The sequence below is a fragment of the Streptomyces puniciscabiei genome (assembly GCF_006715785.1).
In the GTDB taxonomy this organism is placed as follows: domain Bacteria; phylum Actinomycetota; class Actinomycetes; order Streptomycetales; family Streptomycetaceae; genus Streptomyces; species Streptomyces puniciscabiei.
The window spans coordinates 2,333,197-2,389,260 of record NZ_VFNX01000001.1; the positions used below are offsets into that span (position 1 = coordinate 2,333,197).

Here is a 56,064-nt window from a genome sequence, read left to right on the forward strand (position 1 = left end):
TCTGCTCTTCGTGTGGTCGCCCAGCGCCTGGGAGGGCACCTTCGCGCGGGAGCCCGGCGACTACTACCCGGGCGGGCGCCACGTCGACCTCGTGGGCGTCGACGACTACAGCGACACCCCGCAGCGGCCGTACCGGGGCGAGCGCTGGACCGAGGTCTGGTACCGGGGCCTGGAGGGATACGACCGGCCCCGCGTCATGGCCGAGTCCTTTCACGTCCCGCTCGGTTCCGCTCAGCCGGGAACACTTTCCGACACGCCGTGGGTGCTGTGGACGGTGTGGGGTCAGGCACTCACCTACGACAACGTTTCCGAGCCCCGGTACCGGAACACGGTGGCCGACGTGAAACAGACCTATGGATCCGACCGAGTGATCACCGCCGGCGACTGGAGATCTCCGGACAAGATTCCACTTGGTTAAATTTTGAACACATCACCCTCACACAACTTCCTTACTTCGATCATACGTGTAAGGATCAGCTTTCTGTTCGGCCAGTGGTCTGGGCGCCTGGGGGGGCTTCTGAGAACGCAGTGGCCGAGACGCCGAAGAAGGCGTCGGGGGGCAGGGAACCCTGAGTAGAGAGTGCCGTGGTGCGCCTTCGCATCACGGCCGAGATCTGCTGCCGCCTCGACGCGCCCACCGATCTCACGGGGAGTTCCGCAGTCGTCATGGCATCGACACTGGTCGACGGGGGGATGCAGCATTCGCGGCACAACTCCAAGCTGGCGAAACGTACCGCCGCGTGGAAGCCCGGCCTCCTGCCCTTCCTGATCCCGCTGGTCCTCCTGACCCTCTTCAGCCTGTGGTCGTACACGCCCAGCGACTCGCCGCTGGCCTGGCTGGTCACCATCTGCTGGGCCCTTCCGGTCCCGGGTGTGCTGGTGTCGGTCCAGGGCTTCTTCCTCATCCGGCGCCGGCTGCGCAAGGCGCATCTGATGACCCCGCCCGCCCCGGTCGAGCAGGACTTCCTGATCGTGCTGGTGCCGACCATCGGGCGCCACGACACCTACCCGGCCCTGGAGCGCTCCGTCCTGTCGTACGTGGAGCACCTGCCGGAGTGGTTCCCGTACATGCGCGTGGACGTGCTCACCGAGGAGGGCTGCGAGGCCGCCGCGCGGATCGACGCCCTGGCGGCGAACAGCCCGCTGATCCGCGTGGTCACGGTCCCGAAGGCCTACCAGACCAAGAACGGCACCCGCTTCAAGGCCCGCGCCAACAACTACGCCCACGAGCTGCGCATCGCGGAGGGCGAGGCCCTGGAGAACGTCTGGGTGCTGCACATGGACGACGACACCGGTGTCGGCCCCGACACCTCGTCGGCCCTCGCCCAGTTCATCAACCGCCAGCGCCGCGCGACCCCGGAAGAGGTCAAGCACATGGCGCAGGGCATCCTGACCTACCCGCGCGAGAACGCGGTGAGCCTGGTCACCTGGTTCGCCGACGCCATCCGCCCCGCCGACGACATCGCCCGGTTCCGCGCCTTCACCGGCCTCGGCACCCCGGCCGCCGGCGTGCACGGCGAGCTGCTCGTCATCCGCGCCTCCATCGAGGCCGAGATCGGCTGGGACTTCGGGCCCAAGGAGATCGTCGAGGACGCCCGGCTGGCGCTGACCTTCTGCCGGCTCTACCCGGGCCGCAGCGACTGGTTCAACGGCCGCTGCTACGGCGCCTCGCCGGCCAACACCAAGGACTTCGTCAAGCAGCGCGAGCGCTGGGCCTGGGGCCTGGTCGCCCTCTGCTTCAACCGCAAGGTGCCGCTGCGCTACCGCTGGTTCCTCACCATCTGCGTGACGAGCTGGATCCTCGGCCCGCTGCAGCACGTCGGCACGATCCTGTTCGTGGCCTGGTTCATCGGCGACATGAACACCTCACCCGTGACCCAGTCCGTGGTCATCCTGTGGTCGCTCAGCTTCGCCTATGTGATCTGGGCGTACTGGGAAGGGCTGCGGCTCAACGCGATCGCCTCGGTGAACGGCAGACGCAAGTGGTGGGAGCCCCTGGCCGTCCTCGTCCTGCTGCCCTACTTCTCCCTCATCGAGGGGCTCGGCGGCATCAGGGGCCTGTGGAAGTTCATCCGCCGCGAGGAGAACAAGTTCGTCGTCATCGCCAAGCCCGCCTGACCCGGAAGAGACCACACACCCATGAAGCGCGCACGCCTGCCCATGCTCGCCGTGCTCCCCGTCACCGTCATCTCCTTCGTGGTCGCGGTCCCCTTCGTGCTCGGCGACCACCCGCTGCAGTGGTCGTCCGGCTCACCCGTGCCCCACCTGGTGCTCGACGGCAAGGAACAGACCCGGCCGGCCGGCCCCACGGACGGCGACGGCAGGACCTCCGGGGCGCCCTCGACGACCCCCGAGCTCGCCAAGGTGGACAAGGAGTGGAAGAAGGGCATGCCCCAGTGGGGCGCCCAGATCTACTGGGAGGACAACCCCCGGCACTCCCTCGCCTACGTCGAGAAGCAGGCCCGGCTGCACGCGAACTACCTGGTCGGCCTGCACGCCAACTCCGTCAGCGTGTCCTTCCCCTTCTTCAACGGGAACCGTTCCTCGACACGGATCACCCGCGGCGCCAGTACGCCGACGCCGGACCGGCTCGCCCGCATCCTGGAGATCTTCCACGAGGCCGGACTGCGCACCACCATCCGGCCGCTCATGGACGAGCACTCCCTGAAGGCCGAGCACGGCTGGCGCGGCAGCATCAAGCCGGCCGACCGCAGCGCCTGGTTCGCGTCGTACGAGAAGTTCGTCACCCCGTATCTGAAGGCGGCTCAGAGCGAGAAGGCGGCCACCTTCGTCATCGGCACCGAGCTGAACTCCCTGGAGGGCGACCCCCGCTGGGAGACCGTCGTGAACGACGCCGAGAAACTGTTCAGCGGCGAGGTCGCCTACGACGCGAACTGGGACAACTACGTCCGGGGCCCGGTGGTCATGCCGGTCAGCCACCTCGGCGTCGACGCCTACTTCCCGGTCAAGGTCGGCGACGGCGCCTCGGTGGACACCCTGGCCGCCGGCTGGAACCGGTGGCTGGACAGGAAGGCCACCGGCCCCCTGCCCAAGATCACCGTCACCGAGGCCGGCATCGGCGCCATGAAAGGCGCCTACCACGCCCCCGGCGACTTCTCCACCAAGCGGGCCGTCGACCCCCAGGTGCAGGCCAACTGGTACACGGCCGTCTGCAAGGTCGTCCAGGAACGGAAGATGAGCGGCGTCTACTGGTGGTCGATCTACTTCGACGACGACCCGAACACCAAGCCCGACGACAAGGTCGCCTCCCGGCTCGACTTCGCCGGCCGTCCCCTCACCGAGAAGGCGATCATGGCCTGCTTCACCTCCGACTACGCGGGACCCGGGCCCCAGACCACCAGCTGACCGAGCGAGGCACTCATGCAGGAAGCCATCATTCTCGTGGGCGGCAAGGGAACCCGCCTGCGCCCCCTGACCAACCACACCCCCAAGCCGCTCCTGAAGGTCGCCGGCTCCTCCTTCATCCGGCACCAGGTGGCCAAGCTGATGGACGCGGGCGTCGAGCACCTGGTGTTCGCCACGTCCTATCTGGCCGGTCTCTTCGAGGACGAGTTCCGGGGCTTCTCCCAGGACCTGGAGATCTCCTACGCCGTCGAGGAGGTCCCGCTCGGCACGGGCGGGGCGATCCGCAACGCCGGACGGCTGCTGCGCGGCGGGCCCGAGGCGCGGGTCCTGATCCTCAACGGCGACATCCTCTCCGGCGTGGACCTGCGCGGCATCCTGGCCCGCCACGAGGCCGCGGAGGCGGACGTGACGCTGCACCTCACCCGCGTCGCCGACCCCCGCGCCTTCGGCCTCGTCCCCACCGACGACAGCGGCCGGGTGCTGGCCTTCCTGGAGAAGCCCAGGACCCAGGAGGAGATCGTCACCGACCAGATCAACGCCGGCTGCTACGTCTTCCGCCGCTCGGTCCTGGACGCCATCCCGGGCGAACGGGAGGTCTCCGTCGAGCAGGAGACGTTCCCACAGCTCGTCGCCGGGGGCGGGCGCGTCCTCGGCCATGTCACCGACGACTACTGGCGTGACCTCGGCACCCCGCTCGCGTTCGTGCACGGGTCCGCCGACCTGGTCACCGGCCGGGCGACCTCGCCGCTGGTGGGGCCGCCGGCCGAGGCCCTGATCCATCCCACGGCCACCGTCGACGCGACCGCCCGCGTCACCGGCGGCTCGACGATCGGGCCGCACGCCGTGATCGGCCCGCACGTGGTCGTCGACCGCTCCATCGTCGGCGCGAACGTCACCGTGGCCGAGGGCGCCCGGATCCGCGAGTCCGTGGTCGACCACGACTCCTCGATCGGCAGCGAATCGTTCCTGCACGAGGTCGTGGTCGGCTGCCACTCGCATGTCGGCGCGCAGAACGAGCTGCCCGCCCAGCTGCGGCTGTCGTGCGGCATCCGCATTCCCGCCCAAGGGGTGCGCGTCAGCGGTACGGCTGCCGCCTGCCCGACGGCCCACTGAAGTCGCCGGCCCGACCGGACAGTTACTGGAGAACCGTGACCCGCCATCGCTCAACGGCCGCGCAGACCGGGCGTCTGCGCAAGTACCGGCCGGACATCCAGGGCCTGCGTGCCGTAGCCATCATGATGGTGGTCACCATGCACGCCGGCATCCTCGACATCCACGGCGGCGTGGACGTCAGCTTCGTGCTGAGCGGCTTCCTCATCGGCAGCCAGCTCCTCGCCGAGATCGACAAGACCGGCAAGGTGTCACTGAGCAAGTTCTGGGCGCGCCGGATGCGGCGGCTCGCCCCCGGCATGGCCGTCGTCGTCATCACCACGGCCGCCGTGGCCTGGCTCTACGCCAGCCCGCTCAGGTTCCGCACCACCATGAAGGACGGTCTCAGCGCGGCGCTCAGCTTCATGAACTGGCGCCTGGTCGAGACCGGCACGGACTACTTCGCCAACGACGGCACGCAGTCCCCGTACCAGCACTTCTGGTCGCTGGGCATCGAGGAGCAGTTCTACCTGGCCGCCCCGGTCGTCCTCGTCGTCACGGTGTGGCTGTCCCGCAGGATCTTCCGCAACCGGGTCCTGGTGGGCCTGTTCCTGACGGCCGTGGTCGGCGGGTCGCTGTATCTGTCGGTCGAGCAGACCGCCTCGAACCAGCCCCTCGCCTACTTCGGCACCCAGACCCGCATCTGGGAACTCGCCTCCGGCATCCTGCTCGCCCTGGGGGCGCCCCTGCTGTCCCGCATGCACCAGGGCCTGGCCGCCGTCATCACCTGGGCGGGCCTGGCGACCACGATCGGCACCGCACTGCTCATCACCAAGGAAACCCCGCTGCCGGGCTACGCGGTGGCCGGTCCCGTGCTCGGCGCCTGCATGATCATCGCCGGCGGCTGCGCCCACCCCCGCCTCGGCGTCGAGACGATCCTGCACAACCCGGTGACCGACTACATCGGGAACGTCAGCTACGGCTGGTACCTGTGGCACTGGCCGATCCTGGTCCTGTGGCCGGACGTCGTGGGCCGGGACATGACCTACTCGGACCGCTTCCGGGTGCTGTCCCTGTCCTTCATCCTGGCCGTCGTCATGTACTACGTCGTCGAGCTGCGGTTCCGGAACAACGCCCAGCTGGTGGCGACCCCCTGGAAGGGCATCTTCGCCGGCGGCACCGCCACCGCGGGCGCGGCGGCGGCCACCGCCTGCGCCATGTTCGTCCCGCTCAACCTCGCCACCTCCGCCTCCGCCGCGAGCGGCGACGCCGCCGGTTACTCCGGTGCGGGCTCGGTGAAGCAGGCCGTGCTGCAGAAGGAGCTCCCGGCGACCGCCCAGAGCGCCCTCCCGGGGGCTCCCAAGGACATGACCCACTACGGCTGTATCGACAACACCGATGTCAAGACGTTCGTCCTGCGCGAGAACTGCGTCATCGGTGACCGCTCGGGCAAGAAGACCATCGTGGTCATCGGCGACTCCCACGCCTGGCAGTGGGGCGACGCCTTCAACGCCCTCGGCACGTCGCTGCACGCCAAGGTGGTGACCATGGCGAAGGGCGGCTGCTCCCCCGAGGTCTACGCCATCAAGAACCCCGAGCTGAACCGCGAGTACTCGGAGTGCGACAGCTGGCGGGAATCGGCGTTCAAGAGCATCGACGACCTCAAGCCCGACGTCATCGTCGTCTCCAGCCGCATCCGCCGCGAGGTGACCGAGAAGGGCGCCGAGGAGGCCTTCAAGGAGTTCGAGGCCTCCGGTGCCAAGCTCCTGTACATCACGGACACCCCGCAGCCCGGCCGGAACGTCCCGGACTGCCTCGCCACCCACCTCCACGACGTCTCCGCCTGCAACCCCACCCAGGACCAGGCCATCGAGTACCGCGAGCACCGGGCCACGGAGCAGCGGGTGGCGGAGGCCCACGGTGCCGAGGTCATCGACACACTTCCCGCGTTCTGCGCGAGCGGCGTGTGCCCGACGGTGATCTCGGACCAGATCGTCTACTTCGACGCCAGCCACATCACGGCGGGCTACGCGAAGTCGCTGGTCCCCTTCCTCAAGCCGACGGTCCGAAAGGCCCTGGCCGGCTGACCCGCAGGCTCAGCAGCACCCCGCCGACGGCAGCGTGCGCTTGTTCCGCGCCTCCTTGTTGCGCGCGGCCAGCAGCTCGTCGGCGGGGTAGCCGACCTCCTCCAGCGTCAGCCCGTGCGGCCGTACGACATGCACGGCGGAGTCCCGGACGCCCGCGGCCAGCACCTTCGCGGGCCACTCCGGCCCCCGGTGCCCGTCCCCGACGAACAGCAGCGCGCCGATCAGCGAGCGCACCATGTTGTGGCAGAACGCGTCGGCGCGCACGGTGGCGGTGATGATCCCGTCGGCGCCCTTTTCCAGGCTCAGCTCCTGCAGGGTCCGGATGGTCGTGGCCCCTTCCCGCTTCTTGCAGTACGCGGCGAAGTCGTGCTCGCCGAGCAGCGCCCGCGCGGCCTCGTTCATGGCGTCCACGTCGAGCGGCCAGTCGTGCCAGAGCACGTGGCCCCGCAGCAGGGGGTCCACTCCCCCGGGGTTGTCCGTCACCCGGTAGGCATAGCGCCGCCAGATCGCGGAGAACCGGGCGTTGAAACCCCTGGGCGCCTCCCTGAGCGCCCACACCCGCACATCCTTCGGCAGCCGCCCGGCGAGCCGCTTGAGCAGCTTTCCGCTCTGCTCCGCCCAGACCTCACGGGGCAGATCGACATGGGCGACCTGACCGCGTGCGTGCACACCGGCGTCGGTCCGTCCGGCCACGGTCAGGTCGTACGTCTCCTTCGACCGCGTCACCGTGCGCAGGGCGTCCTCGATCTCGCCCTGCACGGTCCGCTTGCCGCCGGCCTGCTTGGCCCAGCCGTGGAAGTCGGTGCCGTCGTAGGAGAGGTCGAGGCGGATGCGTACGAAACCGGGCTGTACTTCGTCAGTCACACGCGAATTCTTTCAGGGCGGTGTCATGGGAAAAAACGGGAAAGCGGGCCCGCCCCGAAGGACGGACCCGCTTCCCGCGTCAGGCAGAGACTCAGGCCTCCGTCGACTCCTCGGCCGGAGCCTCGGTGGTCTCCGCAGCCTTGGCCTCGTCGGCCTCCTTGACCGCGCGCTTGGTGGCGGCCTCGGCCTCACCCACGGCGTTCTGCTGCACCGTCAGCGCCTCGACCAGCTCGATGACGGCCATGGGCGCGTTGTCGCCACGGCGGTTACCGATCTTGGTGATGCGGGTGTAGCCACCGGGACGGTTCTCGTAGCGCGGGCCGATCTCGGTGAAGAGCGTGTGGACGACGCTCTTGTCCGTGATGACCTGGAGCACCTGACGGCGGTTGTGAAGGTCGCCCTTCTTCGCCTTGGTGATCAGACGCTCGGCGTACGGGCGCAGGCGGCGGGCCTTCGCCTCGGTGGTGGTGATACGGCCGTGCTCGAAGAGGCTCTTCGCGAGGTTCGCGAGGAGGAGCTTCTCGTGCGCGGCACTGCCGCCCAGACGGGCACCCTTGGTGGGCTTCGGCATTGTTCTTCTCCTGTGTGTCTGCCCCGGCCGTGTCAGGTACCGGGGTCAGGAACCCGATGAGCGGATGCTCACCGGCAACGACCGGTCAGTACGGCTCAGTACTGCTCGGTCTCCACGAAACCCGCGTCCGCGTCGTCGTCGGCGCCGAAGGCGTCGGCAGCGGCCGTGGGGTCGAATCCGGGCGGGCTGTCCTTCAGGGCCAGGCCCATGCCGGCCAGCTTCGCCTTGACCTCGTCGATGGACTTCGCACCGAAGTTGCGGATGTCCAGGAGGTCGGCCTCCGAGCGCGCCACGAGCTCACCCACGGAGTGGATGCCCTCACGCTTGAGGCAGTTGTAGGAGCGGACCGTGAGCTCCAGCTCCTCGATCGGCAGCGCGAGGTCGGCGGCCAGGGCGGCGTCCGTGGGGGACGGGCCCATGTCGATGCCCTCGGCGTCGATGTTGAGCTCGCGGGCCAGACCGAACAGCTCGACCAGGGTCTTGCCGGCCGACGCCATGGCGTCACGCGGACGCATGGCCTGCTTGGTCTCGACGTCGACGATCAGCTTGTCGAAGTCGGTGCGCTGCTCGACACGCGTGGCCTCGACCTTGTACGTGACCTTCAGCACCGGCGAGTAGATGGAGTCGACCGGGATACGGCCGATCTCCTGGCCCACCTGCTTGTTCTGCACGGCGGAGACGTAACCGCGGCCACGCTCGACCGTCAGCTCCATCTCCAGCTTGCCCTTGCCGTTGAGCGTGGCGAGGACGAGGTCGGGGTTGTGCACCTCGACACCGGCCGGGGGCGCGATGTCGGCGGCGGTGACCAGACCCGGGCCCTGCTTGCGCAGGTACATCACGACCGGCTCGTCGTGCTCCGAGGAGACGACCAGCTGCTTGATGTTGAGGATCAGGTCGGTGACGTCCTCCTTGACGCCCGGCACGGTGGTGAACTCGTGCAGGACGCCGTCGATCCGGATCGAGGTGACGGCGGCACCCGGGATCGAGGACAGGAGCGTACGGCGCAGGGAGTTGCCGAGGGTGTAGCCGAAGCCCGGCTCCAGCGGCTCGATCACGAACCGGGAGCGGAACTCGTCGACGACCTCTTCGGTCAACGAGGGACGCTGAGCGATCAGCATGTGTGGATCAGATCCTTCATTCGTGGACGCCCGCTATTTGACGTCCGACGGAAACCGCACCCGTGAAAAGTGCGGGTACTGCAAGGGTACGGGCGGTAGGACCCCTAGGGAGCCATACCGCCCGGACGCTTGGGTCAACCGTGCGTCAGACGCGACGACGCTTCGGCGGACGGCAGCCGTTGTGCGGGGTCGGGGTGACGTCCTGGATGGAGCCGACCTCGAGGCCCGTGGCCTGCAGGGAGCGGATCGCGGTCTCACGACCGGAGCCCGGGCCCTTGACGAACACGTCGACCTTGCGCATGCCGTGCTCCTGGGCACGGCGGGCGGCCGACTCGGCGGCCATCTGCGCGGCGAACGGCGTGGACTTCCGGGAGCCCTTGAAGCCGACGTGGCCGGCGGAGGCCCAGGAGATCACGTTGCCGGACGGGTCCGTGATGGAGACGATCGTGTTGTTGAACGTGCTCTTGATGTGCGCGTGGCCGTGAGCGACGTTCTTCTTTTCCTTGCGGCGCACCTTCTTGGCAGCGCCCTGACGTCCCTTGGGGGGCATCTACTAACTCCTACGGGAGGTGGTCGGTCCTACAGCGAAGACCGTGGACAGGTGTCCGCTGCGGACTACTTCTTGCCCGGCTTCTTCTTGCCGGCGATGGCGCGACGCGGGCCCTTGCGGGTGCGGGCGTTGGTGCTGGTGCGCTGACCGCGGACGGGCAGACCGCGACGGTGACGGAGACCCTGGTAGCAGCCGATCTCGACCTTGCGGCGGATGTCGGCCTGGATCTCGCGACGGAGGTCACCCTCGGTCTTGATGTTGTTGTCGACGTACTCGCGAATCGCGACGAGCTGCTCCTCGGAGAGGTCGCGAACGCGGGTGTTCGGGTCGACGCCGGTCGCAGCCAGCGTCTCCTTCGAGAGGGTCCGGCCGATGCCGAACACGTAGGTCAGGGCGACCTCCACGCGCTTTTCGCGCGGGATGTCAACACCGGAAACGCGTGCCATTCAATGGCTCCTGGTGATCTTCGGAGGTCTTCCGCAGAACCGGATCCCGGCCGCCGTACCAGGTACGAACCGGGTCCCCGGCCTCCGAACCGGGGGTGTCAAACCGCTTGCGACGGTTTGGGTCCTGCGTATGAACATATTCAGCTCGCGTCGCGCGAATCTCTGCGATGGAGGTGCAGAGGGTGAGGTCGTGCGTCAGCCCTGGCGCTGCTTGTGGCGCGGGTTCTCGCAGATGACCATGACCCGGCCGTGACGGCGGATCACCCTGCACTTGTCGCAGATCTTCTTGACGCTCGGCTTGACCTTCATGGGATTGAGGTTCTCCGGGTCAGTGCCACCACCCCGCGGAAGCGGGATGCGGGCAAGATCTACTTGTAGCGGTAGACGATCCGGCCACGCGTCAGGTCGTACGGAGACAGCTCCACCACGACCCGGTCGTCAGGGAGGATGCGGATGTAGTGCATACGCATCTTGCCGCTGATGTGTGCCAGGACCTGGTGGCCGTTCTGGAGCTCGACCTTGAACATGGCGTTCGGCAGAGACTCGACGACAGTGCCCTCGATCTCGATGGCACCTTGCTTCTTGGCCACGCTTCGCCCTTCGAATCGACTACCTTGATCGGCTTTCGTCCTACCACCACGCACGCAGGCATGAGGGTGCACGAGAGCCGACGAGTCAGTCTACGTCGGCATACCGGGAAAGGCGAATCGAGGAAGTCTGCCCCACGCGGGAGATCACTAACCGAGCGGATCGGGGGCGGCCGTGATGCCGTACTCGGCCAGCTTCGCCTTGCCCCCGTCGGGTGCCGTCAGGACCAGTGGGCCCTCGGCCGTCAGGGCGACCGAGTGCTCCCAGTGGGAGGACCAGGTGCCGTCGGTGGTGATGACCGTCCAGTCGTCCGAGAGGACCTCGGTCTTCGGGGTGCCGAGGGAGACCATCGGCTCGATCGCGAGGCAGAAGCCGGGCACCAGCTTGGGGCCCTTGCCGCGGCGGCGGTCGACGTAGTTCAGCAGATGCGGGTCCATGTGCATCTCGGTACCGATGCCGTGGCCGCCGTAGTCCTCGATGATCCCGTACCTGCCGCCGCCCGGCTTCGGCTGGCGGCGGATGTACGTCTCGATCGCGCGGGAGACGTCGACGAGCCGGTTGCCCTGCTTCATAGCCGCGATACCGGCCCACATCGACTCCTCCGTCACCCGGGAGAGCTCGATCAGCTCCGGGGCATGACCGGAACCCACGAACGCCGTGTAGGCGGCGTCGCCGTGCCAGCCGTCGACGATCGCGCCGCAGTCGATGGAGATGATGTCGCCGTCCTTGAGGACGACCTCGTCGGAGGGGATGCCGTGCACGACGACGTCGTTCACGGAGGTGCAGATGGTCGCGGGGAAGCCGCCGTACCCCAGGAAGTTCGACTTGGCGCCGTGCTCGGCCAGCACCTTGCGGGCGACCTCGTCCAGGTCCTTGGTGGAGGCGCCGGGCACCGCGGCCTCGCGGGTGGCCGCGTGGATGGCGGCGACGACCAGGCCCGCCGCACGCATCTTCGCGATCTGCTCGGGCGTCTTGATCTGCACCATGGGGGGCCTGCGCTCTCCGTCACTCACATCGGCTGGGGTATCTGTACAACAGTACGGCCGCGGCACCCGGGGAGGGCACCGCGGCCGGAAGAGCCGGGCTGTTACTGCTCGTCCTTCTCACGCTTGAGGGCTTCCAGCGCCCGCTGCGTGACCTCGTCCACGGGGCCCAGGGAGGAGATCGTCACGACCAGGCCCTGCGCCTTGTAGTAGTCGATGATCGGCTCGGTCTGCGTGTGGTAGACCTCCAGCCGCTTGCGGACGGTGTCCTCGGAGTCGTCGTCGCGCTGGTACAGCTCACCGCCGCAGACGTCGCACACGCCCTCCTTCTTCGGCGGGCTGTACGTCACGTGGAAGACGTGCGAGGGCTCGTTGCGGCAGATGCGCCGGCCGGCGATCCGCTTGACGACCTCTTCCTCCGGGACCTCCAGGTCCAGGACGGCGTCAAGCTTGAAGTCCTCGGTCTCCAGCAGCTCGTCCAGCGCCTCGGCCTGCTGCACATTGCGCGGGAAGCCGTCCAGCAGGAAGCCGCCCTCGGCGTCCTTCTGCTCCATGCGGTCCTTGGCCATCGCGATGGTGACCTCGTCCGGGACAAGGTTGCCCGCGGCCATGTAGGACTTCGCGAGCTTGCCGAGCTCGGTCTCCTGGTTGATGTTGGCCCGGAACAGGTCGCCCGTGGAGATGTGCGGGATGGCCAGCTCCTTGGCGAGCCGGACGGCCTGCGTTCCCTTACCGGCACCCGGCGGCCCGACGAGGACGATACGCATCAGCGGAGGAACCCTTCGTAATTGCGCTGCTGGAGCTGGCTCTCGATCTGCTTCACCGTCTCGAGACCGACACCCACGATGATCAGGATGCTGGTTCCACCGAACGGGAAGTTGTTCGTCGCCCCGAACCCGACCAACGCCATTGTTGGCACGAGAGCAATCAGACCCAGATACAGCGAACCCGGCCAGGTGATCCGGTTGAGCACGTAGCTGAGGTACTCAGCGGTCGGTCGGCCAGCCCGGATGCCCGGGATGAAGCCACCATACTTCTTCATGTTGTCGGCGACTTCCTCGGGGTTGAAGGAGATCGCCACGTAGAAGAACGCGAAGAAAACGATGAGCAAGAAGTACAGAGTGATGTAAATCGGGTGATCGCCCTTGGTGAGGTTCTGCTCGACCCAGGTCTTCCAGCCCGACTTGCCCCCCGCGAACTGCGCCACGAGCGCCGGGATGTAGAGCAGCGAGGAGGCGAAGATGACCGGAATCACACCCGCCTGGTTCACCTTGAGCGGGATGTACGTGGACGTACCACCGTAGGAACGGCGGCCGATCATGCGCTTCGCGTACTGCACCGGGATGCGGCGCTGGGCCTGCTCGACGAAGACGACGAGCGCGACCATGACCAGGCCGACCAGGATGACGGTGCCGAACTCGATCCAGCCGCCGGCCAGGGTGCCCTGCTTCTTGATGGCCCACAGCGCGGACGGGAAGGTCGCGGCGATCGAGATGAACATCAGGATCGACATGCCGTTGCCGATGCCGCGGTCGGTGATCAGCTCACCGAGCCACATCACGACACACGTACCGGCGGTCATGCAGACGACCATCGTGATCGTCGTGAAGATCGCCTGGTCCGGGACGATGCTCGTGGCGACCGAGCAGCCGTTGAACAGCCGGCCGGTGCGGGCGGTGGCGACCAGGCCGGTGCCCTGCAGGATGGCGAGGGCCACCGTCAGGTAACGGGTGTACTGCGTGATCTTCGCCGTACCGGCCTGGCCCTCCTTCTTGAGGGCTTCCAGGCGCGGGATGACCACGGTCAGCAGCTGAAGGATGATGCTGGCCGTGATGTACGGCATGATGCCGAGCGCGAAGACCGTGATCTGCAGCAGCGCACCGCCGCTGAACATGTTCACGAGGCCGAACAGGCCCTGGTTGGCCCCGGCCTCGGTGACACACTGCTGGACGGCCTTGTAGTTGACGCCGGGGATCGGAATGTGGGTACCGACCCGGTAGACCACGATGATGCCCAGCGTGAAGAGCAGCTTCTTGCGCAGGTCGGGCGTCCTGAACGCCCGGGCGAACGCGGTGAGCACGGTGCCTCCTGCGACCCCCGCGCAACTGCGTCAAGGGTGACGGTCTTGAGGTTCGACGGATACAGACGAATTACTAACGGTCAACTGCCGCCCAGGGTGCCCCATGGGAAGCATCCATTGAAAGTAGGCAGTGCTGGCCACCTTACCGGCGAGAGCACCCCCCTTGGAACGACCGACCGGGGATACCCCTTTTGTGGAGTATCCCCGGTCGGGATCGTTCACGTCATCGAGGGACCTGAGGAACTCAGACCAGCTCGGTGACCGTACCGCCGGCGGCGGTGATCTTCTCCTTGGCGGAGCCGGAGACGGCGTCGACCGTCACCTGCAGCGCCACGGAGACCTCGCCCTGGCCCAGGACCTTGACGAGGCTGTTCTTGCGAACGGCACCCTTGGCCACCAGACCCTCGACGGTGACCTCGCCACCCTCGGGGTAGAGCGCGGCCAGCTTGTCGAGGTTCACGACCTGGTACTCGGTCTTGAACGGGTTCTTGAAGCCCTTCAGCTTCGGGAGGCGCATGTGGAGCGGCATCTGGCCACCCTCGAAGCGCTCCGGAACCTGGTAGCGGGCCTTGGTGCCCTTGGTACCACGACCGGCCGTCTTACCCTTCGACGCCTCACCACGACCCACACGGGTCTTGGCGGTCTTGGCGCCGGGGGCCGGACGGAGGTTGTGGATCTTCAGCGGGTTCTGCTCCGCCATGATCAGTCGACCTCCTCGACCGTCACGAGGTGGCGGACGGTGTGCACCATGCCGCGGAACTCGGGGCGGTCCTCCTTGACGACCACGGTGTTGATCCCCTTGAGACCAAGCGACCGCAGGGTGTCACGGTGGTTCTGCTTGCTGCCGATGTAGGACTTGACCTGCGTGATCTTGAGCTGCGCCATGATTACGCACCCGCCCCGGCACGCGCACGAAGGAGAGCCGCGGGAGCGACGTCCTCGAGCGGCAGACCACGGCGGGCCGCGATCTCCTCGGGACGCTGCAGGCCCTTGAGGGCCTCCACGGTCGCGTGCACGATGTTGATGGCGTTGTCGGAGCCGAGCGACTTCGACAGCACGTCGTGGATACCGGCGCACTCGAGCACGGCGCGCACCGGACCACCGGCGATAACACCGGTACCGGGGGACGCGGGCTTGAGCAGCACGACGCCGGCAGCCTTCTCACCCTGGATCGGGTGCGGGATGGTGCCCTGGATCCGGGGGACCTTGAAGAAGTGCTTCTTGGCCTCCTCAACGCCCTTGGCGATGGCGGCCGGCACCTCCTTGGCCTTGCCGTATCCGACACCCACGGTGCCGTCACCGTCGCCCACCACGACCAGCGCGGTGAAGCTGAAGCGACGACCACCCTTCACAACCTTGGCGACGCGGTTGATCGCGACGACGCGCTCAACGTACGCGGTCTTCTCGGCGGCAGCAGCGCCGCCGTCACGGCCCTTCCGGTCCCGCCGCTCGCCGCCACCGGCACCGCTTCCGCGGCGCTGGGGTCCAGCCATTGGATTACCTCTCTCTTTCCGCTAGCTACAAGCGGCTCAGAACTTGAGCCCGGCCTCGCGGGCGGCGTCCGCCAGGGCGGCGATGCGCCCGGCGTACTGGTTGCCACCACGGTCGAACACCACGGCCTCGACACCGGCGGCCTTGGCACGCTCGGCGACCAGGGCACCGACCTGCTTGGCCTGCGCGGACTTGTCGGCCTCGCCACCACGGATCGACGCGTCCAGGGTGGACGCCGACGCCAGCGTGTGGCCCTTCAGGTCGTCGATCACCTGCGCCACGATGTGGCGGTTGGAGCGGGTCACGACCAGACGGGGACGCTCCGCCGTACCGGAGATCCGCTTGCGGATCCGGATGTGACGGCGCTTGATCGCGGCGCGCTTGTAGGCGTCGCCCTTGAGGATCTTCTGCCCGTATGCCATGGCTTACTTACCCGCCTTTCCGACCTTGCGGCGGATGACTTCGCCCTCGTACTTGACGCCCTTGGCCTTGTACGGGTCGGGCTTGCGCAGCTTGCGGATGTTGGCCGCAACCTCGCCGACCTTCTGCTTGTCGATGCCCTCGACCGAGAAACGGGTCGGGGACTCCACCTTGAAGGTGATGCCCTCGGGGGCCTCGACGAGGATCGGGTGGCTGTAACCGAGAGCGAACTCCAGGTTCGAACCCTTGGCGGTCACTCGGTAACCGACACCGCTGATCTCGAGCTTCTTCACGTAACCCTGGGTCACGCCGGTGATCATGTTCGCCACCAGCGTGCGGGAGAGGCCGTGCAGGGCCTTGCTCTGACGCTCGTCGTTCGGGCGGGTCACCTGCAGGGTGCCGTCCTCGCCCTTAGCGATGTCGATCGGAGCCGCGACGGTGTGGGACAACGAGCCCTTGGGGCCCTTGACCGAGACCGTACGGCCGTCGATGGTGACGTCCACGCCGGCGGGAACCGCGATGGGGAGCTTGCCGATGCGCGACATAGCTGTTTCCTCCGTTCCCTTCTGCTACCAGACGTAGGCGAGGACTTCCCCACCCACGCCCTTCTTGCCGGCCTGCTTGTCGGTGAGGAGCCCGTGCGACGTGGAGATGATCGCCACGCCGAGGCCGCCCAGCACCTTCGGCAGGTTGGTGGACTTCGCGTACACCCGGAGACCGGGCTTGGAGATCCGCTTGATGCCCGCGATGGAGCGCTCACGGTTCGGGCCGAACTTCAGCTCGAGGACGAGGTTCTTGCCGACCTCGGCGTCCTCGACACGCCAGCCCGTGATGAAGCCCTCCTGCTGGAGGATCTCCGCGATGTGAGACTTGATCTTGGAGTGCGGCATCGACACCGAGTCGTGGTACGCCGAGTTCGCGTTCCGCAGACGCGTCAGCATGTCTGCGATCGGATCAGTCATGGTCATGAATTGGCCTGTGGCCTTTCTCGCCGGGGTTTCCTATATGCGCCATCCCTCTCCCCGTACTTCTGCAGACGGGACGGGTGCGGTGCGGGGACCTACGGCGTAGTAAGTCGTACGGGCGGCAGAGGCCCAACCCTCCTAGCCTAAGGCATGTGAAGGAGGGCCCCTGCCGTTCCGGTTGCTTACCGAGAGGTCCAGGAATCCCTAAAAGTCGGGATTACCAGGAGCTCTTGGTCACGCCCGGCAGCTCGCCACGGTGAGCCATCTCACGAAGGCACACGCGGCACAGGCCGAACTTGCGGTACACGGAGTGCGGACGGCCGCAGCGCTGGCAGCGGGTGTAGCCACGCACACCGAACTTGGGCTTGCGAGCAGCCTTAGCGATCAGAGCCTTCTTCGCCATCTCGCTCACGCCTCCTTGAACGGGAAGCCGAGGTGACGAAGGAGCGCGCGGCCCTCAGCGTCGTTGGTCGCCGTGGTGACCACGGTGATGTCCATACCCCGGACGCGGTCGATCTTGTCCTGGTCGATCTCGTGGAACATGACCTGCTCCGTGAGACCGAAGGTGTAGTTGCCACGGCCGTCGAACTGCTTGGGGGACAGGCCGCGGAAGTCGCGGATGCGCGGCAGCGCGAGCGACAGGGTGCGGTCCAGGAACTCCCACATGCGGTCGCCACGGAGCGTGACGTGGGCACCGATCGGCTGGCCCTCACGCAGCTTGAACTGCGCGATGGACTTGCGGGCCTTGGTGACGGCCGGCTTCTGACCGGTGATCGTGGTGAGGTCGCGGATGGCGCCCTCGATCAGCTTGGAGTCGCGGGCGGCGTCGCCCACACCCATGTTGACCACGATCTTGACGAGGCCGGGAACCTGCATGACGTTCTCGTACTTGAACTCGTCACGCAGCTTGCCCGCGATCTCCTCGCGGTACTTCTGCTTCAGACGCGGAGTGGTGGTGGTAGCCATCAGATGTCCTCACCCGTCCGCTTGGCAACGCGGATCTTGTTGCCCTCTTCGTCGAAGCGGTAACCGACACGCGTGACGACCTTCTGCCCGTCCTTCTCAACGACCAGCTGGACGTTGGAGACGTGGATCGGCGCCTCGGTCGTGACGATGCCGCCGGCCTGGGAACCGCGAGCGGTCGGACCGGCCTTGGTGTGCTTCTTGACCCGGTTGACACCCTCGACCAGGACACGCTCCTCGCGCGGGTAAGCGGCAATGACCTTGCCCTGCTTGCCCTTGTCCTTGCCGGTGATGACCTGGACCAGGTCGCCCTTCTTGATCTTCATGCTTACAGCACCTCCGGCGCGAGCGAGATGATCTTCATGAACTTCTTCTCGCGCAGCTCACGGCCGACGGGGCCGAAGATACGGGTGCCGCGAGGGTCGCCGTCGTTCTTCAGAATGACGGCGGCGTTCTCGTCGAAGCGGATGTACGAGCCGTCCGGACGGCGGCGCTCCTTGACGGTGCGAACGATGACCGCCTTGACGACGTCACCCTTCTTCACGTTGCCACCGGGGATCGCGTCCTTGACGGTGGCGACGATGACGTCACCGATGCCCGCGTAGCGGCGACCGGAGCCACCGAGCACACGGATGCAAAGGATCTCCTTCGCACCAGTGTTGTCGGCGACACGCAGTCGCGACTCCTGCTGGATCACGTCTATCTCCTGATCGTCTGCCGGTTCCCCGGGGGCCGTCTCTCAACGGCCCCCGGAGCCTGGCGGAACTGACCTGCGGGGTTTGCCCCGCAGGAATTACTTGGCCTTCTCGAGGATCTCGACGACGCGCCAGCGCTTCGTCGCGGACAGCGGCCGGGTCTCCATCAGGAGGACGCGGTCGCCGACACCCGCGGCGTTCTGCTCGTCGTGCGCCTTGAGCTTGTTGGTACGGCGGATGACCTTGCCGTACAGCGCGTGCTTGACGCGGTCCTCGACGGCGACGACGACGGTCTTGTCCATCTTGTCGCTGACGACGAGGCCCTCACGGGTCTTGCGGAAACCGCGCGCCTCAGTGTTCTGCTCAGTCACGTTCTTCTCGCTCATCAGGCGTTCTCCACCGTCTCGATGCCGAGCTCACGCTCACGCATGAGGGTGTAGATCCGGGCGATGTCCTTGCGGACCGCCTTGAGACGGCCGTGGTTCTCGAGCTGGCCCGTCGCCGCCTGGAAGCGGAGGTTGAACAGCTCTTCCTTGGCCTCGCGGAGCTTCGCCAGAAGCTCCTCGTTGCCCAGCTCGCGCAGCTCGGACGCCTTGGTACCGGCCGACATCACGCTTCACCTGCCTCGCGCTTGACGATCCGGCACTTCATCGGCAGCTTGTGGGCCGCACGGGTCAGCGCCTCACGGGCGATCTTCTCGTTGGGGTACGACAGCTCGAACATCACACGTCCGGGCTTGACGTTCGCGATCCACCACTCCGGCGAACCCTTACCGGAACCCATGCGGGTCTCGGCAGGCTTCTTGGTGAGGGGACGGTCCGGGTAGATGTTGATCCAGACCTTGCCGCCACGCTTGATGTGACGGGTCATCGCGATACGGGCCGCCTCGATCTGGCGGTTCGTGACGTAGGCCGGGGTCAGCGCCTGGATGCCGTACTCGCCGAACGCAACCTGCGTGCCACCCTTGGACATACCGTTGCGCTTCGGGTGGTGCTGCTTGCGGTGCTTGACCCTACGGGGGATCAGCATGTCGGTCAGGCCTCCGTTCCGGTGCTCTCAGCCGGAGCGGCGGGGGCCTCGGCCTTGGGGGCCTCGGCGCCGGCAGCCTGCTGCGGCTTGCGACCGCGCCGCTCGCCACCGCGGCCACCACGGGCCGGGCGGTCGGCGCCACCGCGGGCCGGGCGGTTACCCGCACGGGCGGCAGCGTTCTCGGCGCGGACCTCGGCGATGTTCTTGACGTCGCCCTTGTAGATCCAGACCTTCACACCGATGCGGCCGAAGGTCGTCTTGGCCTCGAAGAAGCCGTAGTCCACGTTCGCACGGAGCGTGTGCAGGGGCACACGGCCCTCGCGGTAGAACTCCGAGCGGGACATCTCGGCGCCGCCGAGGCGGCCACCGCACTGGATCTTGATGCCCTTGGCGCCGGCCTTCATCGCCGACTGCATGCTCTTGCGCATGGCACGGCGGAAGGAGACGCGGGAGGAGAGCTGCTCGGCGACGGCCTGGGCAACCAGCTGAGCGTCGGTCTCGGGGTTCTTGACCTCGAGGATGTTCAGCTGGACCTGCTTGCCCGTGAGCTTCTCGAGGTCGCCGCGGATGCGGTCGGCCTCGGCGCCACGGCGGCCGATGACGATGCCCGGACGAGCGGTGTGGATGTCCACACGCACGCGGTCACGGGTGCGCTCGATCTCCACCTTCGAGATGCCGGCGCGCTCCATGCCGGACGTCATCATCCGACGGATGGCGACGTCTTCCTTGACGTAGTCCTTGTACAGCTTGTCGGCGTACCACCGGGACTTGAAGTCCGTGGTGACACCGAGCCGGAACCCATGCGGGTTAACCTTCTGGCCCATTACCGGGTTCCTTCCTTGCTGCTGACGACCACGGTGATGTGGCTGGTCCGCTTGCGGATCCGGTAGGCACGGCCCTGGGCGCGCGGCCGGAACCGCTTCAGGGTCGGGCCCTCGTCGACGTACGCCTCGGAGATGTAGAGGCTGTCGGCGTCGGTGTGGTCGTAGTTGTGCGCGGCGTTGGCGATGGCGCTGTCGAGCACCTTGCCGACCGGCACGGAGGCTGCCTGCGGAGCGAATCGCAGAACAGCCTGGGCCTCCGTGGCGTCCATGCCACGGATGAGGTCCACCACGCGGCGGGCCTTCATGGGCGTGACGCGGATGTACCGCGCCTGGGCCCTGGCTTCCATGGTTGTCCCTTCAGTTACTTACGTGTCTGAATGCGATCCGCTGCTAGCGGCGCTTCGACTTCCGGTCTTCCTTGACGTGACCCCGGAAGGTGCGCGTCGGCGAGAACTCGCCGAGCTTGTGGCCGACCATCGACTCGGTGACGAACACCGGGATGTGGGTCTTGCCGTTGTGCACCGCGATCGTGTGGCCGAGCATGGCCGGGACGATCATCGAGCGACGGGACCAGGTCTTGATGACGTTCTTGGTGCCCGCTTCGTTCTGGGCGTCCACCTTCTTGATCAGGTGGTCGTCGACGAAGGGCCCCTTCTTCAAGCTACGAGGCATCTCAACCCGTCCTTAGCGCTTCTTGTTCGTCTTGCGGCGGCGGACGATGTACTTGTTCGACGCCTTCTTGGGCGAACGAGTACGGCCTTCCTTCTTGCCCCACGGGGACACAGGGTGGCGACCACCGGAGGTCCGGCCCTCACCACCACCGTGCGGGTGGTCAACCGGGTTCATGACCACACCACGGACGGTCGGGCGAACGCCCAGCCACCGCTTGCGGCCCGCCTTGCCCCAGTTGATGTTGCTCTGCTCGGCGTTGCCGACCTCGCCGACGGTGGCGCGGCAGCGCACGTCGACCAGGCGGATCTCACCGGAGGGCATGCGCAGGTGGGCGTAGGCGCCCTCCTTCGCGAGCAGCTGCACGGAGGCGCCGGCGGAGCGGGCGAACTTGGCGCCGCCGCCCGGACGCAGCTCGATGGCGTGCAGGGTCGTACCGACCGGGATGTTGCGAATGGCCAGGTTGTTGCCCGGCTTGATGTCGGCCCCGGGACCGTTCTCGACGCGGTCGCCCTGGCTGAGGCCACGCGGCGCGAGGATGTAGCGCTTCTCGCCGTCCGCGTAGTGCAGGAGCGCGATGCGCGCGGTGCGGTTGGGGTCGTACTCGATGTGCGCGACCTTCGCCGGCACGCCGTCCTTGTCGTGACGACGGAAGTCGATCACTCGGTAGGCGCGCTTGTGTCCGCCACCCTGGTGGCGAACGGTCACACGACCGGCGTTGTTACGGCCGCCCTTGCTGTGCAGGGGGCGGACCAGCGACTTCTCCGGCGTGGACCGCGTGACCTCGACGAAGTCGGCGACGCTGGCGCCACGACGGCCCGGCGTAGTCGGCTTGTACTTGCGGATTCCCATTTCTCAGTCCTCGTCCGATATCGGACGATCCGACCCGCTTACGCGGTCGGACCGCCGAAGATGTCGATACGGTCGCCCTCGGCGAGGGTCACGATCGCGCGCTTGGTCGCGGCACGCTGGCCGAAACCGGTGCGGGTCCGCTTGCGCTTGCCCTGGCGGTTGATCGTGTTGACCCCGGTGACCTTGACGTCGAAGACCGCCTGGACGGCCTGCTTGATCTGGGTCTTGTTGGCGCCCGGGGCGACGACGAACGTGTACTTGTTCTCGTCGAGGAGCGCGTAGCTCTTCTCGGAGACGACCGGCTTGAGCAGCACGTCACGGGGGTCCGTGAAGGACTTGCTCAGCGGAGTCTCGACGGTGTTCTTGCCCTCGGCGGCGTGACGGCGCGCCTTGGCGACGCGCGCGGCCTTGGCGGCCTTGGCGGCCTTCGAGGCGATAGCGGGGTGACGGATGGCCATCAGACCTCGCTCCCTTCGGTGTCGTTGGCCTTCGGGCCGGCGACGAAGGACTCGAAAGCGGCCTGGGTGAAGACCACGTCGTCCGAGACGAGAACGTCGTACGTGTTCAGCTGGCCCGGCTCCAGGATGTGGACCTGGGGCAGGTTACGGGCGGACAGCCACGCGGCCTCGTCGGAGCGCTCGGCGACCAGGAGCAGGTTCTTGCGCTCGCTGATCTTGCCGAACAGGCTCTTGGCGGCCTTCGTGGAGATCTGGCCCTCGACCACGCCGGAGACGACGTGGATGCGGTTGTGACGCGCCCGGTCGGTGAGGGCACCGCGCAGGGCGGCGGCCTTCATCTTCTTCGGGGTCCGCTGCGAGTAGTCACGCGGCACGGGACCGTGCACGACGCCACCACCGGCGAACTGCGGCGCGCGGGTCGAACCCTGGCGGGCGCGACCGGTGCCCTTCTGGCGGTACGGCTTCTTGCCACCACCACGGACTTCACCGCGGGTCTTGGTCTTGTGCGTGCCCTGGCGGGCAGCGGCCAGCTGCGCGACGACGACCTGGTGGATCAGCGGGACGCTGACCTTGGCGTCGAAGATCTCCGCGGGGAGCTCGACGGAACCGGCCTTGTCGCCCGCCGGCGAAAGGATGTCAACAGTGCTCATCGGTTACCTCAGGCCCCCTTGGCCGCGGTGCGGACCAGGACGAGGCCGCCGTTCGGACCGGGAACCGCGCCCTTGATGAGCAGCAGACCCTTCTCCGCGTCAACGGCGTGGACGGTCAGGTTCTGGGTGGTGACCCGCTCGTTGCCCATGCGACCCGCCATGCGGAGGCCCTTGAACACGCGGCCCGGGGTGGCGCAGCCACCGATGGAACCGGGCGAGCGGTGCTTGCGCTGGGTGCCGTGTCCGGCGCCGAGGCCACGGAAGTTGTGGCGCTTCATGACACCGGCGAAGCCCTTGCCCTTGCTCTTGCCGGTGACGTCGACCTTCACACCGGCCTCGAACACCTCGGCGGTGATCTCCTGGCCCAGCGTGTACTCGGAGGCGTCCGCGGTGCGGATCTCGACGAGGTGACGACGGGGGGTGACGTCGGCCTTGGCGAAGTGGCCCTTGAGGGGCTTGTTCACCTTGCGCGGGTCGATCTCGCCGAAGGCGATCTGAACGGACTCGTAGCCGTCGACGTCGTTCGTACGAACCTGGGTCACGACGTTGGGGCCGGCCTTGACGACGGTGACCGGAACAACACGGTTGTTCTCGTCCCACACCTGCGTCATGCCGAGCTTCTCGCCCAGGATGCCCTTGATCTGCTTAGCCATTCTCAGCCCACCAGCCTCAGAGCTTGATCTCGATGTCGACACCGGCCGGGAGGTCGAGTCGCATCAGAGAGTCAACGGTCTTGGGGGTCGGGTCGAGGATGTCGATCAGGCGCTTGTGCGTGCGCATCTCGAAGTGCTCGCGCGAGTCCTTGTACTTGTGCGGCGACTTGATGACGCAGTACACGTTCTTCTCAGTGGGCAGCGGCACCGGGCCCGCGACCGACGCACCAGTGCGGGTCACCGTCTCGACGATCTTCTTCGCCGAGGAGTCGATGACCTCGTGGTCGTAGGCCTTGAGCCGGATGCGGATCTTCTGTCCCGCCATGGCTACTCAGTAGTCCTGTCTCTCTTACGCTCTGACACCCGGCGGATTCCTTCTGCTGCCGTCGTTTCTCCGACCCACGCGGTCGGGCGTGTCGCGCTCCCGCTGACACAGATGCCCCTTGTTCGAACATCCCTGCGGGGATTACGACGGCCCTTCCGGAACCGCGGACCGGGGACCTCGGGCCCACCGGGCGCCTGGCCGGTGCCGCGCCCACGCTTCCCGGAAGATTCCCGTACGTCCGCCCCAGTGCTGCCCGAGGGCAGTTAGGACGACGAGTACTGTGGGACTCGCTTCCGGTCCTCCCGGCGGGAGGCGCGCAGCATCAACACTCGACCGAGCAACTCGGACAGTCTGCCATATGGGGCGGGGCGGATGCCAATCGGGGCGGAGAGAATACCCCCGGGGTGACGTAGGTCAAACCGGGGGGCGGCAGGCGGGCCTGCACCGGTCGGCCGGGGATCCGGATCTCCGTCCTTCTGCTGGGCCGTGAACACGACGCAGCCATGGCGGCACTTTGCGTACACCACGGCGAGCGCGGGTGAACAGGCGCCGGCCGTGTCGCGCCGGCCGTCGGCCGTGATGCCGGGCCCGGTGGATGACTCCAGCCCGGCAAAGGCCGCGGCCCAGGCCGTCCCGCCGAACCGTCTCCAGTCGCTACTGGGTTGACGGTCCGCGCCTGCTTCAGGTGCGGGTGACCGTGCCGCAGCCCTTGTGATGGTCGTCCGACAGGGATTTGCTGCGGTCGTAGGGGTCCGCGGCGGGGCCCGTGGCCGGGGCGCCGGTGGGGGTGCCGTCCGGGAAGATCGGGTGGTAGTAGCCGTCGTGGACGCCGCACTCGCTGTTGTAGGACTCGCTGTCGGACGACCGGACGTTGAGCTTGCCCTCGGTCGCGATCCACTTGTGCGGGTCGAGCAGGACCATCGTCAGGTCGCGGCGGATGATCGTCCGGGCCACGACATCGCGGTCTCCCTTTCCGCCGGCCCGGACCAGCGGGTAGACGAAGGTGTAGTCCGCGTGTACCCGCACCTCGCCCGCGGCACCGGCGGAGAACGTCATATGACCGCGCACCTTGACCACCTCACCGGCGAGGGCCACCTCCGTCGGGTCGAAGCGGGTCACCAGGTGCAGGGGGTCGTGGCCCCGGTCCGGGGTGCGCAGCGAGCGCCGCAGGTCGGGCAGTGTGTGGGGCTGCCGCGGGTCGAGCAGGGCCAGCGCCGCGTCGGGCTGCCCGCCGCGCAGCACGGCCGGGTCCAGGTTGGCGCCGACCAGGAACTCCTTGGTACGGCGCAGGGCGAGGGCCACGTCCTGCCGGCTCATCCCGCCCACGGCCTTCGCGGCCGGCACCTCGATGGCGTCCGCCCCCTCGGCCCATCGCCGGGCGGGCGAGCCACGGAAGGGGTCCTTACGGGTGGGCGGTCCGGCCTGGTCGATCCCACCCGGGGCACTCGAGGGCAGCGCCGTCTCGGCGGGCAGCGGTGCGGAGGAGGTGTGGTGACCACCCGGAAACCGGTCCAGCAGCAGCGACGGCCGTACGGCTACGACGGCGAGCCCCACCGCCAGCAACACACCGATCGCCGAGCCCACGGTGCGGCGTCGGCGCCACCGTCGGCGACCGCCGCCCTCGATCACCTGGAACCGCGTCGCCTCGTCCTGCTCCTTCAGCCGACGGGTCACCATCCGCGCCCGCGCGGACGGCTCCTTCGGTGCGTTCCTGCCACCGTCCGCCACGGCCTCGCGCAGGAACGCCTCCCACTGCTCGTCGGGTATGGAGGACTCATCGGGGTGCTCGGAGGGCGGGACGGTGCTCACGGGTTCGCTTTCGGTCGGGTCGGAGCGTGCGGACGTTGGAGCCGCGGATGTGGAGGGTGGTGGGGGCTTCGGCCACCTCGACGCAGTCGTTGCCGTTGCTGCTGTCCGTGGTGCACCGCATCTGCACCACGGGCTCGATCTCGTCACGCCCGTCCGGCCCGGCTCCTCGTCACCGAGCAACTCCGCGTGCGGGGACTCCCGTTGGACGCGGCGCAGCAGAGGCGTTGGCGGACCGTTGGGGTGTCACACGCGACGCGCTAGGACACCGGTCCGGCCGGAGGCCACGGCGCGGGGCCGGAGGGCGGTGGGCCCCACTGGGGTGGAGGCGCCCACGTCGCGGTGAGTCGGCGGCGGTGGCGGTGGCGGCGGACTGCGGTGACGACGGTGATCGTCGCGGTCGCGACGAACGCGGCGACGAAGCAGCCGATCCCAGCGAAGACGTTGCCGACGAACGCCCCCACCCGGGGCTTGTCCCCCAGCGCGAACTCGGCGGGCAGCTCCGAGGTGCAGGTGAGCGTGTAGGTGCCGGTGCTGCCGGGCTTCACCTCGAAGACGCGCTCCCAGGCGCGGGAGCCGGCGGTGACCCGGAAGGTGCTGGACGGCTGGGTCATCGAGCCGGACCGCATGCCCGGGATCCGGCAGTCGACGTGGCCCGGCCCGGACTGGGAGACGTAGATCGCCTTGGTCTTGCCCTGGACGAAGCCGAACGTCCGCGAGTCGCCGCTGGAGAAGCTGTGGGCGGTGTCGACCAGGCTGACGGTGTTCTTCACCGTCACCGCGATGAAGGCGACACCGGCACCGGCCAGGACGAGCCCCAGCAGTCCGGCCACCACGTACCAGAGGCGCCGGGGCCGCAGGTCCTTCGCCGGGATGTGCGGCGGCGGAGGCGGCGGGCCGCCGTAAGGAGGGCCCCACGGGTACGGGTTCTGTATCGCCACAGTGGCGCATGGTACGGCAGTCGCCGCGGTCGGCCCGGTCCGGCTCGTGTTCGTTTCGAGATCCCTAACCCCTTGTAAACGGTATGGAAAATGTGTGAATACTGTATGACTGCCCTGCGGACCGTCTGTACCCGCCCAGTCGGCGGCCCCCACCCATGCCACAAAGCAGGAGAGCTGCGTGAAGATCTCGTTCCTCATCCACAATGTGTATGGCCTGGGTGGGACAAACCGGACGACGATCAATCTCGCCACGGCCCTGGCCGAGCGCCATGAGGTGGAGATCGTGTCGGTGTTCCAGAGCATCGACACACCGCTGTTCTCCATGGACCCGCGGATCAAGCTGACCAGCCTCATCGACACGCGCGAGGTCCCCGAGAAGGACCGGTCCGTACCGGCCCGGGTCTTCCCCGCCGCCGAGGCCCGCTACCACCAGTACAGCACGGTGACGGACGAGCGGGCCGCCGCACACTTCCGCCGGAACAGCCCGGACGTGCTCATCGGGACGCGCCCCGGCCTGAACGTGTATGTCGCGCGCTTCGGCGGCGACCGGACGCTGCGCATCGGCCAGGAGCACATCACGCTCGCATCGCACTCGGAGGCCCTGCGTTCGGATCTGAAGAAGGCCTACGCGCGCCTGAACGCCTTCGTCACGGTGTCCGAGGCCGACGCGGCCAACTACCGCAGTGACATGCCCGTTCCGGGGCTGCCGATCGTCTCCATACCCAACAGCGTCCCCGCGCCGTCGGTCTCCCCGGCCGACCCTGCCGCCAAGACGATCGTCGCCGCGGGTCGCCTCGCGGTCATCAAACGGTACGACCTGCTCGTCCAGGCCTTCGCGAAGGTCGCCGCCAAGCACCCCGACTGGCGCTTGCGGATCTACGGAGACGGCGGCCAGCGCGGGAAGCTGCGCTCTCTGATCAATGACCTCGGTCTGTACGACCAGGTCCATCTGATGGGGCTCGCCTCGCCGATCGAGGCCGAGTGGGTCAAGGGTTCGATCGCCGCGGTGACCTCGGACAGCGAGTCCTTCGGCATGACCATCGTGGAAGCGATGCGCTGCGGAGTGCCGGTCGTGAGCACCGACTGCCCGCTCGGCCCGCGTGAGATCATCCGCGACGGCGAGGACGGTCTGCTGGTCAGGCCGGGAGACGTCGACTCCATCGCCGAGGGCCTGCTGCGGTTGATCGACGACGAGGGCGCGCGGGCCGCGATGGGTGCCGCCGCTCGCCGCAACGCCGAGCGGTTCGACCCCGCCGCGATCGCCGTGCGCTACGAGGAGCTGTTCCGTGAGCTCGGTGCCGGCCGCTCCGCCGCCGCACTCGCCCGCACCACCTCGCTGTGGGGCCGTCTGCTGCGCACCCGCGCCGGCCGGGCGGCCGAGACGCAGGCGGCGGCATCGCAGCCGTCCGCCTCGTCGGCGCCGGCTCCGATGAGCGGGTCCGTCCAGGCCGAAGCGGACGGCTCGCTGCGCGTGGTGACGGCGCCCACCGCGCCGGTCGACAGGGGTGAGGTGCTGCTCATCAGACGCGGCGGCGAGGACCGTACGACCCTGCGCGTGCCGCTCGTCCGTGACGACAGCGGCCGGCTCTCGGCCCCCGTCGAGCGCACGCTGCCCCTGGGGAACGCGGTGTGGGACCTGTGGATCGCTCCGGCGAAGGGGCCGCGCAAGCGGCTGCGCAGCGAGCTGCTCGACCTGCGGGGCCTGATGGACTTCCGGCCCGAGCCCCGACTGTCCCCGGTGCGGGCCCTGCTGCCGTACACGACCGTGGACGGGTTCATCGCGCTGAGCACCCGTGAGGCCGACGTGCACGCCGAGGTGCAGGGCATCGACATCGACGGCGGCGAGATCGGCGTGACGGTGCGCCTGTTCGGGACCGACGCCGACGTCGAGGGTGTCGAGTTGCGGCACCGCGGCCGCGCCGACGCCCCGGTCCTGGAGCCGTCCTGGCACCGGGACGGGGACGGGCTGCTGCACGCCCGCGTCAGCTGCGCGGACGTCGCCCGGCACCACCACGACGAGCAGGACCTGTGGGACCTGTCGGTCCGCGTCGCCGGCCGGGCCCGACCGGTGCGCGTCGGCGGCTGGTTCGGCGACGTCAAGGACCGCAAGAAGGTGTACGTGTACCCCGTCACGGTGTTCGAGGACACCCCGCGCGGACGCGCCCGGGTACGGCCGTACTACACGGTCGACAACGGCCTGTCCGTCAACGCCGTCGACCTGCCGTAGCGGCCCCGGACACCGCTCCGGCAATCTCGGGCGGCGCCTGCTGCGGGAGGCCTGGGCGCGGCCGCGTGCCGAGGGCGCCGAGCTGCTGACCGACGAGGATCATGCGCTCGTCGACCGTGGGGCCAAGGCGCACCGGAGAACCCTGGCCGGGTCGGTGCCGCTGGTGCCGGTCGCCCGGATACGCGCCGATGTGCCCGCACTGCCCCGGCCCGACGGCACCGATCTGCTGCAGGCGCTGTGGTGCGCCTTCGACCATCCCGAGGACGGGTACGTACCGGTGGTCGAGCTGCACCGGCGCCGGTCCGCCGATGTCGTCAGCGGCAGCCGGCGGCCGGTGGAGCACGCCGAATACACGGGCCACCACTGTGACGGCCCCGCGCGCGACACGCAGATCTCCATCCGCCGGGGCTGCGGCCTCCAGGTGTACGTGTGCGAGGCCTCGTACGGCCATCCGCCGGTGCGGAACATGCAGTGACCGGCCGCCGGGAAAGCGAAGAGGCCCGTACGACCGGAGTCGTACGGGCCTCTCCCAGGTCAGAGACCTTCAGGTCGGATGACCCTCAAGCAAGCGGAACTTACTTGACGATCTTGGTGACCTGGCCGGCGCCCACGGTGCGGCCACCCTCGCGGATGGCGAACTTCAGGCCCTCTTCCATGGCGACGGGCTGGATGAGCTGCACCGTCATCTCGGTGTTGTCACCCGGCATGACCATCTCGGTGCCCTCGGGGAGGGTCACCACGCCGGTCACGTCCGTCGTACGGAAGTAGAACTGCGGGCGGTAGTTGTTGAAGAACGGCGTGTGGCGGCCACCCTCGTCCTTGGACAGGATGTAGGCCTGGGCCTCGAACTCCGTGTGCGGGGTGACCGAGCCCGGCTTGATGATGACCTGGCCGCGCTCGACGTCCTCGCGCTTGATGCCGCGGAGCAGCAGACCGACGTTCTCACCGGCCTGGCCCTCGTCGAGCAGCTTGCGGAACATCTCGATACCGGTGACCGTGGTGGTGGTCTTCTCGGTCTTGATGCCGATGATGTCGACGGTCTCGTTGACCTTCAGGACACCACGCTCGATACGGCCGGTGACGACCGTACCGCGACCGGTGATCGTGAAGACGTCCTCGATCGGCATGAGGAACGGCTTGTCGACGTCGCGCTCCGGCTGCGGGATCGACTCGTCGACGGCGTTCATCAGGTTGAGGACGGAGTCCACCCACTCCTTCTCGCCCTCGAGGGCCTTGAGAGCGGAGACCTTGACGACCGGGACGTCGTCGCCGGGGAACTCGTACTCGGAGAGGAGCTCACGGACCTCGAGCTCGACGAGCTCCAGGATCTCCTCGTCGTCCACCATGTCGGCCTTGTTCAGGGCGACGACGATGTACGGAACGCCGACCTGGCGGGCCAGGAGCACGTGCTCCTTGGTCTGCGGCATCGGGCCGTCGGTCGCGGCGACCACCAGGATCGCGCCGTCCATCTGGGCGGCACCGGTGATCATGTTCTTGATGTAGTCCGCGTGACCCGGGCAGTCGACGTGGGCGTAGTGACGCGCCTCGGTCTGGTACTCGACGTGCGCGATGGAGATGGTGATACCGCGCTGGCGCTCCTCGGGCGCCTTGTCGATGTTGTCGAACGGGGTGGCCTCGTTCAGGTCCGGGTACGCGTCGTGCAGCACCTTGGTAATGGCGGCCGTGAGGGTCGTCTTACCGTGGTCGATGTGACCGATGGTGCCGATGTTGACGTGCGGCTTAGTCCGCTCGAACTTCGCCTTCGCCACTGGGGTCCTCCTGTGGAGTGGTTCTGTACGCCTTACTTCATCGGCGCCAGGTGATCTTTGCTGTAAAGGCCCGGAACCGGGGGCAAACATCCGGGTTTACGGCTGTTTGCCCCTTGAGGCTCCGGAGTCAAGCCTACGGCGTGTGAACGCGGTGCGTTACTCGCCCTTGGCCTTCGCGATGATCTCCTCGGCGACGTTCCGCGGAACCTCGGCGTAGGAGTCGAACTGCATGGAGTAGCTGGCGCGGCCGGACGTCTTGCTGCGCAGGTCGCCGACGTAACCGAACATCTCCGAAAGGGGCACGAGGCCCTTCACGACGCGGGCACCGGCCCGCTCCTCCATGGCCTGGATCTGGCCACGGCGGGAGTTGATGTCGCCGATGACCTCACCCATGTAGTCCTCGGGCGTGGTGACCTCGACGGCCATCATCGGCTCGAGCAGCACGGGGCTGGCCTTGCGCGCGGCCTCCTTGAAGGCCTGCGAACCGGCGATCTTGAAGGCGAGCTCGGAGGAGTCGACCTCGTGGTAGGCACCGTCGTGCAGGATCACGCGGACACCGGTCATCTCGTAACCGGCGAGGATGCCGAACTGCATGGCCTCCTGCGCACCGGCGTCCACCGAAGGGATGTACTCCTTCGGGATGCGGCCACCGGTCACCTTGTTCACGAACTCGTACGAGGTGTCGCCACCCTCGAGCGGCTCGATGCCGATCTGCACCTTCGCGAACTGACCGGTACCACCGGTCTGCTTCTTGTGGGTGTAGTCGACGCGCTCGACGGCCTTGCGGATCGTCTCGCGGTACGCCACCTGCGGCTTGCCGACGTTGGCCTCGACCTTGAACTCACGGCGCATACGGTCGACCAGCACCTCGAGGTGCAGCTCGCCCATACCACCGATGATGGTCTGGCCGGTCTCCTCGTCCGAGTGGACCTGGAAGGACGGGTCCTCCTCGGCCAGGCGCTGGATCGCGACGCCGAGCTTCTCCTGGTCGCCCTTCGACTTGGGCTCGATGGCGACCTGGATGACCGGCGCCGGGAAGTCCATGGACTCCAGGATGACCGGGTTCTTGTCGTCGGACAGCGTCTCACCGGTGGTGGTCTGCTTCAGGCCCATGACGGCGACGATGTCGCCGGCGCCCACCGAGTCGATCTCCTCACGCTTGTTCGCGTGCATGCGGTAGATCTTGCCGATGCGCTCCTTCTTGCCCTTGACGGAGTTCAGCACCGAGGTGCCGGACTCCAGGCGGCCCGAGTAGACCCGGACGAAGGTGAGCTTGCCGAGGTGCGGGTCGCTCATGATCTTGAACGCCAGCGCGGACAGCGGCTCGTCGTCGGAGGGCTTGCGCTTGACGACCTCCTCCGGGTTGTTGACCGCGTGGCCCTCGATGGCCTCGATGTCAACCGGGGAAGGCAGGTAGCGCACGACCGCGTCGAGCAGGGGCTGGACGCCCTTGTTCTTGAACGCGGTGCCGCAGAACACCGGGGTGACCGTGGTGCCCTTGCCCTTGCCGGACGCGATGGTGATACGACGGATCGCGGCGTACAGCTGCTCCTCGGAAGGCTCCTCGCCCTCCAGGTACAGCTCCATGATCTCTTCGTCGTTCTCGGCGACGGCCTCGACCAGCTTGCCGCGCCACTCCTCGGCCGCCTCGGTGTGCGTGGCCGGGATGTCGACGACGTCGTACATCTCGCCCTTGGTCGCCTCGGCGGACCACACGAGCGCCTTCATGCGGACCAGGTCCACGACGCCCTTGAAGTCGGCCTCGGCACCGATCGGCAGCTGCATCACGATCGGCTGAGCGCCCAGGCGGTCAGAGATCATGTCGACGCAGCGGTGGAACTCGGCACCGGTCCGGTCGAGCTTGTTGACGAAGCAGATACGCGGAACGCCGTAGCGGTCCGCCTGACGCCACACCGTCTCGGACTGGGGCTCGACGCCGGCGACGCCGTCGAACACCGTCACGGCACCGTCGAGCACGCGCAGGGAGCGCTCCACCTCGACGGTGAAGTCGACGTGACCCGGGGTGTCGATGATGTTGATGGTGTGGTCGACGTTCTCCAGCGGCCAGTGGCAGGTGGTGGCAGCAGAGGTGATCGTGATGCCACGCTCCTGCTCCTGCTCCATCCAGTCCATGGTGGCAGCGCCGTCGTGGACCTCACCGATCTTGTACGACACACCGGTGTAGAACAGGATCCGCTCGGTGGTGGTCGTCTTGCCCGCGTCGATGTGGGCCATGATCCCAATGTTGCGGACCTTGGCCAGGTCAAGTGAAGTGGTAGCCATAAGGCTTCAGTCTTCTCTCGGTCTCGATGTGGGTAGCGACTACCAGCGGTAGTGCGCGAAGGCCTTGTTGGACTCGGCCATCTTGTGCGTGTCCTCGCGCTTCTTCACGGCCGCACCGAGGCCGTTGGAGGCGTCGAGAAGCTCGTTGAGGAGACGCTCGGTCATGGTCTTCTCGCGACGGGCGCGGGAGTAACCGACCAGCCAGCGCAGCGCCAGCGTGTTGGCACGGCCGGGCTTGACCTCGACCGGGACCTGGTAGGTGGCGCCACCGACACGGCGGGACTTGACCTCGAGGGTCGGCTTGATGTTCTCGAGAGCGCGCTTGAGCGTGACGACCGGGTCGTTGCCGGTCTTCTCGCGCAGGCCCTCCATGGCGCCGTAGACGATGCGCTCGGCGGTGGAGCGCTTGCCGTTCAGCAGCACCTTGTTGATCAGGGAGGTCACCAGAGGAGAACCGTAGACCGGGTCGATGATGACCGGGCGCTTCGGGGCGGGGCCCTTACGAGGCATTCTTACTTCTCCTTCTTGGCGCCGTAACGGCTGCGAGCCTGCTTGCGGTTCTTGACACCCTGGGTGTCGAGCGAGCCGCGGATGATCTTGTAGCGAACACCCGGCAGGTCCTTCACACGGCCGCCGCGCACGAGCACGATGGAGTGCTCCTGCAGGTTGTGTCCCTCACCCGGAATGTAAGCGGTGACCTCGATGCCGCTGGTCAGACGCACACGCGCGACCTTGCGGAGGGCCGAGTTCGGCTTCTTCGGGGTGGTCGTGAACACACGCGTGCAGACGCCACGACGCTGAGGGGAACCCTCGAGTGCGGGCGTCTTGTTCTTCTCGACCTTGTCCTGCCGGCCCTTGCGGACCAGCTGCTGGATCGTAGGCACTACTTCTCCGGTTTCTGTGTGCCGATGGGTACAGCTAACCTGGAACGTCGCCGACCCACGCGGTCGGGTGTGTCGAATCCGGCGGACTCCCGCCGCTAGGCGAAAAGAGCACAGATTACGGTGGCCGCTCAGGGCTCGCCGTGCGGTCTGAAGGCACGCACGAGAGCCAGGGCACACCCCAGGCACAAGGTCTGAGCGTACCTACCTCACGGACTTCGGTCAAAACAAATGGAGCGAGCACCGACACGCCGGTCGTCCCACCTCGTCGGCCAGGTTTGGTCCCAGTTGTCCAGTGCCCGGCGTGGGGCCGCCGCGGAAGGGCGTCACACCTGGTCGGAGGGCCGGAAAGCGCCCTTCGGCCGCGCCTGGCCGGTTTCCGCTCTTGCCGGGGATATGCCCGTTGCGCTTTCAGTACGTTGATCCGTCCGCTGCGGGTGAACAATTCGGGGGGCCGGCATGGCGAGCACGTGGACGACCGCGTCTGCACGGGACGACGGCGGTCTGGACGACCGGGTGCCCTTCCTCGCCCGGCTGGAAACCGAGGACCGGGAGGTGCTGCTCGCCCTCGGCCGGGAGCTGGCCTTCACCGCCCGCACGGTGCTGATCCACCAGCACGAGCCGTCCTCCCACGTGCTCTTTCTCGTGCAGGGCTGGACCAAGGTGACCGCGGCGGCCGCCAACGGCTATGAGGCGCTGCTCGCGCTGCGCGGCCCCGGTGACATCGTCGGCGAGTCGGCGGCGCTGACCGGGCGGCCGCGCTCGGCCACCGTGACCGCGCTGGAGCCGGTGCGCTCGCTGGCCGTGGAGCACGAGCGGTTCCGGGACTTCCTGCGCCGCTCCCCCGCCGCCTCCTTCGCCCTGCTGGGCCTCACCGCCGACCGCACCCGCGCGGCCGACCGGCGCCGGCTGGAGTTCGCCTCCATGAACGTGCGCGAGCGGCTCGCCGTCCTGCTGCTGGACCTGGCCCGCACGCACGGCCGCCGCACCGAGGAGGGCATCGAGGTCTCCGTCCCCCTGAGCAAACAGGAGCTGGCGGGCTCGGTGGGGGCCTCACGCGAGATGGTCCAGCGCCTGCTGAAGGAGCTGCGCGACAAACACGCGGTCACCACGGGCCGCCGGGCCCTGCTCATCCACCGCCCCGACGTTCTGCGCCGAATAGCTGCCGCAACCTCCGCCTCCACCCCGGGCACCCCGTGGATCCCGTCTCCGCCGGGGCCGCCGGACGGGGAGTGACGGGGCGAGGGCGCCGGGGGCGTGGGGGGACGGCCGGCATCGGGGCCGCAGAGGATGCGGGCGGGCCTCGAGGCCGTACGGGGGAACGGCCGGCGCCAGGACCAGGTGACGAGGGGCGCCGGGGCGTGGAAGGCCTGCTGGCATCGGGGCCGGAGAGGATGACGGCGGGCATCGAGGCCATACGGGGGAACGGCCGGCACCAGGACCGTAGAAGGCGCTGGCAGGCACCGAGACCGCACAGCGGGACGGCCGGCACCAGAACCGTAAAAGGTGACGACCGGCACCGAGACCGCGCAGTGGGAACGGCTCGCACCAGGACCAGGTGACGAGGGGCGTCGGGGCGTGGAAGGCCTGCTGGCATCGGGGCCGGAGAGGATGACGGCCGGCACCAGGACCGTAGAAGGCGCTGGCAGGCACCGAGACCGCACAGCGGGACGGCCGGCACCAGAACCGTAAAAGGTGACGACCGGCACCGAGACCGCGCAGTGGGAACGGCTCGCACCAGGACCAGGTGACGAGGGGCGTCGGGGCGTGGAAGGCCTGCTGGCATCGGGGCCGGAGAGGATGACGGCCGGCACCGAGACCGCACAAAGGGACGGCCGGCGCCAGGGCCGGCGGGAGCCGGCATCGGTGTCGCCGGAGGTGACAAAGGTCATCGGGGCGCTGGGAGGGTGACCACCGCAGGACCGTGACCGCAGTCACCCGGGCCGGCGGGAGGGCGACAGCGTTCGTCGGGGCGGCCTCGAGAGGGTGACAACCGCGGGACGGTGCCCGCGCCCACCAGGTCTGCAGGGGCGACACCGCTGACTGCCGCAGGGGCGACGGTCACACAGTCACCGGCCGCCAGATGGGTGACAGGCGCGGCGCCGGCCGCTCGCGGGCACCGGGGCCGCCCCGGGGAAGGACCGCAGCCGGCAGTCACCAGGGCCGTCCGTGCAGCGGCGCCGGCCATCACTGCTACCCCCCGTCCCGAAGAGTGACGCCGGCCATCACGGCCACTCGAACGGTGACCTCGGCCCCCGGGGTCACTCTGTGCACACGGTCACACTTCGACTGCGTCATCCGCCCTCACGGCCGCCGCCGAAGCGCAGCCACTCTGCTGCCCTGCACGGCGAACCCTCCGAGAGGCGACGATGACCGACCCCGTGAGCCGTACGATCCTGCTGCTGGACATCGAGAGGTTCAGCGACCGGGACGACGTGGAGCAGGCCTATCTGCGGCGCATGCTCTACGACATCACCGACCGCACCCTGGAACGCGCCGGCATCGACGAGACCCAGCGGTTGCGCGCCGACCGCGGGGACGCGGTCCTGGCACTCATCGATGCGAACGCTTCGGTCACGACGCTGCTGCGGGTCCTGCTCAAGGAGGTTCCCGCCGAGCTGCACGCCGTCAACCGCATGGCGTCCCGCTCCGCCCAGATCCGGCTGCGCGGTGTCGTCGCCACCGGCTATGTCGCCGTGGACGAACTCGACGGCTGGGTCGGCTCCGATCTCAACCACGCCTGCCGCCTGCTCGACGCCGGTCTGCTGCGCGACGCCCTGCGCGAGCGGTCCGACGACTTCGCGCTGTGCGTCTCGGACGCCCTGTACGCGGGCGTGGTGCGCCACGACCACCCCGGCATTCCCGCGGCCGAGTTCCGCCCGGTGACGGTGGGCAGCAAGAACGGCCCGCTGAAGGCCTGGCTGCACGGGCCGCTGCCCGCCGGCCAGGACCGGCACGAGGACCACCGTGACACGGGGGAGGGGGAGGTGCCGGGCGGTTCGGGGGACCGCTCGGCACCGCGCACACCCGCCGCCCCCGCCGGAGACGGCCCGGCGCCGGCCGGATCGGGGGGAGCCCCGGCGCCGGGCCCGGTCATCAACGTCCACGGCGGCAGCTTCACCGGCGGGCTGATCGGCGGCAGCCAGTTCGGCGGCATCAGCGGCGGCCACTTCACCGGCGACGTCGTCCTCGGCGAACCCGGCAAGGACCGCGGGCGCGGGCGGGGTGAGGGCGCGTGAGCACACCCGAGGCGCAGGCCCCGCCCCACCCGGCGGCCGCGGCGGGGGCCGAGCCGGCCGCGGACGAGCCCAGACCGGCCGAAGGCGGCGCGGACCCGGGCGAGTCCGAGGAGCGGGACCAGCCACAGACCGCCTGGTCGGCACGGCGCGACCTGGTCGACCACAGCCCCCGCACCATGAACGTCGGCGCCCGCGCCCGCTTCAGCGGCGGTCTGCTCGGCGGCGACCAGCACGGCGGCATCAGCGGCGGCCACTTCACCGGCGACGTCTTCCTGGGCGGCAGGACGGAGGTCTACCAGCTCGCGGCGCCCGCTCCGGTCCTGGCCTCCGGAGAGGTACCGCAGGCCACCCTGGAGGAGCTGGAGCGCGGTTTCGCGGCCGACGAGCAGCTGATGTGCCGGCTGCTGGCCCGGCTGCGCGATGAGCGCGTTCTGGTGCTGTCGGGCGGGCGCTTCACCGGCCGGCGCACGGCCGCCCTGATGCTGCTGCACCGCCTCGGCGCCCTGCCCGTGCGCACTCTGGTCCGCGACACCGGCGCGAGCGGCCTCGCCGAACAGTTCGGCGGCGAGCAGCAGGCGCGCGGTCACGTCTTGTGCGACCTGGCCCCCCGCCGGGACGAGCCCCTGCGCTGGACCCATCTGCTGGCCGCCCGCGACCGGCTCGCCGAACGGGACGCCTATCTCGTCGTCACGCTCGACCCGAACGCGGCCCTGGACGACGTCACCGCCGAGGAGTGGCGTCCGCCGGCCGCCGCCGACGTCCTGACCGCCCAGCTGCGCGCCCGCACCGATGAGGAGACGGCCCGGAAACTGCTCGCACTGCCGCAGGTGGCGGACTTCCTCGGGCGCAGCCACCAGCCGCGCGAAGCTGCCGCGTTCGCCAGGCTGCTCGCCCGATACGCGACCGGAGAGGCCAACGAGGACGCGGTCGGCCGGTTCTCCCTGGTGTCGCTGGAGAACCAGGTTCAGGAGTGGTTCGAAGAGGACGAGAGCCATCTCCACCTGCGTGACAAGGCGTTTCTCATCGCACTCGCCGCCTTCGACGGCGGTTCGTATGCGCTCACCGCGGAGCTGAGTGATCTGCTCTACCGCTTCCTGCAGGAGACCCAGGACCCCGCGCGCGTCCCCGAGGTCCCCGTCTTCGGCACCCATGTCGGCAAGCGGCTGCAGCTCGCCCGCGCGGAGATGTACGTGGACGACGAGCGCACCCAGTGGGGGCCGGTCACCCAGCAGAAGGCCAGGTTCCGCGACGAACGGACCTGGACCGTGCTGCTGCGCGAGGTGTGGACCGGCCACCCCTCTGCCCGGCCCGCACTGATCCGCTGGCTGCGCCGGCTCGCCGACGACGGCCGCCCACTGGTGCGCACCCGGGCCGCGTCCGCCGTCTCCGTCCTGGCCCACACCGACCTGCCGTCGGCGATGGCGCTGGTCATCGAACCATGGGCGACCTCCAAGACGTTCCGTCAGCGACTCGCGGCCGTCAACGCCCTCACCCTCGCTCACCTCGCCGGCATGCCCAACGTCCCGCGCATCCTCGACGCCTGGTGCCAGGGCGACGACCGGCAGCTGCGCTGGGCGGCCGTACGGGCGTATGCGCTGATCGGGCCCGAGCGTCCGGAACAGGCCCTGGCCGCGCTCCGCAGCGCTGGGCGCCGTCTGTACTACGAGGGCGAGGGCCATCCGGACAGCCTCGACCACGAGATGGCGCGCGAGCTGACCGAGGCCGTGGAGCTGCTGCTGCTCTCCTCCGCCGCCGATCAGGTCCTGACCGAGTTGTGCGCCCATCTCAACGACGACTACGCCGTGCGTGACCTGACACTCGGTGGCTTCGTACGGGCCTGCGGGCACACCGAGGACGACGAGCCGTACGGCACCCCGCTGATCCTCGCCTGGTACGCCCGGGCGTCGGCCGAAGGCGGGACGGCTGCCCGCGAGATCCCGTTCCTGTGGCGTGCCGTGCTGTCCGACAAGGAATCGACGGTCGTCGCACTCGAAGCGCTGCGCACCTGGGTGCTCATCGCCGATCGGTCACCGACCGCCGAGTGGGCCCTGGCCGCCTTGCTGCCCACTCTCGGCACCACCCGAGCGGAGTGCCAACGCCTGAGCCATCTGCTGCGCACCATGCGAGGCGAGGACGGCGCTCCCCCGCCGCCGGTCGCGGCCCGGCTGCTGGCCACGCTTCCCACCCACTGACCTACCCCTGGACGACACGCCATGCCCTCCTTCCGGCAACCCGAGTGGCAGCAGCCCGCCGACCGGCACACCCAGCTGGTCGACCCGGTGCTCACCGTGCGGCAGCTGTCCCGCTTCGAGTTCAACTTCCGCTCCCTGGTCCGTATCGACCACGCACTCGTCTTCTCCACCCCCAAGGGTTCCTACGAGGCCTATCTGCCGCCGCAGCGGCCGACCCGCGCCGAGATCACGGCCAGGCGCTATTCAGCCGTCTACGAGGTGGACATGGGGGTCCACCCACATACCTCGACCCTCGCGCTGCCGAGCGACAACGACGCCTTCGAGTTCACCGCCGAGGTCGACCTGTCCTGGCAGGTGCTGGATCCGGCCCGGTTCGTGGCGAGCGGCCACCGGGACGTGCCCGCCCTGGTGCTCGGCGAACTCCAGCAGGCCGCCCGGCCGGTGACCCGGGGCTTCCCGGTCGCGGACAGCGCGTCGGCCGAGCGGAAGCTGCTGGAGGCGGTGACCGTGCTGGGGCCGCTGGGGGCGACCGCGGGACTCCAGGTCACCTGGACCCTGCGGCTCAAGCGCGACCAGGCCGACATCGAGCACCAGCAGCGGCTGCGGGCCATCGACCACTCCGCCACCGAGCAGGTCCACGCCGCCCAGCGGGGCATGGAGGTCGACGTCGAGGTGGACCGCAGGCTGCGCCGGCAGGACTCCCTGCAGATCGAGCGGGCCCTCGCGTACGGCGCACAGCAGCACGAGCTGCTCCTGCAGCAGCAGCGCCGGCAGCACGAGCAGGCCATGCTCGCCGGCGGGCAGCAGCACGAGCTAGCCCTCCAACAGGGGCGCCAGCACATCGAGTTGCAGCAGATCGAGGCCCAGAAGATCGCGTTCTACCAGTACCACCTGCAGCAGGGCGGGGTGCACGCCTGGGCGCTCCATCTCGCCCAGCACCCCGAGGACTCGCACCTGGTGATGTCCAGCATGCGCGAGGACCAACTGCGCATGATCCAGGCCCAGATGGACCTGGTGAAGCAGCTGCTGAGCGGCGACACGGCCGAGAGCTACGAGCTGGAGGGACCCAAGCAACTGGCCCTGCGCACGGTCAGCGACATCCTCAACCAGCGCCTCCCGGGAGTCCCGCAGAACCCGCCCCTGCTGCCGGGGGGCACCGGCTACGGCCCACCGCTGCCCGACGGATCCGGCTACGGCCCACCAGCACAGCCGGCGCCGGCCCCGCAGCCGGAGGCGCCGGAGGGAACACCACCGCCGCCGGCCCCCGAGGGGCGGCCCTCCAGTCCTCCGCCGTCTCCGCCATCTCCGCCATCTCCGGCACCGACGACTCCACCGGCGCCCACGGCAGCTCCGGCGGGTCCCTTCAGCCCACCGGCCCCCACGACAGCCCAAGCGGGCCCCTTCAGCCCACCGGCGCCGCCGGCAGCAGCTTCGGCAGCGCCTTTCGGTCCGCCGGCCACGGCCCCGGCCCCCTTCCCGCCGCCGCCGGGAATGCCGGGGCCGTACGGCACCCCCGCCGTTCCGCCCCCGCCACCCCAGCCCGCCTACGCCCCGCCGCCCCCGGCCTGGCAGCCGCCTCCCGGGTACGGCACGACACCGACGGTGCCGGATCCGCGCGCCACGGCGGACCCGGGCGACGCCGAGGCGCCGGTCGCGCCCGGCGACGAGGACGGCGACGGGAGCGCTCCGTGACGGCCACGGACCCGGCTCCCCCCGGCGCACCGGACGCCCCGGACGTCCCCGCCGCTGCCGCGCGGCTGTGCGAGCGGCTGCTCGCGGAGACACGCAGCGAGATCGCCCACGCCGACAACAAGGCCTCCGTCCTGGTCGCCGCGCTCGGGATGACCGCCGGTGTGTTCAGCGGTCTGGTCGCAGGGCGGAAGTGGACCCCGTCCGCCCTGTCCGCGGCCGGCACCGCCGTGTGGTGGGCCGGGGCTCTGTCGCTCCTGCTCTCGCTGTTCGCCCTGCTGCTCGCCGTACTGCCCCGCTACCAGCTGGGCACGTGGACGCCCGGGGAACCGCTGTCGTACTTCGGTGACATCCAACAGGCCGTCCGACAGGGCCGGTTGGACACCGCTCTCGCCGACACCGAGCAGCACCCCATGGCCGGGCTGGCCCGTGCCCTGACCGAGAACAGCCGGATCGCCGCACGCAAGCACCAGTGGATCCGCACCGGGCTCTGCGCCTTCTGCGCCGGCACGGTCCTGCTGCCCGCATCCCTGCTGATCGGCTGATCCGCCCGTCCGCAGCCGTCCCCACCCGCACGTGAAGGAACGAACGACCGCCATGACCCAGCCACAGCCCAGGCCCCAGGACCGCCCCGAGCCACCCGCCCGCCCACACCCCGAGCCGGCCCCGCCGTACCCGCACACGGCACCGCCCTACCCGCAGTCCACCCCTTCCCAGCAGGCCACCGCTGCCGCGTATCCCCACACAGCTCCGCAGTATCCCCAGACGGCACCACAGGATCCCCAGACGGCACCGCAGTACCCACAAGCGGCACCCGCGTACCCGCAGGCAGCGCCCATACCGCCGCAGTACCCGGCGGCGCCTGCGCCGGAGCCCCTGCCCCCGGCCCCCGCCCAGCACCCGCACCACATCGACACCGACCGGGGGCGGGTCTTCCTCTCCGCCGAGCAGCGGCGGACGGACGCCACGGCCGTGGGGAACCTCCTGCTGCACGTGCCCAACTTCCTGTGCAGCCTCTTCGTCGTCGCCCTGGTCTCGCTGTTCTTCGGCGGCCTGGGCATCGTCGTCATACTCGCCTGGCTCGCCAGCGGCGCACTCGTGTTCCACCGGCCCACAGAAAGCGCCCTCGCGCGCCATGTGCTCCGTCTGCGCTACCCCACTCCACAAGAACGCGCCAAACTCGAACCGGTCTGGCGGGAGGTCACGGCCCGCGCCGGCATCGAGGGCCGTAACTACGAGCTGTGGGTGGAGGACAGCGACGCCCTGAACGCGGTCGCGGCCGCCGGACACATCGTCGGCGTCACCCGCTTCGCCATGAACGGGCTGCCCAACGGCGAACTGGCCGCCGTCATGGCGCACGAGCTGGGCCACCACGTCGGCGGCCACGCCTGGTCCTCGCTGCTCGGCTACTGGTACGCCCTGCCCGGCCGGGTGGCCTGGCGGGTGCTGAAGGCGTCCTTCGGCTTCATGTTCAAGGTGTCGCGTGCCTTCGGCTGCTTCGGCGTCGGCTTTCTGGTGCTGTTCGCCGGCGGGATCGCCCTGGCCACGATCACCAGCTTCTTCGGTTTGCCGCTGCTGATCCTGGCCGTACCGTACGCGCTGGCCGCCGTGGGCCGCCGTGCCGAGCTGCGGGCCGACGAGCACGCCGCCGGGCTCGGCTTCGCCCCCATGCTGGCGGCCGTACTCGACAAGCTGCACCAGCAGGAGCAGTGGCAGCAGGCCCAGCAGGCCGCTCAGAACGGCGGGCGTCCCGTCGAGGAGAGCGCACTGGCCCGGCTGCTGTCGTCCCATCCGGACCACTACACCCGGCTGCACCACCTGCAGCCGTATCTGCGGCCGCAGGGGCAGTAGCAGCGGCCGGCCGCACGGCCGGTGAACACGCCGAAGGGCGGCCACCCCGAGGGGTGACCGCCCTTCATGCTGCTCGATTACTGGTTGTACGGACCGTAGTCGTAGTCCTCCAGCGGAACGGCCTGGCCGGAGCCGGTGCCGAACGGCGAGTAGTCGATGTCGTCGTAGCCGACGGCCGAGTACATCGCGGCCTTGGCCTCCTCGGTCGGCTCGACCCGGATGTTGCGGTAGCGGGACAGGCCCGTACCGGCCGGGATGAGCTTACCGATGATGACGTTCTCCTTGAGGCCGATGAGGCTGTCGGACTTGGCGTTGATCGCCGCGTCCGTCAGGACTCGGGTCGTCTCCTGGAAGGAGGCGGCCGACAGCCAGGACTCCGTCGCCAGCGAGGCCTTGGTGATACCCATCAGCTGCGGACGACCCGAGGCCGGGTGACCGCCCTCCTGGACCACACGACGGTTCTCGGTCTCGAACTTCGAGCGCTCGACCAGCTCGCCGGGCAGCAGCTCGGCGTCGCCGGACTCGATGATCGTCACACGGCGGAGCATCTGCCGGATGATGATCTCGATGTGCTTGTCGTGGATCGACACACCCTGCGAGTTGTAGACCTTCTGGACCTCGCCGACCAGGTGGACCTGGACGGCACGCTGGCCCAGGATGCGCAGCACGTCGTGCGGGTTGGTGGCACCCACGGTGAGCTGCTGGCCCACCTCGACGTGCTCGCCCTCGCTGACCAGGACCTTGGCACGCTTCGAGATCGGGTACGCCGTCTCGTCGCTGCCGTCGTCCGGGGTGACGACGATCTTCTTGGTCTTCTCGGTCTCCTCGATCCGCACGCGGCCGGAGGCCTCGGAGATCGGGGCGACACCCTTCGGGGTACGGGCCTCGAAGAGCTCGACGACACGCGGCAGACCCTGGGTGATGTCGTCACCGGCCACACCACCGGTGTGGAAGGTACGCATCGTCAGCTGGGTGCCGGGCTCACCGATGGACTGGGCGGCGATGATGCCGACCGCCTCACCGATGTCGACCAGCTTGCCGGTGGCCAGCGAACGGCCGTAGCACATCGCGCAGGTGCCGACGGCGGACTCGCAGGTCAGGACCGAGCGGGTCTTGACCTCCTCGACGCCGTGCTTGACCAGCTCGTCGATGAGCACGTCACCGAGGTCGGTACCGGCCGGGGCCAGCACCTTGCCGTCGACGACGATGTCCTCGGCGAGGCAGCGCGCGTACACGGACGTCTCGACGTTGCCCGCCTTGCGCAGCACGCCGTCCGCACCGCGCTCCGCGATGTGGAGCTTGAGGCCACGCTCGGTGCCGCAGTCCTCCTCGCGGATGATGACGTCCTGGGAGACGTCGACCAGACGACGGGTGAGGTAACCCGAGTCGGCGGTACGCAGGGCGGTGTCCGCCAGACCCTTACGGGCACCGTGCGTGGAGATGAAGTACTCCAGCACGGACAGACCCTCACGGAACGACGCCTTGATCGGACGCGGGATCGTCTCGTTCTTCGCGTTCGACACCAGACCACGCATACCGGCAATCTGACGCATCTGCATCATGTTGCCTCGTGCACCCGAGTTCACCATCATGAAGATCGGGTTGGTCTTCGGGAAGTTCTCGTTCATCGCCTCGGCGACCTCGTTGGTCGCCTTGGTCCAGATCGCGATGAGCTCCTGCGTGCGCTCGTCCTTGGTGATCAGACCGCGCTCGTACTGCTTCTGGACCTTCTCGTCCTGCGCCTCGTAGCCGCGGACGATCTCCTTCTTCGCCTCGGGCACGACGACGTCGGAGATGGCCACGGTGACGCCGGAACGGGTCGCCCAGTAGAAGCCGGCCGCCTTCAGGTTGTCGAGCGTCGCCGCCACGATGACCTTCGGGTAGCGCTCGGCGAGGTCGTTGACGATCTCGGAGAGCTGCTTCTTGCCGACCTCGTAGTCGACGAACGGGTAGTCCTCGGGCAGCAGCTCGTTGAAGAGCGCACGGCCCAGCGTGGTGTTCAGCCGGAAGCTGTCACCCTGCTGCCACTCCGGCTCGCCCTCCTCGCGCGCCGGCGGGGTCCAGCCGCGCGGCGGGATGGTGCCCACCGGGAAGCGGATGTCCACGCGCGACTGCAGCGACAGCTCGCCGGCGTCGAACGCCATGATCGCCTCGGCCACGGACGCGAACGAGCGGCCCTCGCCCTTGACGTCACGCATCTCGCCGTCGGTGGTGAGGAAGAACAGACCGAGGACCATGTCCTGGGTCGGCATCGTCACCGGACGGCCGTCGGCCGGCTTGAGGATGTTGTTCGAGGACAGCATCAGGATGCGGGCCTCGGCCTGCGCCTCCGCGGACAGCGGCAGGTGCACGGCCATCTGGTCACCGTCGAAGTCCGCGTTGAACGCGGTGCAGACGAGCGGGTGGATCTGGATGGCCTTGCCCTCGACCAGCTGCGGCTCGAAGGCCTGGATGCCGAGGCGGTGCAGGGTGGGAGCACGGTTCAGCAGGACCGGGTGCTCGGCGATGACCTCTTCGAGGACGTCGTACACGACCGTGCGGCCGCGCTCCACCATGCGCTTGGCGCTCTTGATGTTCTGCGCGTGGTTCAGGTCGACCAGGCGCTTCATCACGAACGGCTTGAACAGCTCCAGCGCCATCGCCTTCGGCAGACCGCACTGGTGCAGCTTGAGCTGCGGACCGACGACGATCACGGAACGCGCCGAGTAGTCGACACGCTTACCGAGCAGGTTCTGACGGAAGCGGCCCTGCTTGCCCTTCAGCATGTCGCTGAGGGACTTCAGCGGGCGGTTGCCGGGGCCGGTCACCGGGCGGCCGCGACGGCCGTTGTCGAAGAGGGCGTCAACAGCCTCCTGAAGCATGCGCTTCTCGTTGTTGACGATGATCTCCGGGGCACCGAGGTCCAGGAGCCTCTTCAGACGGTTGTTGCGGTTGATGACACGGCGGTACAGGTCGTTCAGGTCGGAGGTCGCGAAGCGGCCACCGTCCAGCTGCACCATCGGACGCAGGTCCGGCGGGATGACCGGGACGCAGTCCAGGACCATGCCCTTGGGGCTGTTGGACGTCTGCAGGAACGCGGAGACGACCTTGAGCCGCTTGAGGGCACGGGTCTTCTTCTGGCCCTTGCCGGTGCGGATGATCTCGCGGAGCTTCTCGGCCTCCTCCTCGAGGTCGAAGGACTCCAGACGCTTCTGCAGCGCCGCGGCACCCATCGAGCCGTCGAAGTACGTGCCGAAGCGGTCACGCAGCTCGCGGTAGAGCAGCTCGTCGCCCTCCAGGTCCTGGACCTTGAGGTTCTTGAACCGGTTCCACACCTCGTCGAGGCGGTCGATCTCGCGCTGCGCGCGGTCGCGCAGCTGCTTCATCTCGCGCTCGGCACCCTCGCGCACCTTGCGGCGCACGTCGGCCTTGGCGCCCTCGGCCTCCAGCTCGGCCAGGTCGGACTCGAGCTTCTTGGCGCGGGCCTCCAGGTCGGCGTCCCGGCGGTTCTCGATCTGCTGGCGCTCGACCGAGACGTGCGCCTCCAGGGAGGGCAGGTCGCGGGTACGGCGCTCCTCGTCGACGTACGTGATCATGTACGCGGCGAAGTAGATGACCTTCTCGAGGTCCTTCGGCGCCAGGTCCAGCAGGTAGCCGAGGCGCGACGGAACACCCTTGAAGTACCAGATGTGCGTGACGGGCGCGGCCAGCTCGATGTGGCCCATCCGCTCACGGCGCACCTTGGCGCGCGTGACCTCGACGCCACAGCGCTCGCAGATGATGCCCTTGAAGCGGACGCGCTTGTACTTGCCGCAGTAGCACTCCCAGTCCCGGGTCGGACCGAAGATCTTCTCGCAGAAGAGTCCGTCCTTTTCGGGCTTCAGGGTGCGGTAGTTGATGGTCTCGGGCTTCTTGACCTCGCCGTGGCTCCACTGACGGATGTCGTCAGCGGTGGCCAGGCCGATCCGGAGCTCGTCGAAGAAGTTGACGTCGAGCACTATGCGTCAATCCCTCTCAGGGTCGAAAGTCTTTGGTCTGAAACGGGGGCCTGGGGGTCGGCGGGGCCCCGTGGGTGGGGGCCCCGCCGGACTCCCGTCAGACCTCTTCGACGCTGCTCGGCTCGCGCCGGGACAGGTCGATGCCGAGCTCCTCCGCAGCGCGGAAGACGTCCTCGTCGGTGTCACGCATCTCGATGGACATACCGTCGCTGGACAGCACCTCCACGTTCAGGCAGAGCGACTGCATCTCCTTGATGAGCACCTTGAAGGACTCGGGGATGCCGGGCTCGGGGATGTTCTCGCCCTTGACGATGGCCTCGTAGACCTTCACGCGGCCGGTGACGTCGTCGGACTTGATGGTCAGCAGCTCCTGGAGGGCGTACGCGGCGCCGTAGGCCTCGAGTGCCCACACCTCCATCTCACCGAACCGCTGGCCACCGAACTGCGCCTTACCACCCAGCGGCTGCTGGGTGATCATCGAGTACGGACCGGTCGAGCGGGCGTGCAGCTTGTCGTCGACCAGGTGGTGCAGCTTCAGGATGTACATGTAGCCGACCGAGATCGGGTCCGGGAACGGCTCACCGCTACGGCCGTCGAACAGCCGGGCCTTGCCGGACGGGAGCACCATGCGCTCGCCGTCGCGGTTCGGGATGGTGTGCTGCAGCAGACCCGCCAGCTCGTCCTCGCGGGCACCGTCGAAGACCGGGGTCGCGACGTTGGTGCGCGGGGCGACCTGGTCGGCGCCGATGGCCTGCAGGCGCTGGGCCCACTCGTCCGCGAGGCCGGAGACGTCCCAGCCGCGGCTGGCGAGCCAGCCGAGGTGGATCTCCAGGACCTGTCCCGGGTTCATTCGGGACGGCACACCCAGCGGGTTGAGGATGATGTCGACCGGAGTTCCGTCCTCGAGGAACGGCATGTCCTCGATGGGCAGGATCTTGGAGATGACACCCTTGTTGCCGTGCCGGCCGGCGAGCTTGTCACCGTCGGTGATCTTGCGCTTCTGCGCGACGTAGACGCGGACCAGCTGGTTCACGCCCGGCGGCAGCTCGTCGCCCTCCTCGCGGTCGAAGACGCGCACGCCGATGACCTTGCCGGTCTCGCCGTGCGGCACCTTCAGCGAGGTGTCACGGACCTCACGGGCCTTCTCACCGAAGATCGCGCGCAGCAGGCGCTCCTCCGGGGTCAGCTCCGTCTCACCCTTCGGGGTCACCTTGCCGACGAGGATGTCACCGGCGATGACCTCGGCACCGATGCGGATGATGCCGCGCTCGTCGAGGTCGGCGAGGACCTCCTCGGAGACGTTCGGGATGTCCCGGGTGATCTCCTCGGGGCCGAGCTTGGTGTCACGGGCGTCGACCTCGTGCTCCTCGATGTGGATCGAGGAGAGGACGTCGTCCTGCACGAGGCGCTGCGACAGGATGATCGCGTCCTCGTAGTTGTGACCCTCCCACGGCATGAACGCCACGAGCAGGTTCTTGCCGAGGGCCATCTCGCCGTTCTGGGTGGCCGGGCCGTCGGCCAGCACCTGGCCGGTGATGACGCGGTCGCCCTCGTTGACGATGACCTTCTGGTTGACCGAGGTGCCCTGGTTGGACCGGGAGAACTTGGCCAGGCGGTACGTGATGTACGTGCCGTCGTCGTTGGCGGTGGTGATGTAGTCCGCGGAGACCTCCTGGACCACACCGTCCTTCTCGGCCTTGACCACGTCGCCGGCGTCGACCGCGGAGCGGTACTCCATGCCGGTGCCGACGAGCGGGGCCTCGGACTTAATCAGCGGCACGGCCTGACGCATCATGTTCGCGCCCATGAGGGCACGGTTGGCGTCGTCGTGCTCGAGGAAGGGGATCATGGCGGTCGCGACCGACACCATCTGGCGCGGCGAGACGTCCATGTAGTCCACGTCCTCGGGGCCGACGTAGTCGACCTCGCCGCCACGGCGGCGGACCAGCACGCGGGCCTCGGCGAACCGCATCTCGTCGTTCAGCGGCGCGTTGGCCTGCGCGATGACGAAGCGGTCCTCCTCGTCGGCGGTCAGGTAGTCGACCTCGTCGGTGACCTGGCCGTCGACGACCTTGCGGTACGGCGTCTCGATGAAACCGAACGCGTTGACGCGGCCGTAGGAGGCGAGCGAGCCGATCAGACCGATGTTCGGGCCTTCCGGCGTCTCGATCGGGCACATGCGGCCGTAGTGCGAGGGGTGCACGTCACGGACCTCGAAGCCGGCCCGCTCACGGGAGAGACCACCCGGGCCGAGGGCGTTCAGACGACGCTTGTGCGTCAGCCCCGACAGCGGGTTGTTCTGGTCCATGAACTGGGACAGCTGCGAGGTGCCGAAGAACTCCTTGATCGACGCCACGACCGGGCGGATGTTGATCAGGGTCTGCGGCGTGATCGCCTCGACGTCCTGCGTGGTCATGCGCTCGCGCACGACACGCTCCATACGGGCGAGACCCGTACGGACCTGGTTCTGGATCAGCTCACCGACGCTGCGGATTCGGCGGTTGCCGAAGTGGTCGATGTCGTCGGTCTCGACCATGATCGTGCGGCCGGACTCGGCCACCGTCTCGGTCTCGCCGGCGTGCAGCTTCACCAGGTACTTGATGGTGGCGATGATGTCGTCGGTGGTGAGCACGCCGGCGTCCAGCGGCTCGTCCGCACCGAGCTTCTTGTTGACCTTGTAGCGGCCGACCTTGGCGAGGTCGTAGCGCTTCGGGTTGAAGTGCAGGTTCTCCAGCAGCGTCTGCGCGGCCTCACGCGTGGGGGGCTCGCCCGGGCGCAGCTTGCGGTAGATGTCGAGCAGCGCGTCGTCCTGGCCCTGGGTGTGGTCCTTCTCCAGGGTGGCGCGCATGGACTCGTACTCGCCGAACTCCTCGAGGATCTGCTCGGTCGTCCAGCCGAGCGCCTTCAGCAGCACGGTGACCGACTGCTTGCGCTTGCGGTCGATGCGGACACCGACCATGTCGCGCTTGTCGATCTCCATCTCCAGCCAGGCGCCCCGGGACGGGATGATCTTGGCGGAGAAGATGTCCTTGTCGGACGTCTTGTCGATGGTGGAGTCGAAGTAGACACCGGGGGAACGGACCAGCTGGGACACCACGACACGCTCGGTGCCGTTGATGACGAAGGTGCCCTTGTTCGTCATGAGCGGGAAGTCGCCCATGAAGACAGTCTGGGACTTGATCTCACCGGTCTCGTTGTTGGTGAACTCCGCGGTGACGAAGAGCGGGGCGGCGTACGTGAAGTCGCGCTCCTTGCACTCGTCGATGGAGTTCTTCGGCGGCTCGAAGCGGTGGTCCCGGAACGTCAGGGACATCGACCCGGAGAAGTCCTCGATCGGGGAGATCTCCTCGAAGATCTCCTCCAGACCGGACTTGGTGGGGACGTCCTGACCGTTCTCCAGAGCCTCCTCGACCCGACTCTGCCAGGCGGTGTTGCCGAGCAGCCAGTCGAAGCTCTCGGTCTGCAGCGCGAGCAGGTTCGGAACCTCGAGAGGCTCCTTGATCTTTGCAAAGGAGATGCGCAGCGGGGCGGTGCTGGCGCCGTTGTTCATATTCGCGGTCGAGGCATTGCGCGAGGCGGCCAAGAGGGGGTCCTTCCGAGGGCTCGGACTCACTACGCGCGTGCCGGCCCCTCTCCCGTACACAGAGACAGAAACCCCAGGTCAAGGTGGCTTTTGTCGTCAGTGCTCGAGTGAGGGCAGACCCCTGGTGACGGGCAGGGGACAGCTAACAGGCAGCGCAAAGGGTCAGTGTAGCCACTTGGCACACTGATGTCCAGTGCGGGTTTGTCGAGACCCTCGCTGTGCTCACCACTCTTGTCAACGCCCTCGGCATGCTGCCCTCAACGCACGTTGATACTGCCCTCTTCGCCGTCGATCCATGCCTCGGATTCGGATCCTTGTGACGACGCGTCCTGAGAATTGCGCGCTGCGTGCGGTTCGTCAAGGGCTCCCTTGCGGGAACCGGGCATCCGGAGACACGACGAAGATCACCTTACCCCTCACGAACACAGGTGCAAGGCAGCCCACTCCGGACACCGGGGAACGCCGAAGGGCGACCACCCGGATGGATGATCGCCCTTCGGTGCGTTCGCGTTACAGCCCTAGGAGGCCATTTTCACGCCCGTAGCCCTAGGAGGCCGCTTGCGCGGTCGCGAAGGTCTTACTTGACCTCGACGGAGGCGCCGGCGCCCTTGAGGGCCTCGGCGGCCTTGTCGGCGGCTTCCTTGTTGACCTTCTCGAGGACCGGCTTCGGGGTGCCGTCGACGAGGTCCTTGGCCTCCTTCAGACCCAGCGAGGTCAGCTCACGCACGACCTTGATGACCTGGATCTTCTTGTCGCCGGCGCCGGTGAGGATGACGTCGAACTCGTCCTTCTCCTCGACGGCCTCGGCGGCCGGGGCACCCGGGGCGCCGGCGGCGGCCACGGCGACCGGGGCGGCAGCGGTGACGTCGAACTTCTCCTCGAAGGCCTTCACGAACTCGGAGAGCTCGATGAGGGTCATCTCCTCGAACTGCGCGAGCAGGTCTTCCTGGCTGAGCTTCGCCATGATGGGCGATCCTTCCACTCAAATCGGCAGGTGCCGGATGTACTGGATGTGGCGGGCGTACGTCGGCCCGCTGCGACCCGTGCCGTCGGCCCGGGTCAGAAAGCGAGCCGAATTACTCGGCACCGCCCTGCTCGGCCTGCTTGGCGCGAAGCGCGTCCACGGTGCGGACGAGCTTCGACGGGAGCGCCTGGAAGAGCGCGGCAGCCTGGGACTGCTTGCCCTTCATGGCACCCGCCAGCTTGCTGAGCAGAACCTCGCGGGACTCGAGGTCCGCAAGCTTCTTGATCTCGTCGGCGGAGAGGGCCTTGCCCTCCAGGACACCGCCCTTGATGACGAGATTGGGGTTGTCCTTGGCGAAGTCACGCAGACCCTTCGCCGACTCCACCGGGTCACCGGTGACGAAGGCGACGGCCGTCGGGCCAGCGAAGAGCTGGTCCTCCAGCGTGATCCCGGCCTCCTTGGCCGCAATCTTGGTCAGCGTGTTCTTCACCACGGCGTACTGGGCGTTCTCACCGAGCGACCGGCGCAGCGTCTTGAGCTGCGCCACGGTGAGACCGCGGTACTCGGTCAGCACGGCGGCGTTGGAGCTGCGGAACTTGTCCGTCAGCTCCGCAACCGCGGCAGCCTTGTCGGGCCTCGCCATAGAGCCTCGGCCTCCTTCCGGGTGATTCGGACCGCGCGGACCCGAAGGAGGACTGGGTAAAACGAAACGCCCCGGCGCAGGCGCACGGGGCGGACTCGACCGGTCGCACACACGCTCGGCGCGCGCACTCCGGGAGTTCTTCCACTGTCACCTGCGCGGGTCGCCCACTTTTCAGCGGATCCTTCGGCCACCGCACCCTCGTACGAGCGCACGGCAACGACCAGCGGTCTTTGGCTTCTGGAAGAGAGTACGGGACCCGGGCGCCGTCGAGCAAATCGGGCTCCACGGCGCCCGGGTCCCGTGGCGGAGTCAGGAGCTGATGCCGGTGCCGGCCCCGGGAACGCCGGTGGCCGAGCCGCTCGACGTGTTCCCCGAGCCGGGGGTGCCGAGGGACTTCAGCAGGTCCTTGAAGTCCTTGGTGTCACTGGCCGGCGGGGCCTCGGCGGAGACCGGCACGCCGTAGTCGCTGTAGTAGGCGGTGCTGTTCAGGGCGCCCCTGGCCGTGTCCGCCCGCTCGGTCTTCTTCACCGGCAGGTTCTGGTCGTTGATCCAGATGTCGACGGTTTCGGTGGTGACGCCCGCCTGGTCGAGCTGCTTCTTCAGGGCGGCCAGCTGGTCCGCGCCGAGGTTGCTGCTCCTGCCGGCGAAGTCGGCGACGTTCACCGTGCCCGAGTAGTGCGTCGTACGGACGCCGGAGACGGTCTCCTGGCCGACCTTCTTCACGTCGTGGGAGGCCAGCAGCAGCTTCACCGTCTGGGTCGGCGTGGCGTTCTGGAGCTGGTCCTTCATGTACGAACCGGAGGCGCCGCCGTACTGGGCGAGATCGGCGTACGCGTACCTGAGCCAGTGCTTGCCGCCCGCCTTCCGGGCGAAGGTGTCGCTCATGTGCGCGTAGTACGCGTCCGGCAGATAACGGGCCTGAGTCGTCGACGTGCCGGCCGCGCGCATCATCTCGGCCATCTGGCCGCCGGTGTATGTGAGGGTCATGTTGCCCTGGAGACCGTGGGCCCATGTGAGGGCGCCGGTCCCGGTCGCCGACATCACGTTGCCGAGGGACATCGTGGAGCGCACCTTGGCCGAGTCCGCCTTGTCGGTGGACTGCTCGGCGCTGCGCAGCACGGCGGCGATGGGGCTGACGTGGATCGTGCCGCCGCCGGCCGCCTTGTCCCCCTTGCCCGAGCCGGAGGAGGAGCCGCATGCCGCCACGGAGGTCAGCGCGGCGGCCACCGCCATGGAAAGGGTCACCCGGCGCACGGTCGTGCTCTTCATGTCTCGTCCCACCCCTGTTGCGAGTCGTTGTGCCCTGCACCGTAGCCCGGGCCACTGACAGCCGTACGGAAGCTCCTGCACAGCCGCGTACAAGAAAGCTCGTACGAAGAAAGGACGGGCCCCGCACCTCAAAGGTTGCAGGGCCCGCCCTCTCTCACGCGTACCTGACGCGGCTACCGGGGTGAGCGGACGGCTCAGACGGCGGCCGGGTCCTCCTCGACGAGGAGGTTGCGGGTGCGGTTCGGGTCGACCGGGATGCCGGGGCCCATCGTGGTGGTGATGGCGGCCTTCTTGAGGTAGCGACCCTTGGCGGCGGACGGCTTCAGACGGAGGATCTCCTCCAGCGCGGCGCCGTAGTTCTCCACCAGCTTGGCGTCGTCGAAGGACGCCTTGCCGATGATGAAGTGCAGGTTCGAGTGCTTGTCGACGCGGAACTCGATCTTGCCGCCCTTGATGTCGGTGACGGCCTTGGCGACGTCGGGGGTGACGGTGCCGGTCTTCGGGTTCGGCATCAGACCACGCGGGCCGAGGACGCGGCCCAGGCGGCCGACCTTGCCCATGAGGTCCGGGGTGGCGACGACGGCGTCGAAGTCCAGACGGCCCTTCGAAACCTCGTCGATCAGCTCGTCGGCACCGACGATGTCGGCGCCCGCGGCACGCGCGGCCTCGGCACGGTCGCCGGTCGCGAAGACCAGGACCCGGGCGGTCTTACCGGTGCCGTGCGGAAGGTTCACGGTGCCACGGACCATCTGGTCGGCCTTGCGCGGGTCGACACCCAGACGGAAGGCGACCTCGACGGTGGCGTCGAACTTGGTCGTGGAGGTCTCCTTGGCGAGACGGACGGCCTCGAGCGGGGCGTACAGCTTCTCCCGGTCGACCTTGGCGTCCGCAGCGCGGAGAGCCTTGCTGCGCTTGCTCACAACTTGCTCCTGTGTGTTCGTTGAGGAGTCGTGGTCCTCGGGCCGAGCAGGCCCTGCCACGTGCGACCGGCGACGGCCGCATGACTGCTAGGGGGTTGGGGTCAGCCCTCGACCGTGACGCCCATGGAACGCGCGGTACCGGCGATGATCTTCGCGGCGGCGTCCAGGTCGTTCGCGTTCAGGTCGGGCATCTTGGTCTGGGCGATCTCGCGGACCTGCGCCTCGGTGATCTTGGCGACCTTGGTCTTGTGCGGCTCGCCGGAGCCCTTCTCGATGCCCGCGGCCTTGAGGATCATCTTCGCGGCCGGCGGCGTCTTGGTGACGAAGGTGAAGGAGCGGTCCTCGTAGACCGTGATCTCCACCGGGATGACCCAACCGCGCTGCGACTCGGTCGCGGCGTTGTAGGCCTTGCAGAACTCCATGATGTTGACACCGTGCTGACCCAGCGCGGGGCCGACCGGCGGAGCCGGGTTGGCGGCACCGGCCTGGATCTGGAGCTTGATGAGCCCCGTGACCTTCTTCTTCTTGGGAGGCATGGCTCTCCGGGTCCTTTCATTCGGGTCCATGCCCGCGCAAGGTCGCGACCCTGACGCAGGCATACCGCACAACGATAACGGGTATAGATGCGCGGCCAAAAACCGAGCAGGTCAGACAGCCTGAGACGGCCCGTCTGACCTGCACGGAAGAGCGACGTCCAGAAATGGACTGGTTCTTCTGGATCAGTTCTTCTGGATCTGGTCGAAGGACAGCTCGACCGGCGTCTCGCGGCCGAAGATCTCCACCAGGCCCTTGACCTTCTTCGAGTCGGGGTTGATCTCGTTGATGGTCGCCTGCAGCGTGGCGAACGGGCCGTCGGTGACGGTGACCGAGTCGCCGACCTCGAAGTCCAGCACCTGGACCTCGACCTTGCGCTGCGGGGCGGGCTTGCCCTCCGCCTCGGCGGCCTCGCGGGCGGCCTTCTCCTCGGCCTCCGGAGCGAGCATCTTGACGATCTCGTCCAGGGTCAGCGGGTACGGGTCGTAGGCGTTGCCGACGAAGCCGGTGACACCCGGGGTGTTGCGGACGACACCCCAGGACTCGTTGGTCAGGTCCATGCGGACCAGGACGTAACCCGGCAGCTTGTTCTGCTTGATCGTCTTGCGGTCGCCGTTCTTGATCTGGACGACCTCCTCCTGCGGCACCTCGGCCTGGAAGATGTAGTCCTCGACGTTCAGCGAGACGGCGCGCTGCTCCAGGTTGGTCTTCACGCGGTTCTCGTAACCGGCGTAGGTGTGGATGACGTACCACTCGCCGGGCAGGGAACGCAGTTCCTCGCGCAGGGCCTGGACGGGGTCGACGGGCTCGGCCGGCTCCTCCTCGGCGGCCTCTTCGGCCTCTTCGGCCTCGGCGGCAGCCTCCTCGCCGGCTTCCTCGTCCTCTTCGTCCTCGACGTTCAGGGCAGCCTCTTCGGCCGGCCCCCCCGCCTCGGCCTCGGCAGCCTCGAACTCGTCCTGCTCGTCCGCGCCCTCGACGATGTCGAGCTCGTCGTCCACCATCTCGGCAGCGGTCGCGCGCGACTCGATGGCGTCGTCGTTCAGGTTCGGGTCAGACACGATGGCTGCTTCTTCCTGGATACATAGGGGTGGAACATGCGAAAACGGGCGCCGGTACCACGGCGCCCTTCGCTCTTGGCTCAGCCGAAGACGTACTTGGCCGCGTGGTTGAGCCCATAGTCAATCACGGTCACCAGCGCGATCATGATGGCGACGAAGAAGATCACCACGGTGGTGTACGACGTCAGCTGGTTGCGCGTCGGCCAGACGACCTTGCGGAGCTCCGCGATGATCTGGCGGTAGAAGGTGGCGAGGCGCTTCAGCGGGCCCTTCTTGGCACGCTTGCCGCCCTTGCGGGCCTTCTTCTTGGACTCGAGCGCCTCGTCCTGGGCATCAGGCGTGTCGATGGAGCCCACGGCGTCCGTCATTGTCCTCACCTGGTCCCGGGTCGTGGCCGTGCCGCGCCCGGTTTCTGAGCCGCACGGCGGTGCATTGCTGTACGTACATGCGCACACATCCTGGCGGTGTGTGTAGCAGGGCCGGAGGGACTTGAACCCCCAAC

General features: G+C 68.3%; 59 protein-coding genes and 1 tRNA gene (2 of these 60 cut by a window edge). 13 read left to right on the plus strand and 47 right to left on the minus strand.

Annotated elements, in window-relative coordinates:
* From FB563_RS10455 to FB563_RS10475, 5 genes are all read left to right on the plus strand, one after another.
* Positions 1-418: the final stretch of a glycoside hydrolase family 26 protein gene (locus tag FB563_RS10455; RefSeq protein WP_055707785.1), read on the plus strand. The gene continues 950 nt to the left of window position 1, outside the view; only the last 418 of its 1,368 coding nucleotides appear in the window; its start codon lies off the left edge, out of view; the stop codon is at positions 416-418.
* Between the two features lie 170 nt (positions 419-588).
* Positions 589-2,118, plus strand: a complete 1,530-nt coding sequence (locus tag FB563_RS10460; RefSeq protein ID WP_234357849.1) for a glycosyltransferase family 2 protein — start codon at positions 589-591, stop codon at positions 2,116-2,118.
* A gap of 21 nt (positions 2,119-2,139) precedes the next feature.
* Complete coding sequence (locus FB563_RS10465; RefSeq protein ID WP_055707786.1) at positions 2,140-3,366, plus strand: glycoside hydrolase family 113; 1,227 nt, start codon at positions 2,140-2,142, stop codon at positions 3,364-3,366.
* Positions 3,367-3,381: 15 nt separating this feature from the next.
* The gene (gene manB, locus FB563_RS10470) at positions 3,382-4,479 is read left to right on the plus strand and encodes a mannose-1-phosphate guanylyltransferase (protein WP_055707787.1); all 1,098 of its coding nucleotides are present in this window, start codon (positions 3,382-3,384) and stop codon (positions 4,477-4,479) included.
* 35 nt (positions 4,480-4,514) lie between these two features.
* The gene (locus FB563_RS10475; protein ID WP_055707788.1) at positions 4,515-6,542 is read left to right on the plus strand and encodes an acyltransferase family protein; all 2,028 of its coding nucleotides are present in this window, start codon (positions 4,515-4,517) and stop codon (positions 6,540-6,542) included.
* Positions 6,543-6,551: 9 nt separating this feature from the next.
* On the opposite strand, the gene truA is transcribed toward FB563_RS10475, so the two are convergent.
* The 33 genes from truA to FB563_RS10650 all read right to left on the minus strand — a co-directional run bounded on the left by truA (position 6,552) and on the right by FB563_RS10650 (position 26,483).
* Positions 6,552-7,406, minus strand: a complete 855-nt coding sequence (gene truA, locus FB563_RS10480; RefSeq protein ID WP_055707789.1) for a tRNA pseudouridine(38-40) synthase TruA — start codon at positions 7,404-7,406, stop codon at positions 6,552-6,554.
* 91 nt (positions 7,407-7,497) lie between these two features.
* Positions 7,498-7,977: a 50S ribosomal protein L17 gene (gene rplQ, locus FB563_RS10485; RefSeq protein ID WP_055707790.1), complete on the minus strand. Its 480-nt coding sequence runs from the start codon at positions 7,975-7,977 to the stop codon at positions 7,498-7,500.
* A gap of 95 nt (positions 7,978-8,072) precedes the next feature.
* Positions 8,073-9,095 carry a DNA-directed RNA polymerase subunit alpha gene (locus FB563_RS10490; protein ID WP_003966937.1) on the minus strand — a complete coding sequence of 341 codons (1,023 nt, stop codon included), beginning with the start codon at positions 9,093-9,095 and terminating at the stop codon, positions 8,073-8,075.
* A 145-nt stretch (positions 9,096-9,240) separates the two neighbouring features.
* The gene (rpsK, locus tag FB563_RS10495) at positions 9,241-9,645 is read right to left on the minus strand and encodes a 30S ribosomal protein S11 (RefSeq protein ID WP_003956432.1); all 405 of its coding nucleotides are present in this window, start codon (positions 9,643-9,645) and stop codon (positions 9,241-9,243) included.
* 65 nt (positions 9,646-9,710) lie between these two features.
* Positions 9,711-10,091, minus strand: coding sequence for a 30S ribosomal protein S13 (rpsM, locus tag FB563_RS10500; protein ID WP_009300593.1), 381 nt, complete (start codon positions 10,089-10,091; stop codon positions 9,711-9,713).
* A gap of 195 nt (positions 10,092-10,286) precedes the next feature.
* Positions 10,287-10,400 carry a 50S ribosomal protein L36 gene (rpmJ, locus tag FB563_RS10505; protein WP_003998809.1) on the minus strand — a complete coding sequence of 38 codons (114 nt, stop codon included), beginning with the start codon at positions 10,398-10,400 and terminating at the stop codon, positions 10,287-10,289.
* Positions 10,401-10,459: 59 nt separating this feature from the next.
* Positions 10,460-10,681 (minus strand): translation initiation factor IF-1, encoded by a 222-nt coding sequence (infA, locus tag FB563_RS10510; RefSeq protein ID WP_003948620.1) that lies wholly within the window; start codon positions 10,679-10,681, stop codon positions 10,460-10,462.
* Between the two features lie 147 nt (positions 10,682-10,828).
* The gene (gene map / locus FB563_RS10515) at positions 10,829-11,665 is read right to left on the minus strand and encodes a type I methionyl aminopeptidase (protein WP_055706478.1); all 837 of its coding nucleotides are present in this window, start codon (positions 11,663-11,665) and stop codon (positions 10,829-10,831) included.
* A gap of 101 nt (positions 11,666-11,766) precedes the next feature.
* On the minus strand, positions 11,767-12,429 hold the full coding sequence (locus tag FB563_RS10520) for an adenylate kinase (protein ID WP_055706477.1): 663 nt from the start codon (positions 12,427-12,429) through the stop codon (positions 11,767-11,769).
* The gene (gene secY / locus FB563_RS10525) at positions 12,429-13,742 is read right to left on the minus strand and encodes a preprotein translocase subunit SecY (RefSeq protein WP_055706476.1); all 1,314 of its coding nucleotides are present in this window, start codon (positions 13,740-13,742) and stop codon (positions 12,429-12,431) included. The genes FB563_RS10520 and secY overlap by 1 nt, the downstream gene beginning before the upstream one ends.
* Positions 13,743-13,986: 244 nt before the next feature.
* Entirely contained in the window at positions 13,987-14,442 is a 456-nt protein-coding gene (rplO, locus tag FB563_RS10530) for a 50S ribosomal protein L15 (RefSeq protein WP_030745257.1), read from the minus strand.
* A gap of 2 nt (positions 14,443-14,444) precedes the next feature.
* Positions 14,445-14,627, minus strand: coding sequence for a 50S ribosomal protein L30 (rpmD, locus tag FB563_RS10535; RefSeq protein ID WP_003998814.1), 183 nt, complete (start codon positions 14,625-14,627; stop codon positions 14,445-14,447).
* Between the two features lie 2 nt (positions 14,628-14,629).
* Entirely contained in the window at positions 14,630-15,235 is a 606-nt protein-coding gene (rpsE, locus tag FB563_RS10540) for a 30S ribosomal protein S5 (protein WP_019753099.1), read from the minus strand.
* 36 nt (positions 15,236-15,271) lie between these two features.
* Positions 15,272-15,655 carry a 50S ribosomal protein L18 gene (rplR, locus tag FB563_RS10545; protein WP_014674380.1) on the minus strand — a complete coding sequence of 128 codons (384 nt, stop codon included), beginning with the start codon at positions 15,653-15,655 and terminating at the stop codon, positions 15,272-15,274.
* Between the two features lie 3 nt (positions 15,656-15,658).
* On the minus strand, positions 15,659-16,198 hold the full coding sequence (gene rplF / locus FB563_RS10550; RefSeq protein WP_055706475.1) for a 50S ribosomal protein L6: 540 nt from the start codon (positions 16,196-16,198) through the stop codon (positions 15,659-15,661).
* Between the two features lie 24 nt (positions 16,199-16,222).
* On the minus strand, positions 16,223-16,621 hold the full coding sequence (rpsH, locus tag FB563_RS10555) for a 30S ribosomal protein S8 (protein WP_055706474.1): 399 nt from the start codon (positions 16,619-16,621) through the stop codon (positions 16,223-16,225).
* Between the two features lie 214 nt (positions 16,622-16,835).
* Positions 16,836-17,021, minus strand: coding sequence for a type Z 30S ribosomal protein S14 (locus tag FB563_RS10565; protein ID WP_003948630.1), 186 nt, complete (start codon positions 17,019-17,021; stop codon positions 16,836-16,838).
* Between the two features lie 5 nt (positions 17,022-17,026).
* Entirely contained in the window at positions 17,027-17,584 is a 558-nt protein-coding gene (gene rplE, locus FB563_RS10570; RefSeq protein ID WP_019753095.1) for a 50S ribosomal protein L5, read from the minus strand.
* Positions 17,584-17,907 carry a 50S ribosomal protein L24 gene (gene rplX, locus FB563_RS10575; RefSeq protein WP_055706473.1) on the minus strand — a complete coding sequence of 108 codons (324 nt, stop codon included), beginning with the start codon at positions 17,905-17,907 and terminating at the stop codon, positions 17,584-17,586. The genes rplE and rplX overlap by 1 nt, the downstream gene beginning before the upstream one ends.
* 2 nt (positions 17,908-17,909) lie before the next feature.
* Complete coding sequence (gene rplN, locus FB563_RS10580) at positions 17,910-18,278, minus strand: 50S ribosomal protein L14 (RefSeq protein ID WP_003998823.1); 369 nt, start codon at positions 18,276-18,278, stop codon at positions 17,910-17,912.
* Positions 18,279-18,374: 96 nt separating this feature from the next.
* Entirely contained in the window at positions 18,375-18,662 is a 288-nt protein-coding gene (gene rpsQ / locus FB563_RS10585) for a 30S ribosomal protein S17 (protein ID WP_055706472.1), read from the minus strand.
* Positions 18,662-18,886, minus strand: a complete 225-nt coding sequence (rpmC, locus tag FB563_RS10590; RefSeq protein ID WP_007494763.1) for a 50S ribosomal protein L29 — start codon at positions 18,884-18,886, stop codon at positions 18,662-18,664. Before rpmC ends, rpsQ begins: the two co-directional genes overlap by 1 nt.
* The gene (gene rplP, locus FB563_RS10595) at positions 18,886-19,305 is read right to left on the minus strand and encodes a 50S ribosomal protein L16 (protein ID WP_009190136.1); all 420 of its coding nucleotides are present in this window, start codon (positions 19,303-19,305) and stop codon (positions 18,886-18,888) included. Before rplP ends, rpmC begins: the two co-directional genes overlap by 1 nt.
* Before the next feature lie 5 nt (positions 19,306-19,310).
* Positions 19,311-20,129 carry a 30S ribosomal protein S3 gene (gene rpsC, locus FB563_RS10600; RefSeq protein WP_055706471.1) on the minus strand — a complete coding sequence of 273 codons (819 nt, stop codon included), beginning with the start codon at positions 20,127-20,129 and terminating at the stop codon, positions 19,311-19,313.
* Positions 20,129-20,476 (minus strand): 50S ribosomal protein L22, encoded by a 348-nt coding sequence (rplV, locus tag FB563_RS10605; protein WP_019329637.1) that lies wholly within the window; start codon positions 20,474-20,476, stop codon positions 20,129-20,131. Before rplV ends, rpsC begins: the two co-directional genes overlap by 1 nt.
* 43 nt (positions 20,477-20,519) lie before the next feature.
* Positions 20,520-20,801 carry a 30S ribosomal protein S19 gene (gene rpsS / locus FB563_RS10610; RefSeq protein ID WP_004984529.1) on the minus strand — a complete coding sequence of 94 codons (282 nt, stop codon included), beginning with the start codon at positions 20,799-20,801 and terminating at the stop codon, positions 20,520-20,522.
* 12 nt (positions 20,802-20,813) lie between these two features.
* Entirely contained in the window at positions 20,814-21,650 is an 837-nt protein-coding gene (gene rplB, locus FB563_RS10615) for a 50S ribosomal protein L2 (RefSeq protein ID WP_055706470.1), read from the minus strand.
* Between the two features lie 38 nt (positions 21,651-21,688).
* Complete coding sequence (rplW, locus tag FB563_RS10620) at positions 21,689-22,108, minus strand: 50S ribosomal protein L23 (RefSeq protein ID WP_055706469.1); 420 nt, start codon at positions 22,106-22,108, stop codon at positions 21,689-21,691.
* Positions 22,108-22,758, minus strand: coding sequence for a 50S ribosomal protein L4 (gene rplD / locus FB563_RS10625; protein ID WP_055706468.1), 651 nt, complete (start codon positions 22,756-22,758; stop codon positions 22,108-22,110). Before rplD ends, rplW begins: the two co-directional genes overlap by 1 nt.
* A gap of 8 nt (positions 22,759-22,766) precedes the next feature.
* A complete protein-coding gene (gene rplC / locus FB563_RS10630; RefSeq protein WP_014674369.1) occupies positions 22,767-23,411 on the minus strand; it encodes a 50S ribosomal protein L3 in 645 nt (214 codons plus the stop codon).
* Between the two features lie 16 nt (positions 23,412-23,427).
* Complete coding sequence (gene rpsJ / locus FB563_RS10635; RefSeq protein ID WP_003948644.1) at positions 23,428-23,736, minus strand: 30S ribosomal protein S10; 309 nt, start codon at positions 23,734-23,736, stop codon at positions 23,428-23,430.
* 681 nt (positions 23,737-24,417) lie between these two features.
* On the minus strand, positions 24,418-25,545 hold the full coding sequence (locus tag FB563_RS10640; protein WP_055706467.1) for a hypothetical protein: 1,128 nt from the start codon (positions 25,543-25,545) through the stop codon (positions 24,418-24,420).
* Positions 25,546-25,802: 257 nt separating this feature from the next.
* Positions 25,803-26,483, minus strand: coding sequence for a hypothetical protein (locus FB563_RS10650; RefSeq protein ID WP_055706466.1), 681 nt, complete (start codon positions 26,481-26,483; stop codon positions 25,803-25,805).
* Between the two features lie 178 nt (positions 26,484-26,661).
* Here FB563_RS10650 and FB563_RS10655 point away from each other — a divergent pair, with 178 nt between their 5' ends.
* Together FB563_RS10655 and FB563_RS10660 are read left to right on the plus strand one after the other, a co-directional pair.
* A complete protein-coding gene (locus FB563_RS10655) occupies positions 26,662-28,710 on the plus strand; it encodes a glycosyltransferase family 4 protein (RefSeq protein ID WP_055706465.1) in 2,049 nt (682 codons plus the stop codon).
* 154 nt (positions 28,711-28,864) lie between these two features.
* Complete coding sequence (locus FB563_RS10660) at positions 28,865-29,185, plus strand: hypothetical protein (protein ID WP_055706464.1); 321 nt, start codon at positions 28,865-28,867, stop codon at positions 29,183-29,185.
* 100 nt (positions 29,186-29,285) lie between these two features.
* Here FB563_RS10660 and tuf read toward each other — a convergent pair whose 3' ends face one another.
* The 4 genes from tuf to rpsL form a co-directional block, all read right to left on the minus strand.
* A complete protein-coding gene (gene tuf / locus FB563_RS10665; RefSeq protein ID WP_055706463.1) occupies positions 29,286-30,479 on the minus strand; it encodes an elongation factor Tu in 1,194 nt (397 codons plus the stop codon).
* Positions 30,480-30,635: 156 nt separating this feature from the next.
* Positions 30,636-32,762: an elongation factor G gene (gene fusA, locus FB563_RS10670; protein WP_055706462.1), complete on the minus strand. Its 2,127-nt coding sequence runs from the start codon at positions 32,760-32,762 to the stop codon at positions 30,636-30,638.
* Between the two features lie 39 nt (positions 32,763-32,801).
* Positions 32,802-33,272, minus strand: coding sequence for a 30S ribosomal protein S7 (gene rpsG / locus FB563_RS10675; protein WP_055706461.1), 471 nt, complete (start codon positions 33,270-33,272; stop codon positions 32,802-32,804).
* Between the two features lie 2 nt (positions 33,273-33,274).
* The gene (gene rpsL, locus FB563_RS10680; RefSeq protein WP_003948652.1) at positions 33,275-33,646 is read right to left on the minus strand and encodes a 30S ribosomal protein S12; all 372 of its coding nucleotides are present in this window, start codon (positions 33,644-33,646) and stop codon (positions 33,275-33,277) included.
* A gap of 456 nt (positions 33,647-34,102) precedes the next feature.
* On the opposite strand from rpsL, the gene FB563_RS10685 reads away from it, so the two are divergent.
* The 6 genes from FB563_RS10685 (at position 34,103) to FB563_RS10710 (ending at position 42,614) form a co-directional block, all read left to right on the plus strand.
* A complete protein-coding gene (locus FB563_RS10685; protein ID WP_055706460.1) occupies positions 34,103-34,879 on the plus strand; it encodes a Crp/Fnr family transcriptional regulator in 777 nt (258 codons plus the stop codon).
* A 1,133-nt stretch (positions 34,880-36,012) separates the two neighbouring features.
* On the plus strand, positions 36,013-36,882 hold the full coding sequence (locus tag FB563_RS10690) for a hypothetical protein (protein WP_055706459.1): 870 nt from the start codon (positions 36,013-36,015) through the stop codon (positions 36,880-36,882).
* A complete protein-coding gene (locus FB563_RS10695) occupies positions 36,879-39,074 on the plus strand; it encodes a hypothetical protein (protein ID WP_055706458.1) in 2,196 nt (731 codons plus the stop codon). Before FB563_RS10690 ends, FB563_RS10695 begins: the two co-directional genes overlap by 4 nt.
* 21 nt (positions 39,075-39,095) lie before the next feature.
* A complete protein-coding gene (locus tag FB563_RS10700; RefSeq protein ID WP_208766289.1) occupies positions 39,096-40,766 on the plus strand; it encodes a hypothetical protein in 1,671 nt (556 codons plus the stop codon).
* The gene (locus tag FB563_RS10705; protein ID WP_425281729.1) at positions 40,763-41,308 is read left to right on the plus strand and encodes a Pycsar system effector family protein; all 546 of its coding nucleotides are present in this window, start codon (positions 40,763-40,765) and stop codon (positions 41,306-41,308) included. The genes FB563_RS10700 and FB563_RS10705 overlap by 4 nt, the downstream gene beginning before the upstream one ends.
* Before the next feature lie 52 nt (positions 41,309-41,360).
* The gene (locus tag FB563_RS10710; RefSeq protein ID WP_167528482.1) at positions 41,361-42,614 is read left to right on the plus strand and encodes a M48 family metalloprotease; all 1,254 of its coding nucleotides are present in this window, start codon (positions 41,361-41,363) and stop codon (positions 42,612-42,614) included.
* Between the two features lie 77 nt (positions 42,615-42,691).
* Here FB563_RS10710 and FB563_RS10715 read toward each other — a convergent pair whose 3' ends face one another.
* The 10 genes from FB563_RS10715 to FB563_RS10765 form a co-directional block, all read right to left on the minus strand.
* On the minus strand, positions 42,692-46,591 hold the full coding sequence (locus tag FB563_RS10715; RefSeq protein ID WP_055710251.1) for a DNA-directed RNA polymerase subunit beta': 3,900 nt from the start codon (positions 46,589-46,591) through the stop codon (positions 42,692-42,694).
* A gap of 97 nt (positions 46,592-46,688) precedes the next feature.
* Positions 46,689-50,174, minus strand: coding sequence for a DNA-directed RNA polymerase subunit beta (gene rpoB, locus FB563_RS10720; protein WP_055706210.1), 3,486 nt, complete (start codon positions 50,172-50,174; stop codon positions 46,689-46,691).
* A gap of 577 nt (positions 50,175-50,751) precedes the next feature.
* A complete protein-coding gene (gene rplL, locus FB563_RS10730) occupies positions 50,752-51,138 on the minus strand; it encodes a 50S ribosomal protein L7/L12 (RefSeq protein WP_055706209.1) in 387 nt (128 codons plus the stop codon).
* A 112-nt stretch (positions 51,139-51,250) separates the two neighbouring features.
* Positions 51,251-51,781: a 50S ribosomal protein L10 gene (gene rplJ, locus FB563_RS10735; RefSeq protein ID WP_055706208.1), complete on the minus strand. Its 531-nt coding sequence runs from the start codon at positions 51,779-51,781 to the stop codon at positions 51,251-51,253.
* A 309-nt stretch (positions 51,782-52,090) separates the two neighbouring features.
* Positions 52,091-53,050 carry an SCO4651 family lipoprotein gene (locus FB563_RS10740; protein WP_055706207.1) on the minus strand — a complete coding sequence of 320 codons (960 nt, stop codon included), beginning with the start codon at positions 53,048-53,050 and terminating at the stop codon, positions 52,091-52,093.
* 194 nt (positions 53,051-53,244) lie between these two features.
* Positions 53,245-53,970: a 50S ribosomal protein L1 gene (gene rplA, locus FB563_RS10745; protein ID WP_055706206.1), complete on the minus strand. Its 726-nt coding sequence runs from the start codon at positions 53,968-53,970 to the stop codon at positions 53,245-53,247.
* Positions 53,971-54,071: 101 nt separating this feature from the next.
* Entirely contained in the window at positions 54,072-54,506 is a 435-nt protein-coding gene (rplK, locus tag FB563_RS10750; RefSeq protein WP_023547415.1) for a 50S ribosomal protein L11, read from the minus strand.
* Between the two features lie 183 nt (positions 54,507-54,689).
* A complete protein-coding gene (nusG, locus tag FB563_RS10755; RefSeq protein ID WP_055706205.1) occupies positions 54,690-55,562 on the minus strand; it encodes a transcription termination/antitermination protein NusG in 873 nt (290 codons plus the stop codon).
* 80 nt (positions 55,563-55,642) lie between these two features.
* The gene (gene secE / locus FB563_RS10760; RefSeq protein ID WP_023547417.1) at positions 55,643-55,930 is read right to left on the minus strand and encodes a preprotein translocase subunit SecE; all 288 of its coding nucleotides are present in this window, start codon (positions 55,928-55,930) and stop codon (positions 55,643-55,645) included.
* 106 nt (positions 55,931-56,036) lie between these two features.
* A tRNA-Trp gene (locus FB563_RS10765) sits at positions 56,037-56,064 on the minus strand (it continues 45 nt past the right edge of the window).

Coding starts and splice junctions, on each gene's coding strand:
- FB563_RS10710 (WP_167528482.1), top strand. CDS start 41,361: ATGACCCAGCCACAGCCCAGGCCCCAGGACCGCCCCGAGCCACCCGCC.
- FB563_RS10700 (WP_208766289.1), top strand. CDS start 39,096: ATGCCCTCCTTCCGGCAACCCGAGTGGCAGCAGCCCGCCGACCGGCAC.
- rplW (WP_055706469.1), bottom strand. CDS start 22,108: ATGGCCATCCGTCACCCCGCTATCGCCTCGAAGGCCGCCAAGGCCGCC.
- rpsG (WP_055706461.1), bottom strand. CDS start 33,272: ATGCCTCGTAAGGGCCCCGCCCCGAAGCGCCCGGTCATCATCGACCCG.
- FB563_RS10490 (WP_003966937.1), bottom strand. CDS start 9,095: ATGCTGATCGCTCAGCGTCCCTCGTTGACCGAAGAGGTCGTCGACGAG.
- rpmD (WP_003998814.1), bottom strand. CDS start 14,627: ATGGCGCAGCTCAAGATCACGCAGGTCAAGTCCTACATCGGCAGCAAG.
- rpsS (WP_004984529.1), bottom strand. CDS start 20,801: ATGCCTCGTAGCTTGAAGAAGGGGCCCTTCGTCGACGACCACCTGATC.
- rpsQ (WP_055706472.1), bottom strand. CDS start 18,662: ATGAGCGAGAAGAACGTGACTGAGCAGAACACTGAGGCGCGCGGTTTC.
- rplJ (WP_055706208.1), bottom strand. CDS start 51,781: ATGGCGAGGCCCGACAAGGCTGCCGCGGTTGCGGAGCTGACGGACAAG.
- rplF (WP_055706475.1), bottom strand. CDS start 16,198: ATGTCGCGCATCGGCAAGCTCCCCATCGCGGTTCCCGCCGGCGTGGAC.
- rpsH (WP_055706474.1), bottom strand. CDS start 16,621: ATGACCATGACTGATCCGATCGCAGACATGCTGACGCGTCTGCGGAAC.
- fusA (WP_055706462.1), bottom strand. CDS start 32,762: ATGGCTACCACTTCACTTGACCTGGCCAAGGTCCGCAACATTGGGATC.
- rpsE (WP_019753099.1), bottom strand. CDS start 15,235: ATGGCTGGACCCCAGCGCCGCGGAAGCGGTGCCGGTGGCGGCGAGCGG.
- rpsJ (WP_003948644.1), bottom strand. CDS start 23,736: ATGGCGGGACAGAAGATCCGCATCCGGCTCAAGGCCTACGACCACGAG.
- FB563_RS10565 (WP_003948630.1), bottom strand. CDS start 17,021: ATGGCGAAGAAGGCTCTGATCGCTAAGGCTGCTCGCAAGCCCAAGTTC.
- secE (WP_023547417.1), bottom strand. CDS start 55,930: ATGACGGACGCCGTGGGCTCCATCGACACGCCTGATGCCCAGGACGAG.
- rplX (WP_055706473.1), bottom strand. CDS start 17,907: ATGAAGATCAAGAAGGGCGACCTGGTCCAGGTCATCACCGGCAAGGAC.
- rplL (WP_055706209.1), bottom strand. CDS start 51,138: ATGGCGAAGCTCAGCCAGGAAGACCTGCTCGCGCAGTTCGAGGAGATG.
- rplV (WP_019329637.1), bottom strand. CDS start 20,476: ATGGAAGCCAGGGCCCAGGCGCGGTACATCCGCGTCACGCCCATGAAG.
- FB563_RS10465 (WP_055707786.1), top strand. CDS start 2,140: ATGAAGCGCGCACGCCTGCCCATGCTCGCCGTGCTCCCCGTCACCGTC.
- rplC (WP_014674369.1), bottom strand. CDS start 23,411: ATGGCTAAGCAGATCAAGGGCATCCTGGGCGAGAAGCTCGGCATGACG.
- rplP (WP_009190136.1), bottom strand. CDS start 19,305: ATGCTGATCCCCCGTAGGGTCAAGCACCGCAAGCAGCACCACCCGAAG.
- rpmC (WP_007494763.1), bottom strand. CDS start 18,886: ATGTCGGCCGGTACCAAGGCGTCCGAGCTGCGCGAGCTGGGCAACGAG.
- rplB (WP_055706470.1), bottom strand. CDS start 21,650: ATGGGAATCCGCAAGTACAAGCCGACTACGCCGGGCCGTCGTGGCGCC.
- rplK (WP_023547415.1), bottom strand. CDS start 54,506: ATGCCTCCCAAGAAGAAGAAGGTCACGGGGCTCATCAAGCTCCAGATC.
- rplR (WP_014674380.1), bottom strand. CDS start 15,655: ATGGCATACGGGCAGAAGATCCTCAAGGGCGACGCCTACAAGCGCGCC.
- rplD (WP_055706468.1), bottom strand. CDS start 22,758: ATGAGCACTGTTGACATCCTTTCGCCGGCGGGCGACAAGGCCGGTTCC.
- rplE (WP_019753095.1), bottom strand. CDS start 17,584: ATGGCTACCACCACCACTCCGCGTCTGAAGCAGAAGTACCGCGAGGAG.
- map (WP_055706478.1), bottom strand. CDS start 11,665: ATGGTGCAGATCAAGACGCCCGAGCAGATCGCGAAGATGCGTGCGGCG.
- FB563_RS10520 (WP_055706477.1), bottom strand. CDS start 12,429: ATGCGTATCGTCCTCGTCGGGCCGCCGGGTGCCGGTAAGGGAACGCAG.
- rpmJ (WP_003998809.1), bottom strand. CDS start 10,400: ATGAAGGTCAAGCCGAGCGTCAAGAAGATCTGCGACAAGTGCAGGGTG.
- rplQ (WP_055707790.1), bottom strand. CDS start 7,977: ATGCCGAAGCCCACCAAGGGTGCCCGTCTGGGCGGCAGTGCCGCGCAC.
- manB (WP_055707787.1), top strand. CDS start 3,382: ATGCAGGAAGCCATCATTCTCGTGGGCGGCAAGGGAACCCGCCTGCGC.
- FB563_RS10685 (WP_055706460.1), top strand. CDS start 34,103: ATGGCGAGCACGTGGACGACCGCGTCTGCACGGGACGACGGCGGTCTG.
- rpsC (WP_055706471.1), bottom strand. CDS start 20,129: ATGGGCCAGAAGGTTAACCCGCATGGGTTCCGGCTCGGTGTCACCACG.
- FB563_RS10690 (WP_055706459.1), top strand. CDS start 36,013: ATGACCGACCCCGTGAGCCGTACGATCCTGCTGCTGGACATCGAGAGG.
- rpsM (WP_009300593.1), bottom strand. CDS start 10,091: ATGGCACGCGTTTCCGGTGTTGACATCCCGCGCGAAAAGCGCGTGGAG.
- FB563_RS10740 (WP_055706207.1), bottom strand. CDS start 53,050: ATGAAGAGCACGACCGTGCGCCGGGTGACCCTTTCCATGGCGGTGGCC.
- rpsK (WP_003956432.1), bottom strand. CDS start 9,645: ATGCCCCCCAAGGGACGTCAGGGCGCTGCCAAGAAGGTGCGCCGCAAG.
- rplO (WP_030745257.1), bottom strand. CDS start 14,442: ATGGCGGAGCAGAACCCGCTGAAGATCCACAACCTCCGTCCGGCCCCC.